The organism is Ralstonia edaphi, from assembly GCF_958350185.1.
GTDB classification, from domain to species: Bacteria; Pseudomonadota; Gammaproteobacteria; order Burkholderiales; family Burkholderiaceae; genus Ralstonia; species Ralstonia edaphi.
In genome coordinates, this window is the sequence record NZ_CATWHI010000002.1 from 800113 (window position 1) to 857063 (window position 56951).

53 protein-coding genes and 1 tRNA gene (2 of these 54 only partly in view) are annotated in these 56951 nt (G+C 64.4%); 27 read left to right on the forward strand and 27 right to left on the reverse strand.

Going from position 1 to position 56951, the window contains the following annotated elements; translation table 11 throughout:
• The 3 genes from R2669_RS08885 to ilvD all read left to right on the forward strand — a co-directional run.
• A protein-coding gene (locus R2669_RS08885; RefSeq protein WP_316899717.1) for an NAD(P)-dependent oxidoreductase crosses the window boundary here: on the forward strand, positions 1–480 show its 3' portion. 405 nt of this gene lie to the left of the window's left edge; 480 of the gene's 885 nt are visible here — the last part of the coding sequence; its start codon lies off the left edge, out of view; the stop codon is at positions 478–480.
• A 66-nt stretch (positions 481–546) separates the two neighbouring features.
• Positions 547–631: transfer RNA gene (locus R2669_RS08890), tRNA-Leu, on the forward strand.
• A 202-nt stretch (positions 632–833) separates the two neighbouring features.
• Positions 834–2693, forward strand: coding sequence for a dihydroxy-acid dehydratase (gene ilvD / locus R2669_RS08895; RefSeq protein WP_316889852.1), 1860 nt, complete (start codon positions 834–836; stop codon positions 2691–2693).
• 82 nt (positions 2694–2775) lie between these two features.
• Here ilvD and dkgB read toward each other — a convergent pair whose 3' ends face one another.
• Genes dkgB through R2669_RS08910 form a run of 3 tightly spaced genes read right to left on the reverse strand, consistent with a single transcriptional unit; the run spans position 2776 to position 5749 of the window.
• Entirely contained in the window at positions 2776–3582 is an 807-nt protein-coding gene (gene dkgB, locus R2669_RS08900; RefSeq protein ID WP_316899719.1) for a 2,5-didehydrogluconate reductase DkgB, read from the reverse strand.
• Positions 3583–3605: 23 nt separating this feature from the next.
• On the reverse strand, positions 3606–4808 hold the full coding sequence (locus R2669_RS08905) for an MFS transporter (RefSeq protein WP_316899720.1): 1203 nt from the start codon (positions 4806–4808) through the stop codon (positions 3606–3608).
• Complete coding sequence (locus R2669_RS08910; RefSeq protein ID WP_316899722.1) at positions 4805–5749, reverse strand: TIGR03571 family LLM class oxidoreductase; 945 nt, start codon at positions 5747–5749, stop codon at positions 4805–4807. The genes R2669_RS08905 and R2669_RS08910 overlap by 4 nt, the downstream gene beginning before the upstream one ends.
• Before the next feature lie 242 nt (positions 5750–5991).
• Between R2669_RS08910 and R2669_RS08915 the strand changes: the two genes are divergently transcribed.
• Positions 5992–6429 (forward strand): MarR family winged helix-turn-helix transcriptional regulator, encoded by a 438-nt coding sequence (locus tag R2669_RS08915; RefSeq protein WP_147213315.1) that lies wholly within the window; start codon positions 5992–5994, stop codon positions 6427–6429.
• A 4-nt stretch (positions 6430–6433) separates the two neighbouring features.
• Entirely contained in the window at positions 6434–8251 is a 1818-nt protein-coding gene (locus tag R2669_RS08920; protein ID WP_316889855.1) for a chloride channel protein, read from the forward strand.
• A 9-nt stretch (positions 8252–8260) separates the two neighbouring features.
• On the opposite strand, the gene R2669_RS08925 is transcribed toward R2669_RS08920, so the two are convergent.
• Positions 8261–9928 (reverse strand): GGDEF domain-containing protein, encoded by a 1668-nt coding sequence (locus R2669_RS08925; protein ID WP_316899723.1) that lies wholly within the window; start codon positions 9926–9928, stop codon positions 8261–8263.
• A gap of 1 nt (position 9929) precedes the next feature.
• Complete coding sequence (locus tag R2669_RS08930; RefSeq protein ID WP_316899724.1) at positions 9930–10931, reverse strand: NAD-dependent epimerase/dehydratase family protein; 1002 nt, start codon at positions 10929–10931, stop codon at positions 9930–9932.
• A 79-nt stretch (positions 10932–11010) separates the two neighbouring features.
• Between R2669_RS08930 and R2669_RS08935 the strand changes: the two genes are divergently transcribed.
• The 3 genes from R2669_RS08935 to R2669_RS08945 all read left to right on the forward strand — a co-directional run bounded on the left by R2669_RS08935 (position 11011) and on the right by R2669_RS08945 (position 14075).
• Positions 11011–12060, forward strand: coding sequence for a CDP-6-deoxy-delta-3,4-glucoseen reductase (locus R2669_RS08935; RefSeq protein WP_316872969.1), 1050 nt, complete (start codon positions 11011–11013; stop codon positions 12058–12060).
• A gap of 271 nt (positions 12061–12331) precedes the next feature.
• A complete protein-coding gene (locus tag R2669_RS08940) occupies positions 12332–13519 on the forward strand; it encodes an acetylornithine transaminase (RefSeq protein ID WP_316899726.1) in 1188 nt (395 codons plus the stop codon).
• A gap of 79 nt (positions 13520–13598) precedes the next feature.
• Positions 13599–14075: a GNAT family N-acetyltransferase gene (locus R2669_RS08945; protein WP_316899727.1), complete on the forward strand. Its 477-nt coding sequence runs from the start codon at positions 13599–13601 to the stop codon at positions 14073–14075.
• Between the two features lie 66 nt (positions 14076–14141).
• Here the strand turns inward: R2669_RS08945 and R2669_RS08950 are convergent, their stop codons facing one another.
• The 7 genes from R2669_RS08950 to R2669_RS08980 all read right to left on the reverse strand — a co-directional run bounded on the left by R2669_RS08950 (position 14142) and on the right by R2669_RS08980 (position 21088).
• Entirely contained in the window at positions 14142–14858 is a 717-nt protein-coding gene (locus R2669_RS08950) for an ABC transporter ATP-binding protein (protein WP_004632015.1), read from the reverse strand.
• A 16-nt stretch (positions 14859–14874) separates the two neighbouring features.
• Complete coding sequence (locus R2669_RS08955; RefSeq protein ID WP_004632013.1) at positions 14875–15651, reverse strand: ABC transporter ATP-binding protein; 777 nt, start codon at positions 15649–15651, stop codon at positions 14875–14877.
• A 13-nt stretch (positions 15652–15664) separates the two neighbouring features.
• Positions 15665–16792: an ABC transporter permease subunit gene (locus R2669_RS08960; RefSeq protein ID WP_316899729.1), complete on the reverse strand. Its 1128-nt coding sequence runs from the start codon at positions 16790–16792 to the stop codon at positions 15665–15667.
• 13 nt (positions 16793–16805) lie between these two features.
• Positions 16806–17741, reverse strand: coding sequence for a branched-chain amino acid ABC transporter permease (locus tag R2669_RS08965; RefSeq protein WP_092972803.1), 936 nt, complete (start codon positions 17739–17741; stop codon positions 16806–16808).
• Positions 17742–17951: 210 nt separating this feature from the next.
• Positions 17952–19160 (reverse strand): branched-chain amino acid ABC transporter substrate-binding protein, encoded by a 1209-nt coding sequence (locus tag R2669_RS08970; protein ID WP_147213321.1) that lies wholly within the window; start codon positions 19158–19160, stop codon positions 17952–17954.
• Between the two features lie 454 nt (positions 19161–19614).
• A complete protein-coding gene (ispH, locus tag R2669_RS08975) occupies positions 19615–20598 on the reverse strand; it encodes a 4-hydroxy-3-methylbut-2-enyl diphosphate reductase (RefSeq protein WP_316899730.1) in 984 nt (327 codons plus the stop codon).
• 1 nt (position 20599) lies between these two features.
• Entirely contained in the window at positions 20600–21088 is a 489-nt protein-coding gene (locus R2669_RS08980) for an FKBP-type peptidyl-prolyl cis-trans isomerase (protein WP_316889863.1), read from the reverse strand.
• A 118-nt stretch (positions 21089–21206) separates the two neighbouring features.
• On the opposite strand from R2669_RS08980, the gene radC reads away from it, so the two are divergent.
• From radC to nadB, 4 genes are all read left to right on the forward strand, one after another.
• The gene (radC, locus tag R2669_RS08985; protein ID WP_147213324.1) at positions 21207–21881 is read left to right on the forward strand and encodes a RadC family protein; all 675 of its coding nucleotides are present in this window, start codon (positions 21207–21209) and stop codon (positions 21879–21881) included.
• A gap of 180 nt (positions 21882–22061) precedes the next feature.
• Complete coding sequence (gene rpmB / locus R2669_RS08990) at positions 22062–22295, forward strand: 50S ribosomal protein L28 (protein WP_004631999.1); 234 nt, start codon at positions 22062–22064, stop codon at positions 22293–22295.
• 13 nt (positions 22296–22308) lie between these two features.
• The gene (rpmG, locus tag R2669_RS08995; protein WP_003262397.1) at positions 22309–22479 is read left to right on the forward strand and encodes a 50S ribosomal protein L33; all 171 of its coding nucleotides are present in this window, start codon (positions 22309–22311) and stop codon (positions 22477–22479) included.
• A gap of 177 nt (positions 22480–22656) precedes the next feature.
• Complete coding sequence (gene nadB, locus R2669_RS09000; RefSeq protein ID WP_147213325.1) at positions 22657–24258, forward strand: L-aspartate oxidase; 1602 nt, start codon at positions 22657–22659, stop codon at positions 24256–24258.
• Between the two features lie 9 nt (positions 24259–24267).
• On the opposite strand, the gene nadC is transcribed toward nadB, so the two are convergent.
• The 7 genes from nadC to purN all read right to left on the reverse strand — a co-directional run bounded on the left by nadC (position 24268) and on the right by purN (position 32063).
• On the reverse strand, positions 24268–25167 hold the full coding sequence (nadC, locus tag R2669_RS09005) for a carboxylating nicotinate-nucleotide diphosphorylase (protein WP_316899731.1): 900 nt from the start codon (positions 25165–25167) through the stop codon (positions 24268–24270).
• Positions 25164–26312: a quinolinate synthase NadA gene (nadA, locus tag R2669_RS09010; protein ID WP_147213327.1), complete on the reverse strand. Its 1149-nt coding sequence runs from the start codon at positions 26310–26312 to the stop codon at positions 25164–25166. Before nadA ends, nadC begins: the two co-directional genes overlap by 4 nt.
• Positions 26313–26499: 187 nt before the next feature.
• Positions 26500–27690: a DesA family fatty acid desaturase gene (locus R2669_RS09015; protein WP_316889868.1), complete on the reverse strand. Its 1191-nt coding sequence runs from the start codon at positions 27688–27690 to the stop codon at positions 26500–26502.
• 366 nt (positions 27691–28056) lie between these two features.
• Complete coding sequence (locus tag R2669_RS09020; RefSeq protein ID WP_316899733.1) at positions 28057–29430, reverse strand: mechanosensitive ion channel family protein; 1374 nt, start codon at positions 29428–29430, stop codon at positions 28057–28059.
• A gap of 25 nt (positions 29431–29455) precedes the next feature.
• On the reverse strand, positions 29456–30025 hold the full coding sequence (locus R2669_RS09025) for a phospholipase D family nuclease (protein WP_316889870.1): 570 nt from the start codon (positions 30023–30025) through the stop codon (positions 29456–29458).
• The gene (locus tag R2669_RS09030; protein ID WP_147213331.1) at positions 30022–31416 is read right to left on the reverse strand and encodes an RsmB/NOP family class I SAM-dependent RNA methyltransferase; all 1395 of its coding nucleotides are present in this window, start codon (positions 31414–31416) and stop codon (positions 30022–30024) included. The genes R2669_RS09025 and R2669_RS09030 overlap by 4 nt, the downstream gene beginning before the upstream one ends.
• Positions 31413–32063 carry a phosphoribosylglycinamide formyltransferase gene (gene purN, locus R2669_RS09035; protein WP_316899735.1) on the reverse strand — a complete coding sequence of 217 codons (651 nt, stop codon included), beginning with the start codon at positions 32061–32063 and terminating at the stop codon, positions 31413–31415. The genes R2669_RS09030 and purN overlap by 4 nt, the downstream gene beginning before the upstream one ends.
• A 401-nt stretch (positions 32064–32464) precedes the next feature.
• Here purN and R2669_RS09040 point away from each other — a divergent pair, with 401 nt between their 5' ends.
• Positions 32465–33130, forward strand: a complete 666-nt coding sequence (locus tag R2669_RS09040) for a response regulator transcription factor (RefSeq protein ID WP_027680729.1) — start codon at positions 32465–32467, stop codon at positions 33128–33130.
• A 60-nt stretch (positions 33131–33190) separates the two neighbouring features.
• Here R2669_RS09040 and R2669_RS09045 read toward each other — a convergent pair whose 3' ends face one another.
• Positions 33191–35023: an ATP-binding response regulator gene (locus R2669_RS09045; protein WP_092973020.1), complete on the reverse strand. Its 1833-nt coding sequence runs from the start codon at positions 35021–35023 to the stop codon at positions 33191–33193.
• A 220-nt stretch (positions 35024–35243) separates the two neighbouring features.
• Here R2669_RS09045 and R2669_RS09050 point away from each other — a divergent pair, with 220 nt between their 5' ends.
• The 4 genes from R2669_RS09050 to R2669_RS09065 all read left to right on the forward strand — a co-directional run bounded on the left by R2669_RS09050 (position 35244) and on the right by R2669_RS09065 (position 40139).
• The gene (locus tag R2669_RS09050; protein ID WP_316872959.1) at positions 35244–36242 is read left to right on the forward strand and encodes a bifunctional riboflavin kinase/FAD synthetase; all 999 of its coding nucleotides are present in this window, start codon (positions 35244–35246) and stop codon (positions 36240–36242) included.
• 109 nt (positions 36243–36351) lie between these two features.
• A complete protein-coding gene (gene ileS / locus R2669_RS09055) occupies positions 36352–39231 on the forward strand; it encodes an isoleucine--tRNA ligase (RefSeq protein WP_316899736.1) in 2880 nt (959 codons plus the stop codon).
• Entirely contained in the window at positions 39231–39755 is a 525-nt protein-coding gene (gene lspA / locus R2669_RS09060; protein ID WP_316899739.1) for a signal peptidase II, read from the forward strand. The genes ileS and lspA overlap by 1 nt, the downstream gene beginning before the upstream one ends.
• Before the next feature lie 6 nt (positions 39756–39761).
• The gene (locus R2669_RS09065) at positions 39762–40139 is read left to right on the forward strand and encodes a DUF4180 domain-containing protein (RefSeq protein ID WP_316889873.1); all 378 of its coding nucleotides are present in this window, start codon (positions 39762–39764) and stop codon (positions 40137–40139) included.
• Between the two features lie 3 nt (positions 40140–40142).
• On the opposite strand, the gene R2669_RS09070 is transcribed toward R2669_RS09065, so the two are convergent.
• The gene (locus tag R2669_RS09070) at positions 40143–40721 is read right to left on the reverse strand and encodes a YdcF family protein (protein ID WP_316899741.1); all 579 of its coding nucleotides are present in this window, start codon (positions 40719–40721) and stop codon (positions 40143–40145) included.
• Positions 40722–40870: 149 nt separating this feature from the next.
• Here R2669_RS09070 and coaBC point away from each other — a divergent pair, with 149 nt between their 5' ends.
• The 3 genes from coaBC to dut are packed head-to-tail and all read left to right on the forward strand — an operon-like array spanning position 40871 to position 43562.
• The gene (coaBC, locus tag R2669_RS09075; RefSeq protein WP_316899743.1) at positions 40871–42076 is read left to right on the forward strand and encodes a bifunctional phosphopantothenoylcysteine decarboxylase/phosphopantothenate--cysteine ligase CoaBC; all 1206 of its coding nucleotides are present in this window, start codon (positions 40871–40873) and stop codon (positions 42074–42076) included.
• Positions 42073–43119, forward strand: coding sequence for an LLM class flavin-dependent oxidoreductase (locus tag R2669_RS09080; protein ID WP_316899744.1), 1047 nt, complete (start codon positions 42073–42075; stop codon positions 43117–43119). Before coaBC ends, R2669_RS09080 begins: the two co-directional genes overlap by 4 nt.
• On the forward strand, positions 43116–43562 hold the full coding sequence (dut, locus tag R2669_RS09085; RefSeq protein WP_024974963.1) for a dUTP diphosphatase: 447 nt from the start codon (positions 43116–43118) through the stop codon (positions 43560–43562). Before R2669_RS09080 ends, dut begins: the two co-directional genes overlap by 4 nt.
• Positions 43563–43629: 67 nt before the next feature.
• Here dut and clpA read toward each other — a convergent pair whose 3' ends face one another.
• Positions 43630–45918 carry an ATP-dependent Clp protease ATP-binding subunit ClpA gene (gene clpA, locus R2669_RS09090; protein ID WP_004631957.1) on the reverse strand — a complete coding sequence of 763 codons (2289 nt, stop codon included), beginning with the start codon at positions 45916–45918 and terminating at the stop codon, positions 43630–43632.
• Positions 45915–46241 carry an ATP-dependent Clp protease adapter ClpS gene (gene clpS / locus R2669_RS09095; RefSeq protein ID WP_003261876.1) on the reverse strand — a complete coding sequence of 109 codons (327 nt, stop codon included), beginning with the start codon at positions 46239–46241 and terminating at the stop codon, positions 45915–45917. The genes clpA and clpS overlap by 4 nt, the downstream gene beginning before the upstream one ends.
• A 576-nt stretch (positions 46242–46817) precedes the next feature.
• Between clpS and R2669_RS09100 the strand changes: the two genes are divergently transcribed.
• Both R2669_RS09100 and R2669_RS09105 read left to right on the forward strand, forming a co-directional pair.
• Positions 46818–47021 carry a cold-shock protein gene (locus R2669_RS09100; protein WP_004631953.1) on the forward strand — a complete coding sequence of 68 codons (204 nt, stop codon included), beginning with the start codon at positions 46818–46820 and terminating at the stop codon, positions 47019–47021.
• Positions 47022–47309: 288 nt separating this feature from the next.
• Positions 47310–47930, forward strand: coding sequence for a DUF4126 domain-containing protein (locus R2669_RS09105; protein ID WP_147213338.1), 621 nt, complete (start codon positions 47310–47312; stop codon positions 47928–47930).
• Positions 47931–48639: 709 nt separating this feature from the next.
• Here the strand turns inward: R2669_RS09105 and R2669_RS09110 are convergent.
• The 3 genes from R2669_RS09110 to R2669_RS09120 all read right to left on the reverse strand — a co-directional run bounded on the left by R2669_RS09110 (position 48640) and on the right by R2669_RS09120 (position 51755).
• Positions 48640–49419 (reverse strand): hypothetical protein, encoded by a 780-nt coding sequence (locus tag R2669_RS09110; RefSeq protein WP_316899745.1) that lies wholly within the window; start codon positions 49417–49419, stop codon positions 48640–48642.
• 210 nt (positions 49420–49629) lie between these two features.
• The gene (gene icd, locus R2669_RS09115) at positions 49630–50880 is read right to left on the reverse strand and encodes an NADP-dependent isocitrate dehydrogenase (RefSeq protein ID WP_004631917.1); all 1251 of its coding nucleotides are present in this window, start codon (positions 50878–50880) and stop codon (positions 49630–49632) included.
• A 260-nt stretch (positions 50881–51140) separates the two neighbouring features.
• Positions 51141–51755, reverse strand: coding sequence for a sugar dehydrogenase complex small subunit (locus R2669_RS09120; RefSeq protein WP_316889878.1), 615 nt, complete (start codon positions 51753–51755; stop codon positions 51141–51143).
• A gap of 146 nt (positions 51756–51901) precedes the next feature.
• Here R2669_RS09120 and R2669_RS09125 point away from each other — a divergent pair, with 146 nt between their 5' ends.
• The 5 genes from R2669_RS09125 to R2669_RS09145 all read left to right on the forward strand — a co-directional run bounded on the left by R2669_RS09125 (position 51902) and on the right by R2669_RS09145 (position 56685).
• Positions 51902–52108: a hypothetical protein gene (locus R2669_RS09125; RefSeq protein WP_316889879.1), complete on the forward strand. Its 207-nt coding sequence runs from the start codon at positions 51902–51904 to the stop codon at positions 52106–52108.
• Positions 52109–52294: 186 nt separating this feature from the next.
• Positions 52295–53809 carry a metallophosphoesterase gene (locus R2669_RS09130; RefSeq protein ID WP_316889880.1) on the forward strand — a complete coding sequence of 505 codons (1515 nt, stop codon included), beginning with the start codon at positions 52295–52297 and terminating at the stop codon, positions 53807–53809.
• Positions 53806–55137 carry a cytochrome-c peroxidase gene (locus tag R2669_RS09135; protein WP_316899746.1) on the forward strand — a complete coding sequence of 444 codons (1332 nt, stop codon included), beginning with the start codon at positions 53806–53808 and terminating at the stop codon, positions 55135–55137. Before R2669_RS09130 ends, R2669_RS09135 begins: the two co-directional genes overlap by 4 nt.
• 91 nt (positions 55138–55228) lie before the next feature.
• Positions 55229–55681, forward strand: coding sequence for a DUF192 domain-containing protein (locus tag R2669_RS09140; RefSeq protein WP_027680713.1), 453 nt, complete (start codon positions 55229–55231; stop codon positions 55679–55681).
• A 38-nt stretch (positions 55682–55719) separates the two neighbouring features.
• On the forward strand, positions 55720–56685 hold the full coding sequence (locus R2669_RS09145) for an MBL fold metallo-hydrolase (RefSeq protein WP_316889883.1): 966 nt from the start codon (positions 55720–55722) through the stop codon (positions 56683–56685).
• Here R2669_RS09145 and R2669_RS09150 read toward each other — a convergent pair.
• Positions 56682–56951, reverse strand: partial view of an MliC family protein gene (locus R2669_RS09150; RefSeq protein ID WP_316889884.1) — the 3' portion only. The gene runs 198 nt beyond the window's last position; only the last 270 of its 468 coding nucleotides appear in the window; its start codon lies off the right edge, out of view — the gene reads right to left on this strand; its stop codon occupies positions 56682–56684. The genes R2669_RS09145 and R2669_RS09150 overlap by 4 nt on opposite strands.

Genomic DNA, 56951 nt, shown 5'->3' on the forward strand with positions numbered 1-56951 from the left:
ATGGTCGGCGGCAAGGCCGAGGTGCTGGAACGCGTGCGGCCGCTGCTCCAACTGCTCGGCACGACGATCACGCACGTCGGCGATCACGGCGCCGGCCAGGTCGCCAAGGCGTGCAACCAGATCGTGCAGGTCATCAACATCCAGGGCATTGCCGAAGCCATGCTGTTTGCACGCGCCCAAGGCACTGATCCGTCGCGCGTGCTGGCCGCCATCGGCCCGGGCTTTGCCGGTAGCCGCATGCTCGACCTGGAAGGGCCCAAGATGGCCGAGCGCAACTTTGCCGCCGGCATCGAAGCGCGCTTGCACGACAAGGATTTCGGCCTCGTGCGAGAGATCGCTCAGGAACTCGGCCTGCAGATGCCGGCGATGGAGCTGGTCGCTTCGCAGCTCAATACGCTGGTCGCCAATGGCTGGGGATATGACGATACGGCGTCGCTGCTGCGCGTGCTCGAGCAGCAGAACAACCAGCAGACGGATTGAACGTCTTCCGGCCCGCCTTGTTTGGCTGGCCGGACTTCTGGCATAATTGCCGGCTCATCAGCACCTGCCCGAGTGGTGAAATTGGTAGACGCAGGGGACTCAAAATCCCCCGCCGCAAGGCGTGCCGGTTCGATTCCGGCCTCGGGCACCAGAATTCAAGCCGCTTCTGTTCACGCAGAAGCGGCTTTTTCATTGGGCGTTCGCCAACGCGATGACAGCCGGCAACACGCCCAGCGCGGCGTGGGATAATGGCGGTTTTGCCCCGGGCGCGGCTCAAGAGGTTGATCGCACGGGCGCGCGAGGGCCTTTATCCGCGTGGCCCGCCCCACCATCGACTTTCTTCAGCACCCAAAATGCCCGCATACCGTTCCAAAACCTCCACCGCCGGCCGCAACATGGCGGGGGCACGCTCGCTGTGGCGCGCCACCGGCATGAAAGACGAAGACTTCCAGAAGCCGATCATCGCGGTGGTCAACTCGTTCACCCAGTTCGTTCCCGGCCACGTGCACCTGAAAGACCTGGGCCAGCTCGTCGCGCGCGAGATCGAAGCCGCGGGCGGTGTTGCCAAGGAATTCAACACGATTGCCGTGGATGACGGCATCGCCATGGGCCACGACGGCATGCTGTATTCGCTGCCCAGCCGCGACATCATTGCCGACTCGGTCGAATACATGGTCAACGCGCACTGCGCCGATGCCATGGTCTGCATCTCGAACTGCGACAAGATCACCCCGGGCATGCTGATGGCCGCGATGCGCCTGAACATTCCCGTGATCTTCGTCTCGGGCGGCCCGATGGAAGCAGGCAAGACGCGCCTGGCCAACCCCGTCACCAAGGCCATCGAGATCAAGAAGCTGGACCTGATCGACGCGATGGTGATCGCAGCCGACAGCAAGTATTCCGACGAGGAAGTGGCCGAAGTCGAACGCTCGGCTTGCCCGACCTGCGGTTCGTGCTCGGGCATGTTCACGGCCAACTCGATGAACTGCCTGACCGAGGCGCTCGGCCTGTCGCTGCCCGGCAACGGCACCGTGGTCGCCACGCACGCTGACCGCGAACAGCTGTTCAAGCGCGCCGGCCGCCGCATCGTCGAACTGGCCCGCCAGTACTACGAGCAGGAAGACGAGCGCGTGCTGCCGCGTTCGGTCGGCTTCAAGGCATTTGAGAACGCCATGACGCTGGACATCGCGATGGGCGGCTCGACCAACACGATCCTGCACCTGTTGGCCATCGCGCAGGAAGCCGAGATCGACTTCACGATGGCGGACATCGACCGCCTTTCGCGCGTCGTGCCGCAGCTGTGCAAGGTTGCGCCGAACACGAACAAGTACCACATCGAAGACGTGCACCGCGCGGGCGGCATCATGGCCATCCTCGGTGAGCTGGACCGCGCCGGCAAGCTGCACACCGACGCACCCACCGTGCACGCGCCCACGATGAAGGACGCGCTGGACCAGTGGGACATCGTCCGCACGTCGGACGAAGCCGTGCAGACGTTCTACCGTGCCGGCCCCGCCGGTATCCCGACGCAGGTCGCGTTCAGCCAGAACACGCGCTGGCCGAGCCTGGACCTGGACCGCGCCGAGGGCTGCATCCGCTCGCACGAACATGCGTTCTCCAAGGAAGGCGGCCTGGCCGTGCTGAGGGGCAACATCGCGCTGGACGGCTGCGTGGTGAAGACCGCCGGCGTGGACGAAAGCATCCTCGTATTCGAAGGCACGGCGCACGTGACGGAATCGCAGGACGAAGCGGTCGAGAACATCCTGGCCGACAAGGTCAAGGCCGGCGACGTGGTAGTCGTGCGTTACGAAGGCCCGAAGGGCGGCCCCGGCATGCAGGAAATGCTGTACCCGACGAGCTATATCAAGTCCAAGGGCCTGGGCAAAGCCTGTGCGCTGCTGACGGATGGCCGCTTCTCGGGCGGTACGTCGGGCTTGTCGATCGGTCACTGCTCGCCGGAAGCGGCTGCCGGTGGCGCGATTGGCCTCGTGCGCAACGGCGACAAGATCCGCATCGACATCCCCAACCGCACGATCAACGTGCTGGTGTCGGATGAAGAACTCGCGCGTCGCCGCGAAGAGCAGAACGCCAAGGGCTGGAAGCCTGCGCAGCCGCGTCCGCGCAAGGTGTCGGCCGCGCTCAAGGCGTACGCCAAGCTGGTCATGTCGGCGGACAAGGGCGCCGTGCGCGACCTGTCGCAACTGGACGACTGATGCAACGCGGGCCAAGCGCTCGTCACCGTGAAAAAAGCCGCTCTTCGGAGCGGCTTTTTCTATTGCGTCGGTAGCGCGACGTTCAATCCCACTGCGGCGCCAGCCCGTTTGGTGAAACCTCGCGGCCGTTGCGCTCAAGCGCGGCAATCTGCGCCATGTCGTCGGCCGTGAGTTGCAGCGTTTGTGCACGCAGGTTGCTCGCAAGATTTTCACGCTTGGTCGACGACGGGATCACCGAATAGCCCAGCTGCATCGCCCAGGCCAGCGCCACCTGCGCCGGTGTTGCCTCGTGCCGCTGTGCAATCGCGCCGATCACCGGATCGCCCAGCACCTTGCCGTAGGCAAGCGTCATGTACGACGTGACGTGAATGCCCTCGCGCTGCAGGAATTCGACGAGCTTGCGGTTCTGCAGATAGGGGCTCAACTCGATCTGGTTCGTCGCGATGGCGCCTTTGCCGACCACCGCCATCGCCTGTTGCGTCAGCGCGATGTTGAAGTTCGAGACGCCGATCTCGCGCGTCAAACCCCGGGCCTTGGCGTCGGCCAGCGCAGTCATGAATTCTTCGAGCGACACGCCGTTGTTGGGCGCAGGCCAGTGGATCAGCGTGAGGTCGACGTAATCGGTGCGCAGCTTGGCGAGGCTGTCTTCGAGGCTCGGCGCCAGCTTGTCCTTGGCGTAGTTGTCGACCCAGATCTTGGTCGTGAGGAAGAGGTCTTCGCGGCGCACGCCTGAGCCGGCAATCGCCTCGCCCACGTCGGCTTCGTTGCCGTAGATCTGCGCCGTGTCGATTGCGCGGTAGCCGAATTCGAGGCCGTTGCGGACCGAGTCGATGACGACCTGGCCTTTCAGGCGAAACGTGCCGAGGCCGAAAGCGGGAATCTTGTTCATCTTGTGCTCCGAGGAAAATCGAATCAGGGGTTCATGGCAAGGCGCGTCCGGCGCTGCACGACGTGCAGGCCAACCAGTGCAAGCCCTGCCGCAGCAATCACCGCGCCGACAATCGGCACCGCCGCGTAGCCCAGGCCTGCGGAGATGGCCGCACCGCCCGCTGCCGCGCCGAGCGCATTGCCGAGGTTGAACGCGCCCACGTTGACCGACGATGCAAGGCCCGGCGCCTCAGCCGCGGCGCGCATCACGCGCATCTGCAGCGGCGGCACGACCGCGAAGGTGGCAATGCCCCACACCAACAGCGCGGCGGCTGCACCGACGTGCGTCTTGGCGAGCCACGGAAACGCGAGCATCGTCACGATCAACAGCAGCAGGAAGCCGATCAGGCTGCCGTCGAGCGAGCGATCGGCCAGGCGGCCGCCAGCAATGTTGCCGATCGAAAAACCGATGCCGATCAACACCAGCATGGCCGTCACGAACGCCGGCGAGGCGCCGGTCAGCTGTGCAAGCGTCGGTGCAACGTACGTGTAAAGCGTGAACATCGCGCCGGCACCGAGCACCGTCGTGGCAAGCGCCCCAAGTACCACGGGACGTGTCAGCACGGCCAGCTCGGCGCGCAGGTTGGGCATCTTGCCGGCATCGCCCTTCGGCAGTGCGGTGAACAGGCCGGCGATGGCGATGAGACCCAGGCTTGCCGTGGCGGCAAACGACATGCGCCAGCCGATCATCTGGCCCAGCCACGTCGCGGCCGGCACGCCGCCCACGTTGGCGATCGTCAGTCCCATGAACATCGTTGCCACAGCGCTGGCCTGCTTCTCGCGCGGCACCAGGCTGGCGGCCACCACGGAACCCAGCCCGAAGAACGCGCCGTGGTTGAGGCTGGTGACGAGCCGGGCGAGCAGCAGCGTCGTGTAATCGGGCGCGACGGCCGACAGCAGGTTGCCGATGGTGAAGATGCTCATCAGCGCGATCAGCGCCTTGCGGCGCGGCCACCGTGCGAGCAACAGCGTCATGATCGGCGCGCCGACCATCACGCCGATGGCGTATGCGCTGATCAGCATGCCGGCCTGCGGAATCGATACATGCACGCCGTCGGCAATCACGGGCAGCAGGCCCATCGGCGAGAACTCGGTCGTGCCGATGCCAAAGGCGCCGGCGGCAAGCGCGAGCAGCGGCAGCGTCGCGCTGCTGCGTTCGCGCCCGGTGGAAGTTTGGATGGAATTCATGCGGTGTACTCCAAGGCAGAGGAATGGAAAGCGGGCAGGACCTCTGCCGCGATTTCCGCAAACGTTTCAGCAAGCGGGCGACGATTCCGGCGGAAATGCAGCCCGATATGCTGCACACCGGCTTCGCGCATCGCCGCCAATTCTTCGGACAGTGCAATGCGCCCGGCACGTGCGCCAAAGCGATGACGCTGCAGCGGTTCGTGCGGGTCTTCCGCCAGATCGAGGTGGATGAAGCTCACGTAGGGCTTGTCGCCGGCAACGGCACGCCATGCGGCGGCGCGTTGCGCGTGGTCGGCCGGCGTGCCCGGATAGGCGAGGCAACCGTCCATGTGGGTGCCGATCCAGGCCGGCGTCTGTTGCGCGAGGCCGGCCACCAGCAGCGGAAGCGGCGTGCGCACGGCCGGAAGAACTTCCAAGCCGGCGGGCAAGCTGCCCCGCGCGCCGTCACGCAATAGCGCGACCTGGTCGCGGAAGCTGGCGCCGCGCGATTCGAAGTCGCGCCCGAAGAGCGGATATTCCACAGGCCGGTCACCGCTGGCCACGCCGAGCAACAGACGACCGCCGCTCAGTTCCTGAATCGTCGCAGCCGATTTGAGCGTCAGCAGCGGCTCGCGCAGCGGCAGCACAACAGCCGCCGTGCCGAGCAGGATGTTGCGGGTGATGCCGGCCAGATAGCCCAGATACGAGAACACTTCGAACACCTGCGCGGCATCGCCGAATGCGGGGTCGTAGACCGGCACATCGCGCACCCACAAGGCGCGAAAGCCGAGCGAGTCCGCGAGTTGCGCGAGCTTTGCGTGGTGCTCGATATCGGGCACACCGTGGCGGCGCCCATCACGCAGGCGCTTGGCATCCCCGGAGGGGGACCAATCGTTGTCGAGCGGCAGCTCGATACCAATGCTGAAGCCGCCGTGTGTCAGTTTGTCGAGTGCGGGGGACATGGTTTTGGCCGGTCCAAGGGCGCTGAAGGCGGAGCGCCCCCAACCGGTGTAATGAGCATGGACCGCAGTGTGCGGGCTCAACCTTTGCAGAAAAACCCGCCGGTCGACGAAACAGTCTTGATTGCCAATCAACAATCCATGCGATCCGGAGTGCACTCGAGGTGCGCAAGACAGCAACAGGGCGCGCTTTTCACAATATGTCACGCCGTGATATATTCCGCCACGAACCGCTTGATTCCGCCATGTCTACCCCCAGCCGACCTTTGTCCAAACAGGATTTCGAGAGTCTGTCCGATTTCCGCTACCACCTCCGCCGCTTCCTGCGCGCCTCCGAAGATCTGATCCACGCCAAGGGCATCACACCGCTGCAGTACCAGTTGCTGCTGCACGTGAAAGGCTATGCCGGGCGCGAATGGGCCACCGTCGGCGAACTGGCCGAACGCCTGCAGGCCGCGCCGCACGGCACGGCGGCGCTCGTCACGCGTTGCGAAGAAGCGGGCCTGGTCGAACGTCGCCAGAGCGACACCGACGCGCGCCAGGTCGAAGTCCATCTCTCCAGGAAGGGCGACCACCTCGTCGCGCTGCTGGCCGGACTGCACCAGAGTGAGCTGTCGACCTTCAGCCGCGCCTTCAAGATCCCGCACCTCGATCACCCCGCCGAACCCTCCGCCGAGCAGTAACCTCATGCAAACCCTTGAACACCAACAGCACCGGCGCGATTTTGCGACCGACACCACGCTGTTCCGCACCACAGCGCTGGCGGTCGTCATCGCGGCGTTTGCCACGCTGGCAGCCGTGGTGCTGCTCAACCTGATCCGCTTCTTCACCAACCTGTTCTTCTTCCAGACGCTGTCGCTGGCCGACCGCTCGCCGGCCACCAACACGCTCGGCGCATGGGTGATTGCGGTGCCGCTCATCGGCGGGCTGATCGTTGGGCTGATGGCGCGCTTCGGCTCGGAGAAGATCCGCGGCCACGGCATTCCCGAGGCTATTGAGGCCATCCTGTTCGGCAAGAGCAAGATGTCGCCGAAAGTGGCAGTGCTCAAGCCGCTGTCGTCGGGCGTCGTGATCGGCAGCGGCGGCCCGTTTGGTGCGGAGGGCCCGATCATCATGACCGGCGGCGCGATCGGCTCGCTGTTCGCGCAGTTCTTCAAGCTGACCGCCGCCGAGCGCAAGACGCTGCTGGTGGCCGGCGCCACGGCCGGCATGACTGCCGTGTTCGGCACGCCCGTGGCGGCGCTGCTGCTGGCGGTGGAGCTGCTGCTGTTCGAATGGCGCCCCCGAAGCATGCTGCCGGTGGCGGTGGCATGTGCCGTGGCGGGCTTCCTCCGTGTTTTGGTGCTGGAGCCCGGCCCCCTCTTCCCGCTGGAAACCGCGCCCGCGACGCTGCCTGCGCTGGGCTCCTGCGTGGTCGCCGGGTTGCTGTGCGGCGCGCTGGCACGCTCGCTGTCGATGGCGCTGTACAAAACCGAAGACCTGTTCGGCCGCCTGCCGATCCACTGGATGTGGTGGCCGGCCATCGGCGGCCTGGTGGTTGGCATCGGCGGCTATTTCGAGCCGCGTGCGCTGGGCGTCGGCTACGACGTCATCGGCGATTTGCTGCACAACCATCTCGCCATCCGCGTTGCGCTGGCGCTGCTGGTGGTCAAGGCCATCATCTGGGTGATCGCGCTGGGCTCCGGCACGTCGGGCGGTGTGCTCGCTCCGCTGCTGATGATGGGCGCTGGTCTTGGTGTGCTCATCGGCCCGGTGCTGCCCGGTGGCGACGCAGCCCTGTGGCCGCTCGTGTGCATGGCCGCCATGCTGGCCGGTGTGCTGGGCGCCCCGCTCACAGCCATCGTCTTCGCCTTCGGGCTCACACACGACGTGAACGCCCTGCTGCCGATTCTGCTGGCGGTCGCGGTGTCCTACGGCTTTGTCGTGCTGACCATGCCCCGCTCGATCATGACCGAGAAGATCGCGCGCCGCGGCTTCCACATCTATCGCGAATACGCTGTCGATCCGCTCGAGCGCCACGCCGTCGATGAGGTGATGACGCGTTCGGTACAAACCATCGACGCACAGGCCACGCTGGCCGATACACTCGCCAACCGCTTTGGCCCCAAGCAGGCGCATCGTGCGTTTCCGGTGGTGCGAGGCGGCCCGAATGGCACGTTGATCGGCATGCTAGACCGCGATGCGCTGCTGGCGGGCCAGAAGCGCGGCGCCGTCACCGTGGCCGAGTTGTTTGGTGCGAATGCCCCCGTGATGGCGCTGCCCGGCGAGACCTGCCGCATCGTCGCCACGCGCCTCGCAGTGCATGGGTTGGAGCGGCTGCCGGTGGTGGCTGATTCGCAATCGCGCGCGCTGGTGGGCATTGTCTCGCGCAGCGATCTGGTCAAGCCGTCGCTCGCGTTCTTTGATGAGGAACAGCGCCGCGAGCGTTTCCGACGTGTGCCGCTCGCGGGCACGCGCACGCACCTCGAACTGCGCCGCCGTCGCGCTGGCCGCGTCGCGCGTTAGTCGCTCGTCTCAGCCGGCCACGTGCCGGTTGCGCCCGCTTTCCTTGGCGCGATACAGCGCGAGATCAGCGCGCTTGAGCATCTCCGACGCCGTATCGCCCGGCCGGCAGACCGTCATGCCCATGCTGACGGTCATCGACAGCCCGGTCGGGAAACTTTCGTCGGTCTCGGCGACCGCCGTACGCAGGCGCTCCACCACCTCGGTGGCCGTTTCCAGCGTGGTGCGCCCCATCACCATGGCGAATTCCTCGCCGCCCAAACGCCCAACCAGGTCACTGCTGCGCAGCACGCCCGTGGCAAGCGACGCAAAGCGCTGCAGCGCCATGTCGCCCACGGCGTGGCCCCATGTGTCGTTGATCCGCTTGAAGTGGTCCAGATCGGCCAACACGAGAACAAGCGGCTCGGCGCGATTGTGGGAACGCGTGAGTACCGTGTCGAACAGCGCGAGGAAGCGCCGGCGCGTCAGTACGCCGGTCAGATGGTCGAAATGCGCCTCGTTGGCGAGCGCGCTGTTGGTGCGCTGCAGCCGCTGGTTCAGATGGCGCGTCACGCGGTGGTGCTGCCGCTCGCGCACCAACGACCACGCCACCAGCGCGAATGTCGCCAGCACGCTCACGAACAACACGAAGCCGATCATGCGATTGCGCGCATGGTTGGCGATCTGCTGGCCCCACGTCGGCAGCGGCTCGGCCACGACAACGGTGAGGTCCGCACTCGCATTGCGCGACACGGTGAGCGATGGCGTCGCGCTGCCCTCGCGCCAGGCCAGCGTATCGCGCACCTCGGCTGGCACCCAGCCGGGCACGTCGTGATGCGCCTTCGCGGTGGGCTGATAGGGCCAGGGTTCGAAGTCGACGCGCTGGTAGGCGTTGTACCGGTCGCTGGCACCCATGCGCTGCAAGCGCGCATCGGGCAGGATCTTGCCCACCAGCGACGCATCGGTCGACAGGATGATCAAGCCGTTCGGATCGGCCACCAGCGACGTCGGATGCGACACCCAGTGCTGCAGCCTTGCAAGACTCACCTTGGTGCCCATCGCCGCGACCAGGTAACCACCGGCGTCATACACCGGCGCGGCGAAGAAGAGGCCCGGCACGCCCGTCACCCGCCCGACCGTGAACTGCTCGCCCAGGCCGCCCAGCATCGCCTCCTTCATGTAAGGCTGCATGCTCGACTGCACGCCGACGAACGAATCGGCATGGCCGGCGTTATTGGAGAGCACCACGTAATTGTGCTGGTTGACGACCCACAGGTAGTCCAGCCCGAGGTTGCCTGCGGTGGCGTCCAGGAATGCATCGATGTCGACCACTTCCGGATGCGACCTGGCCTCTTGGGCCCGCGAGCCCTGATCCATCAGGTTCCAGCGCCGGGTGTCGACGCGCTCCACCGCCCGCGGAATGGCATCGATCTGGGCCAGCGTCTGCGGCAGCGCGCGCAGCAGGGCCACGTCGGCCGTGATCTGGCTCGACATCCCCTCCGCCACCTGCGCGGCCAGCTGCCGCCGCGCGGCGACCATCTGCTGCATCTCGCGCGCACTCATCGAATCGGCCACGAAGCACGCGGCAAACCAAGAGACGCCTACACCCACCACCGCGGCCGACAGCCAGAGCGCCAACCGCACAGCGCGCAGCCGGGCGCCGAGCGACGACGGTGCAGGGGCGGACGCAGGCGCCTTCATGTCAGGCCCCGCTACTGAGGAAATCGGCCACCGTCGGGTAGCGCAGCGCCACGCGCAACTCGCGCGCAAGCCGCGTGTTGCGCAGCCGCCGCGATTCGCTCATGAAAGACAGCAGCGACGGCTCGATCTGCCGGATCGCCTCGGCGCGCGAAATGCGCGGCGGCCGCTGCAAGCCGCGCGCGTCGGCTACGGCGTCAAAGTAATCGCCCATGCGCAGCTCCGATGCGTCGCTTGCATGCACAACGCGCTGCGGCTTCCCCCGGAACAGCGCGGCAATGACAGCGCGCGCGAGGTCGTCGGCGTGGATGTGGTTGGTGTAGACATCGTCCTCGGCGCGCAAGGCGGGGGTACCGCGCTGGAGCCGCGCGACGGGCAGCCGGTCAGCCGCATAGATGCCGGGAATGCGCAAAATCGACGTGCGCCAGCCGCCGCCCGCGCCAAACCAGCGCACACGACGCTCGGCAGCGACACGGCGCAGGGCACGCGCCGTGGTTGGCTTTACCGGCCGGGATTCGTCGACCCAGGCACCGCCCGCATCGCCGTAGACGCCGCTGGTGCTGGCGTACACGAACGCGCGCGCTTGGAGGTGAGTTTTCAAGCGGCCAGTGAAGCCCCCCGACCTGCGCGCCTGCTCGGGTAAAATGCGACGTTTTGTGGCCCGGGAAACCGGGGCCGGGTGCGCCAGCGCATGCAGTAACGCGGCGGTACGCGGATCGTCGTTGCCGGCAGAAGGCGGCGGCGCGAGATGCAGCACGCGGGGGCTTAAACCTCGCAGGCGGCGCAGCGATGCGGCATCGTCCAGATTGGCGACAATCGGCACGGCACCCGCTTCGCGCAACGAAGCGCGGCCTTCAAGGCGCGAGGTGACGGCAAAGACGCGAAAACGCGTGCGAAGCATCGCCAGGCAGCGTTGCCCGACATCGCCGCAGCCGACGATCACCACGCGGGGACGGCCCAAGCGCAGTGCAGATTGGGATGGCCGAGCGACTGACTGATTCACCATCGGACGTGCTGCCGGATTGACCACCATTGCATGCCCATCAGGGCGACCAGACACTCTTTTCAACATATTCGGATTGTAGATGGCTTACCAGATCAACGTGCTGCCCAGCGGCCGCCAGTTCCAGGCCGAAGACGGCGAGACCATCCTTGCAGCGGCGCTGCGCCAGGGCATCGGCCTTCCGTATGGCTGCAAGAACGGCGCGTGCGGCTCGTGCAAGGGCCTCGTGCGCGAAGGCTCCATCGTTCAGGGCAACCACTCGCCCAACGCGCTGAGCGCCCAGGAGGCCACCGAAGGCCGCGCGCTGTTCTGCTGCGCCACGCCCGCCACGGACGTCACCATCGAGGTGCGCGAAGTGCACGGCGCCGGGGATGTCCCCATCAAGAAGATCCCATGTCGCGTCGCGTCGTTGGAGAAGGCCGCGCCGGACGTCACCATCGTCAAGCTGCAACTGCCTGCCACGGAGCGTATGCAATTTCTGGCCGGACAGTACGTGGAATTCCTTCTGCGCGACGGCAAGCGCCGCAGCTACTCGATCGCCAACCCGCCGCACGACGACGGCCCGATCGAGCTGCACATCCGGCACATGCCGGGCGGCGCATTTACCGACTACGTGTTCGGCGCCAAGGAAGGCGCCCCGGCCATGAAGGAGCGCGACATCCTGCGCTTCGAGGGTCCGCTGGGCAGCTTCTTCCTGCGTGAAGAATCCGACAAGCCGATCATCCTGCTGGCCTCGGGCACCGGCTTTGCGCCCATCAAGGCGATCATCGAGCATGCCCAGTTCATCGGCAGCACGCGCCCGATGACGCTGTACTGGGGCGGCCGCCGCCCGCAAGACCTGTACATGCACGCCAAGGCCGAAGAATGGGCGCGCACGCTGCCGAACTTCACGTACGTGCCGGTCGTCTCCAACGCCCTGCCCGAAGACGCCTGGACGGGCCGCACCGGCTTCGTTCACCAGGCGGTGATGGCCGACCACCCTGATCTGTCGGGCCACGAGGTCTACGCCTGCGGTGCGCCGGTGGTGATCAACTCCGCCCGCACGGACTTCGCTGCCCAGTGCGGAATGCATCCGGACGCATTCTTCGCCGATTCCTTCACCTCGGAGGCAGACCTTCACCCGGCCGGCTGACGTTGCACAAATCCCAAGAAGGCCAAAATTTCGTTTTGACTTGACTTGGCATCCGTCTTATTCTTGCGCCTTATGAACCAAGCCCTGCACCTCCGACGCCGCCGTACGTTGCTCCCTCCGGGAAGCCACGCGGCTGTCTGCTGATTGCATATCGGGTTCACAGGATTCGACGATCACAAGGCCACGGGGCGCCCCCCGTGGCCTTTGTCTTTTTCCAACGCGCGTTTTTTCGGTTTTTCATCTTCCTGCCGCCTTTTTCTGGAGCTTTGCCATGGCGTTTGCTGACTACCCCGTCCAGTCCCTGATGTACATCACCAACCGGCCCGAGATCGTCTTCACCGAAGGCAAGGGCTCGTGGCTGACGGACCACAACGGCAAGCGATACCTAGACTTCGTGCAAGGCTGGGCCGTCAACTGCCTCGGTCACTGCAACGACGGCATGATCGAAGCGCTGAACGCGCAGGCTCGCAAGCTGATCAACCCGAGCCCGGCGTTCTACAACGAGCCGATGGCCAAGCTGGCCGGCTTGCTGACGGCGCACAGCTGCTTCGACAAGGTGTTCTTCGCCAACAGCGGCGCCGAAGCCAACGAAGGCGCCATCAAGCTCGCCCGCAAGTGGGGCAAGAAGCATAAGAACGGCGCCTTCCAGATCATCACGTTCGACCACAGCTTCCACGGCCGCACGCTCGCTACCATGAGCGCATCCGGCAAGGCTGGTTGGGACACCATCTTCGCGCCGCAAGTGCCCGGCTTCCCGAAGGCCATCCTGAACGACATCGCCTCGGTGGAAGCACTCATCACCGACGAGACGGTCGCCGTGATGCTTGAGCCGGTGCAAGGCGAAGGCGGCGTGCTGCCGGCCACGCCGGAATTCATGCAGCAACTGCGCGCGCTGACCAAGAAGCACAAGATCCTGTTGATCGTTGATGAAGTGCAGGCCGGTTGCGGCCGCTGCGGCACGCTCTTCGCCTACCAGCTCTCGAACATCGAGCCGGACATCATGACGCTGGGCAAGGGCATCGGCGGCGGCGTGCCGCTGTCGGCCCTGCTGTGCACCGATGAGGTTGCGAGCTTCGAAGCCGGCGACCAGGGCGGCACCTACAACGGCAACCCGCTGATGACGGCGGTGGGCTGCTCGGTGATCGAGCAACTGCTGGCGCCGGGCTTCCTGGCCGGCGTGGAAGAACGCGGCGCCTATCTGCGCACGCAACTGCTCAAGCTGAGCGAAGAGTTCGGCCTGGCCGGCGAGCGTGGTAACGGCCTGCTGCGCGCCCTGCTCCTCGGCAAGGACATCGGCGGCCAACTGGTTGAAGCGGCACGCGAGATGACCCCGACGGGCCTGCTGCTGAACGCCCCGCGTCCGAACATCCTGCGCTTCATGCCCGCGCTGAACGTGACGACCGAAGAAATCGACACGATGATCGGCATGCTGCGCACGCTGCTGAAGGCGCACGCCTAAGGCGCGCCGCATTACTTGGGGCGGCGCGCAATGCGTCGCCCTGCATCGCCTTACCCCTGTTCCCACTCTGAGGTTTGCCATGGCCGTGACGCGAGAAGTTCCGGCCACGGGGATCGTTTTGTCCGATGATCCCGCGTGGCTTCCGCTGGACCAGATCTACCACTTCCTTTCGCAGGAAACGTATTGGGCCCGCGGCCTGCCGCGCGACGTGTTCGACCGATCGGTCGCGAACTCGCTGTGCTTTGCCGCCTATCGACGGAACGACGATGGCTCGCATGGCGATCTCGTGGGCTTTGCGCGGGTCATTACCGACCGCGCGACGTTTGCGTATCTGTGCGATGTGTTCGTGCTGCCGGCATGGCGTGGGAAAGGCGTCTCGCACGCGCTGATGGATTTTCTGCGTGAGCATCCGGACCTGCAGACGCTACGGCGCACAGTGTTAGTGACAACGGGCGCCGACTGGCTTTATCGCAAGCATGGCTTTACCGATGTGCCCGAGGGCATTGGCTTCATGCAATTGCATCGGCCGAACATCTACACAGCCACGTCGGCCTGAAACGTCTAGCACGCGCAAAGAAAAAGCCCCGCGATTGCGGGGCTTCTTCATGATGCTTAAGGGTGCTTATTCGCCCAGGTAGGCGGCGCGCACCTTCGGGTCGTCGAGCATCTGCTTGGCATCGCCGCTCATGGTGATGAGACCGGAGTCCATCACGTAGCCGCGGTGCGCAGCCTGCAACGCCAGACGCGCGTTCTGCTCGACGAGCAGCACGGTCACGCCTTGCGCCGAGATGTCGCGCACGACCTCGAAGATCTTCTCGACCATGATCGGCGAGAGACCCATCGACGGCTCGTCCAGCAGCAGCAGCTTCGGTTGGCTCATCAGCGCACGCGCCATGGCCAGCATCTGCTGCTCACCGCCCGACATCGTGCCGGCCAGCTGGTTTGCACGTTCCTTCAGACGCGGGAAGATGCCGAACATGCGGTCGATGTCGGCCTTGATGTTGGCCTCGTCGTTGCGCGTGAAGGCGCCCATCTGCAGGTTCTCGGTGATGGTCATGCGCGCGAACACGCCGCGGCCTTCCGGCACCATCGCCAGGCCCTGCTTGAGCAGGTTGTAGCTCGGCACGCCCTTGATGGACTTGCCCAGATACTGCACATCACCGCCGGCCCAGCCCTGCAGGCCGGTGATGGCCTTCATGGTGGTCGTCTTGCCGGCGCCGTTGGCACCGATCAGCGTGACCAGTTCACCTTCGCGAATCTCCAGATCCACGCCCTTGACCGCCTGGATGCCGCCGTACGCGACCTTCAGGCTGTCGATCTTCAACATTACTGGTTTCATATTCCGTTCCTCTGCGTCAGTGCGCTGACGCGCCGAGGTAGGCCTCGATCACGGCCGGGTTGCTCTGCACTTCCTGCGGCAGACCTTGGGCGATCACCTTGCCGTAATCGAGCACGGTCAGGCGATTGCACAGGCCCATCACCAGCTTCACGTCGTGCTCGATCAGCAGGATGGTCTTGCCGTCGGAACGGATCTTGTCGAGCAGGCCACGGAGTTCCACCTTTTCCGTGGCGTTCATGCCGGCGGCCGGCTCGTCCAGGGCCAGCAGCTTGGGCTGCGTGGCCAGGGCACGGGCGATTTCCAGACGACGCTGGTGACCGTACGACAGGTTGCGCGCCGTGTAGTTGGCGTACTTGCCGATGCCGACGTAATCCAGCAGGTCGTGCGCCCAGTCTTCGATCGACTGCTCTTCTTCGCGTGCCGCCTTGGTGCGGAACACCGCGCCGATCAGGCCGGCCTTGGTGCGGACGTGGCGGCCGACCATGACGTTTTCCGCCGCAGTCATGTCGCCAAACAGGCGGATGTTCTGGAACGTGCGCGCAATGCCGGCCTTGGCCACTTCATGCACCGCGGTCGGCTGGTAGGGCGTGCCGCCCAGCACGAATTCGCCGGCATCCGGCGTGTACAGCCCCGTGATGACGTTGAAGAACGTGGTCTTGCCGGCGCCGTTCGGGCCGATCAGGCCGTAGATTTCGCCTTCGCGAATTTCCAGGCTCACGTCGGACAGCGCTTGCAGGCCGCCGAAACGCTTCTGGACTCCTCGGATCGAGAGGAGGACGTTGTTGTTGCTCATGTGCGTGCCTCCATCAGATACGGGACAGTCCACCAGCCCGCTGCTTTTGCGGACGGTCTTCCTTGCGCGGCGAGGGCCACAGGCCCGCAGGGCGATACAGCATCACCACCACCATCGCCAGGCCGAACAGCAGCTGACGAAGCACTTCCGCTTCCACGATCACATGGCCGAACAGCTTGTTCTGCACCGGCTCGGCCAGCGCACGCAGCAACTCCTGGAAACCGACCAGCAGAATGCCGCCCAGGATCACGCCCGGGATATGGCCCATGCCGCCCAGCACCACGATCGCCAGGATGTAGATCGACTCCCACAGCACGAACGATTCCGGCGACACGAAGCCCTGGAACGACGCGAACATCGCACCCGACACACCACCGAACGACGCACCCATCGCAAAGGCCAGCAGCTTGATGTTGCGCGTGTTGATGCCCATCGCCTTGGCGGCGATTTCATCTTCACGCAGCGCCACCCATGCACGACCGATACGCGAGTTCTGCAACCGCAGGCACACGATGATGATGATCGCGGCCAGGATCACGAACAGGTAGTAGTACATGTAGACCGAGTCGAAGCGGATGCCGAAGAAATCGTGGCGCTTCGAAAAGTCGAACCCGAAGATCTTGACCGGCTCGATCAGGTTGATGCCCTTCGGACCGTTGGTGATGTTCACCGGGCGGTCGAGGTTGTTCATGAAGATCCGGATGATTTCTCCAAAGCCCAGCGTCACGATGGCGAGGTAGTCACCGCGCAGCTTCAGCACCGGCGTGCCCAGCAGAATGCCGAACAGCGCCGCCAGCCCGGCACCCAGCGGAATCACCCACCAGACGATGAGGTGCAGCCCATTGGGGAACAGGTTGTGGATCCACTCGAACTGGTTGGTCAGGTGCGGCGAACCCAGCAACGCCATCATGTAGGCACCGACCGCGTAGAACGCGATGTAGCCCAAGTCGAGCAGGCCGGCAAAGCCCACCACGATGTTCAGGCCCAGGGCCAGCATGATGTACAGCAGTGCGAAGTCCAGCACGCGCACCCAGTAATTGCCACCTGCGGCTCCCACGACGAACGGCGCGAAGATCGCAAGGATCAGGAAGCCGTACAACGCGGCGCGCGTCTTCATCGGCGCTTTGAAATTTTCTGTCATGGCGCTCCCCTTCTTATGCGCGGTCCGCAACGCGTTCACCCATGATGCCGGACGGGCGGAACAGCAGCACGCCAATCAGCACGATGAATGCGAACACATCCTGGTAGTTCGAACCGAACACACCGCCAGTCAGATCGCCGATATAACCGGCACCCAGTGCTTCGATCAGGCCCAGCAGCATGCCGCCGACCATGGCGCCGGCCAGGTTGCCGATGCCGCCCAGCACTGCGGCGGTAAACGCCTTCAGGCCAGGGATGAAGCCCATGTAGAAGTGGGCGTTGCCGTAGTTGGTCGCCATCATCACACCGGCGACCGCTGCCATGGCAGCACCGATCATGAAGGTGGCGGAGATCACGAAGTTCGGGTTGACGCCCATCAGGCCTGCCACACGCTGGTTCTCGGCGGTCGCGCGCATCGCACGGCCGAGCTTGGTGCGGTTGACCAGCAGGATCAGCCCGACCATCACCAGGATCGACACCACGATGATGACGATTTCCTTGCCCGTAATCGTTGCGCCCGTGGAGCCGATATCAATCGGGCTCGAAGGCAGCAGTTGCGGGAAGGTGAGCGGGTTGCGCGACCAGATCATCATCGCCAGCGTCTGCAGCACGATCGACACGCCGATGGCGGTGATCAGCGGCGCCAGGCGCGGCGCATTGCGCAGCGGCCGGTAAGCGACACGTTCGATGGTGTAGGCCACGATGGCGCAGACCGGCATTGCAAACAGCAACGCGAACACCAGCGTGAGCCAGTCAGGCAGATTGGGGAAGTACTTCTGGAGGAAGTTGATGGCAGTCAGGGCAGACATTGCACCGACCATCAGAACATCGCCGTGGGCGAAGTTGATGATGCCGAGAATACCGTAGACCATGGTGTAGCCAAGTGCGATCAGCGCGTAAATGCTGCCGAGCACCAGACCGTTCACGATCTGCTGGATAAAGATATCCATGAGAACAGCTCCTGCTATGCCTTGCTTTGTTGTAGGCGACGGGATGACGTGCCCGCAAGGTATGCGATCAATCGGATGGGTAAGGTGAGGTTGCTGGTAAGCGGCCTGCCGAACGCGCCCATGGTGAGGGCCTTGTGTAACTGGCGAGGCTATAAAAAACGGCACCGCTAGGGTAGGCGCGGTGCCGTTTTCAGGGCGGTAGCCCTTCGATTACATCTTCACAACGTCAAGAACGCTCTTCTTCTTGTCCTTGTAGTTGTACAGGGTGATGGAACCTTGCTTCAGGTCACCCTTGTCGTCGAACGCGATGTTGCCGATCACGCCGTTGTAGTTGGTTGCCGGCATGGCAGCCAGGATCTTGGCCGGATCGGCCGAGTTGGCACGCTTCATCGCGTCGATGATCACGTTGACGGCGTCATACGTGAACGGTGCGTAGATCTGCACCGGCGTGTTGAAGCGCGCTTGGTACTTCTTCTCGAAGTCTGCGCCCTTCTCCATCTTCGACAGCGCCAGGCCTGCTTCCGAGCAGACGATGTTGTCGATTGCGTCGCCAGCCAGTTCGGCCACCTTGTCGGTACACACGCCGTCGCCGCCAACGATCTTGGCCGTGATGCCCAGTTCCTTGGCTTGCTTGGCGAACGGACCACCGGTGGCGTCCATGCCGCCGTACATGATCACGTCCGGCTTCTTGCCCTTGATCTTGGTCAGAATGGCCTTGAAGTCGGTCGCCTTGTCGTTGGTTGCCTCACGCGCCACGACATTCACGCCACCTGCCTTCGCGGTCTTCTCGAACTCGTCGGCCAGGCCCTTACCGTAGGCGGTGGCATCGTCAACGATGGCCACGGTCTTGGCGCCCAGGGTCTTGGCGGCGTAGTTCGCCAGAGCCGGACCTTGTTGCGCGTCGGTTGCAACCACGCGGTAGGTCGTCTTGAAGCCTTGCTTGGTGTAGTCGGGGTTGGTCGACGACGGCGAGATCTGCACGATGCCTGCATCGCTGTAGATCTTCGAGGCCGGGATCGAAACGCCCGAGTTCAGGTGGCCGACGACGGCAACAACGTGCTCGTCAACCAGCTTCTGCGCCACGGCGGTGCCGGTCTTCGGGTCGCCTGCATCGTCTTCACCGACCAGTTCCAGCTTGATCTTCTTGCCGTCGATGGTCAGGCCTTCCTTGTTGGCTTCTTCAACGGCCAGACGTGCACCGTTTTCGTTGTCTTTGCCAAGGTGAGCAATACCGCCCGTGAGCGGAGCCGCGTGACCGATCTTGACGACGGTCTCGCCGCCACCGGCAGCAGCAGCCGGAGCCGACGTTGCTGCAGGTGCAGCAGCTTGGTCTGCGGGCTTTTCCTCGTTCTTACCGCAAGCTGCTACGAGTGCCACGGCAGCCGCAAGCGGCAGAACTTTGGCAAACTTAATTTGCATGAGTGATCTCCTAGATCTCGCAAGAGCAAGAAGAGCGTCCTGCCTCCCGGCCGCTCCCCCTGCGCCGATTGTTTCAATTTGAAACGCGCGAATTGTATCCCCTTTTATTGCGGATGCAATACGCGTCGCAACAACGATTTCTACAGTAACTACGCCGCTTTACGGGCTTTCCCCAATGCCCAAACAGGCGTCATTTCGCGCAGGCATTCGCGAACGGCGCATAGCCATATCAAGAAGCATGCCAGACTAGGGGAAACCCCCTACCCACGCGGCTTGGCGGGCGATTGCCACGCTAAATCAAGGCTTCGCCGGTGTTGAAGAGGTTTTTGCAACGCACAAAACAAAACGGCCACTCCCCGAAGAAGTGGCCGTTGATTCCTCAAAAGCGCTTTATGCACCGCATTAGGGCGCACAGTTTTTGTGCGTTTTTAAGTGGGCATTTACATAAACGCATTCAATTGATTTGAAGCCCCCTCGGAAGGGGGAAGGACATGTTTTCCTGGATACCGTCCAGCGGGCGCACGGTACGCGCGCCCAGCGCCTTGAGCCGGTCCACGATCGACTGCGCCAGCTCTTCGGGCGCCGATGCCCCGGCCGTCAGACCCACGCGGCGCTTGCCGGCCACCCATTCTGGCTTTACCTGCTCAGGCGTATCCACCATATAAGCAGGCACGCCCAGCTTTTCAGCCAACTCACGCAGACGATTCGAGTTCGAGCTGTTCGGGCTGCCGACCACGATCACGACTTCCACCTGCGGCGCCATGAACTTCACGGCGTCCTGGCGATTCTGCGTCGCGTAGCAAATGTCCTGCTTCTTGGGCTCGTGCACGGCCGGATAGCGCGCCTTGATGGCCGCCACGATCTCCTGGGTCTCGTCCACCGACAACGTGGTCTGTGTCACGTAAGCCAGTCGCGTCGGGTCTTTCACTTCGAGGTGCGCAACATCATCGACGGACTCGACCAGCAGCATGCCGTCGTTGGCCTGCCCCATGGTGCCTTCCACCTCGGGATGACCCTTGTGCCCGATCATGATGATCTCGAAACTCTGCGCACGCATCTTCGAGACTTCGACGTGCACCTTGGTCACCAGCGGGCAGGTCGCATCGAACACGCGCAGACCGCGCGCCTCGGCCGCCTCACGCACCGCCCGCGACACACCGTGCGCGCTGAAGATCACCGTGCCGCCCACAGGCACATCATCGAGTTCCTGCACGAACACCGCGCCCTTGTTGCGCAGATCGCCAACCACATAGGCGTTGTGCACGATCTCGTGACGCACATAAATGGGCGCGCCAAACAGCTCGAGCGCGCGCTCGACAATCTCGATGGCGCGATCCACGCCGGCGCAGAAGCCGCGCGGCTGCGCCAGCAGGACCTCGGCGTCTGCCTGAGTGACAGGATCAATGGGATCGAGCGGGGCGTTCACGGCATTGCTCATATCAAAGAATGCCGATCAGCTGGACTTCGAACACGATCGTCTGGCCGGCCAGCGGATGGTTGAAGTCGAACAGCGCGGAGGTCTCGCCGACCTCCTTCAGCACGCCGGCATATTTACCGCCGCTGGGCGCATTGAATTCAACCAGGTCGCCCGGCTGGTAGTCCTCTTCGAACGAAGAGTTTTCCCGCAGCGTGGCCAGCGACACACGTTGCAGAAGTTCTGGATTGCGCGGACCGAACGCATGCTCGGGCGCCAGGCGGAATGTCGTGCGCTCGCCCTCGCGCATACCGAGCAACGCCTGCTCCAGCGTCGGCACCATCTGGCCCTGGCCGAGCAGCAGCGTGGCCGGCTTGTCGTCGAAGGTGGTGACGATATCCGTGTCGTTTTCCAGCGCGATGCGGTAGTGCAGCGTCAGAAATGAATCTGGGCCGACCACCTTGCCTGCGCCGCCTGGCGCCGTCGCGGACGCCTCGTTCACCAAATTTTGCACGCTCAACCTGCTTGACCAAAAAGTAACCCGTTATTGTACGTCAGCCATCCGCGCGGCCGCAGGCGTGTCGCGCGCCGCACTCCCGCTGGCAGGGCCTTTCTTCCGTTCATCGCATCCTATGGCAATCGTCGACTGGCCCGCCCACGAGCGGCCCCGAGAAAAGCTGCTCGCCCACGGCCCCGCCGCCCTCTCCGATGCGGAACTGCTGGCCATCTTCCTGCGCGTCGGCATGCCGGGCAAAAGCGCCGTCGACCTCGCTCGCGAACTGCTGGCGCACTTTGGATCACTTGGGCGGCTGTGCCATGCCTCACAAGAGGAGTTCTCGTCGATCAACGGTATGGGCCCCGCCAAGTACGCACAGCTGCACGCGCTGCTGGAAGTTGCCCGGCGCGCGCTGAAGGAAGACTTCACCCAGGGGCAGACCTTCGAGTCTCCACAAAGCGTGAAGGATTTTCTGCGCCTGACACTCGGCCACCGGCCGCACGAAGTCTTCGCCTGCTTCTTTCTAGATGTACGGCACCGGCTGATCGCCTGGGAAGAACTCTTCCGCGGCACACTGACCGAAGCCCGCGTCTATCCGCGCGAGATCGCCAAGCGCGCACTCCATCACAATGCAGCCGCAGTGATCCTTGCCCACAACCACCCTACCGGCAACACCGAACCCAGCGAGTCCGACATCACCCTGACCCGCGAGCTGCGCCGTGCACTGGCCACGCTCGATGTGATCGTTCTGGATCACATGATCGTTGGCCGCAGCCATGTCTACGGCTTCCTGGAACACGGCAAAATGTAGTGCCGACAACGCATCGCGCGGTGTCCAACAGCAATCCATCGATCTCGTTGATTTGTCAGCGGTTTTGTGTGTATAATCCGCGTTTCGCTGAAGTCCCACCTCTACAGTGGCGCTGCGCTTGGTTTTGGTCCCAGCGCCCGGTCGCAAACTGTAGCCAACGAATTTAGTTAGGAGTGCTCCATGGCACGCGTCTGTCAAGTGACCGGGAAAGCGCCGATGGTCGGCAATAACGTTTCCCACGCAAACAACAAGACCAAGCGCCGTTTTCTGCCGAACCTGCAGAATCGCCGCTTCTGGGTCGAATCCGAAAACCGCTGGGTGAGCCTGCGCGTCTCGAACGCTGGTCTGCGCCTGATCGATAAAAAAGGCATCGACGAAGTGCTCGTGGACCTGCGCGCACGCGGCGAAGTCTAATTAGGAGTTAAACATGGCCAGCAAAGGCGGACGCGACAAGATCAAGCTGGAATCGACCGCAGGTACGGGTCATTTCTACACGACCACCAAGAACAAGCGCACCAAGCCGGAAAAGATGGAGATCATGAAGTTCGATCCCGTCGCCCGCAAGCACGTCGCTTACAAGGAAACCAAGATCAAGTAATCCTCGCGGATTGCGCATCTTGTTTCCGTCGGCATGACCGACAGCAAAAACCCGCTTTCAGGCGGGTTTTTTGTTGCCTGCTGTTTGGCGCATGCTGCGGTGTACACTGCTTCTCTTTCCGATTGACACGCGACTGTGTTACCTCCAGCCGCGCCTGCACCGCACCCCGCGTCTTCCATGAATTTCGATGTTGCCGTTGTTGGCAGCGGCTTGGCGGGCCTGACCGTCGCCCTGCACCTAGCCGATCACCGTCGCGTGGTCGTCATCAGCAAACGCAGCCTGCCGGAAGGCGCCAGCGATTGGGCACAGGGCGGCATTGCCGCAGTGCTCGATTCAGGTGACAGCCATGACGAGCACGTCGACGACACGCTCATTGCCGGCGCGGGACTGTGCGATGAGGCCGCTACGCGCTACATCGTCGAAAACGGCCGCGCGGCCATTGAATGGCTGATTGGCCATGGCGTGCCTTTTACGCGCGACGAGCAGGCCGAACTCGGCTTCCACCTGACGCGTGAAGGCGGCCATCGCCATCGACGCATCATCCACGCCGCCGATGCCACCGGCCATGCCGTGGTCACGACGCTGGTTGAGAAGGTGCGCAATCACCCGAACATCACGCTGCTGGAAGACCATTTCGCGATCGACCTGATTACCGACGCGAAGCTGGGCCTGCCCGGCATGCGCTGCCATGGCCTGTACGCGCTCGACATTGCGTCAGGCCACGTCAAGACGATTACCGCGAGCCAAACTGTGATGGCCACGGGCGGCGCGGGCAAGGTCTATCTCTATACGACGAATCCCGACACGGCCAGTGGCGACGGGATCGCCATGGCATGGCGCGCGGGCTGCCGTGTGGCGAACATGGAGTTCATCCAGTTCCACCCCACGTGCCTGTACCACCCGTTCGCGAAGTCCTTCCTGATTACCGAAGCTGTGCGCGGCGAAGGCGGCAAGCTGATCCTGCCCGACGGCACGCGCTTCATGCCTGCGCACGATGAGCGAGCGGAGCTGGCGCCGCGCGATATCGTCGCCCGCGCCATCGACTTCGAGATGAAGAAGCGCGGCCTGGACTGCGTCTATCTCGACATCAGCCATCAGAGCCCGGCGTTCCTCAAGGAACATTTCCCGACCATCATGGCGCGCTGCCTGGAGCTTGGCATCGACATCACGCGCCAACCGATTCCGGTCGTGCCGGCAGCGCACTACACGTGCGGCGGCGTGGTGACGGACCATCTTGGCCGCACGGATATCGCTGGCCTGTACGCGGTCGGCGAGACGGCTTACACCGGCCTGCACGGCGCCAACCGCCTGGCGAGCAATTCGTTGCTCGAATGCATGGTGATCGGGCGCGGCGCGGCGGAAGACATCCTCGCGCAACCGGCCTCCGGCCCAACATCGGTGCAGATTCCCGCATGGGACGAAAGCCGCGTGACTGATCCCGATGAGGAAGTCGTCGTGTCGCACAACTGGGACGAACTGCGCCGCATGATGTGGAACTACGTCGGCATCGTGCGCACGAACAAGCGGCTTGAGCGCGCGCAGCACCGCATTGCCCTGTTGCGCGAAGAAATTACGGAGTACTACGCCAACTTCCGCGTGAGCCACGATCTGCTGGAATTGCGCAACCTCGTCGAGGCTGCCTCGCTGATCGTCGATAGCGCGCTGTCACGGCATGAGAGCCGCGGCCTGCATTTCTCGCGCGACTACCCCGAAACGTTGCCCAAGGCGCTGCCGACGGTCATGCAGCCGACCCATCGGCAGATCGCCCGGAAACGCTGAGGCCAGGGCTTAGTCGACGATCCGCAAAGAGAAGTCGGTTGCGCGCACGTCTTTCGTGAGCGCGCCGACGGAGATGCGGTCTACGCCCGTCTCGGCAAAGGTGCGGATCGTCTCGATGTTCACGCCGCCAGACACCTCCAGCAGCGCCCTCCCCGCGGTCACGCGTACAGCCTCGCGCATCGCAGCCGGCTCGAAGTTGTCGAGCAGCACGGACGTGGCACCGGCCGCCAGCGCCTCATCCAGCTGCGCGAGCGTTTCCACCTCAACCTGGATCGTCACGCCGGCATTCAACGCCTGCGCCGCGCGCAGGGCCGCCGTCACACCACCTGCCGCCGCGATATGGTTTTCCTTGATCAGGATGCCGTCGTACAACGCGAGGCGTTGATTCTCACCGCCACCGATCCGCACGGCGTACTTCTGCGCCATGCGCAGACCCGGCAACGTCTTGCGCGTGTCGAGCACGCGGGCGCGCGTGCCGGCAATGACCTCGGCGTAACGCGACGTCGTTGTCGCCACACCGGAAAGCAATTGCAGAAAGTTCAGCGACGGGCGCTCGGCCGTCAGTAGCGAGCGCGCCGGGCCTTCGATCTCGCACACCACCGAATTGGGCGCCATGCGGTCGCCTTCGTGCTGGCGCCACGTGACACGCAGCGTCGGGTCAACGGCGCGCATGCATGCATCAAACCAAGGCGTGCCGCACAGCACAGCGTCCTCGCGGACGATCACCCGCGCGCGCGCATGGCGATCGGCGGGAATCAGCAAGCCGGTGCGGTCACCTGTGCCGACGTCTTCGGCAATGGCTGCGGCCACGTTGGCGGACAACGCCTCGCGCAGTGCCGGACCAAAGCTATCGAAAATTGCCTCAGCCGAAAGGGCAAGACTTGTCGTGTTCATTTGTGTTGCCGTCATGCCGGGCCGATTCCTTGAAAGAGTTGTGCGTTGGCGGCCAGGTCGCCTTGCGGGCGAACCGCGGCTTTCTCGCGCGCGGCAAAATCGAGCATGCGGTCGATGCAGACCACGGCTTGCTGCCCGATGGCCGGATCGACGTGAATCTCGTTGCGACCGGTTTCCAGCACCTCGGCCAGATTGGTCAGCGCGTTCATCGCCATCCACGGGCAATGCGCGCAGCTCTTGCACGTGGCAGCGTTACCAGCCGTCGGGGCCTCGATGAAGCGCTTGCCGGGGGCGGCCATCCGCATCTTGTGCAGGATGCCGTTGTCGGTCGCGACGATGAATTCCTGCGCCGACAACGACTGCGCCGCGGCAATCAGTTGCGAAGTCGAACCCACCACATCAGCCTGCGCCACCACCGATTCCGGCGATTCCGGGTGCACGAGAATCTTCGCGTTCGGGTGTTCGGCGCGCAGCAGGTCAAGCTCGACGCCCTTGAATTCGTCGTGCACCAGGCACGAGCCCTGCCACATCAGCATGTCGGCACCGGTCTGCTTCTGAATGTAGCTGCCGAGATGACGATCCGGTGCCCACAGGATCTTCTTTCCCTGGGCGTGCAGGTGCTGCACGATCTTCAGGCCAATGGACGAGGTCACCATCCAGTCGGCGCGCGCCTTCACGGCGGCGCTGGTATTGGCATAGACGACCACGGTGCGATCCGGATGCGCATCGCAGAAGGCAGCGAACTCATCCGGCGGGCAACCCAGATCCAGCGAGCACGTCGCATCGAGATCCGGCATCAGCACGGTCTTTTCGGGGCTCAGAATCTTGGCGGTCTCGCCCATGAAGCGCACGCCCGCCACGACCAATGTCTTGGCCGAATGATCACGGCCAAAGCGCGCCATTTCCAGCGAATCGGATACGCAGCCACCGGTTTCTTCGGCCAAGTCCTGCAGGTCGGCGTCAACGTAGTAGTGCGCAACCAACACGGCCTCGCGCTCCTTGAGCAGGCGCTTGATGCGGGCTTTCAGGTCGTCGCGTTCCTCGCGCGACAGCACCGGCGGCACCTTGGCCCAGGCGTGGGCGACGCAGCTTGCGCCGGATTGCGCCTCGGAAAGCATATCCGGGCGCTCGAATTCAACCGTCTTGATGTGGGTTTCCATGGTGGTCTCCGCGTCCATTCGCGCTATGAAGGCGCCAAGAAGCTGGCGCGGCAATGAAACGGACGGCGTGTGAGGAGGACTGGCACCGCGATACATTGTCGCGGCTTGTTAAAAATGTGAGTTGGGGCAGTTTACCCAAAAGAAAAGCCCCGCTGCGGAGCGGGGCTTCACCTATGAAACAAGAAACTCAGGCGTAGCGGCGCAGGCGAACAGCGAATTCCTGCAGCGCGTGGATGCCGCTTTCCTCGGCACGCTTGCACCACTCTTGCAGCTGATGCAGCAGCTGCTCGCGCGTGGCGTTCGAACGGCCCCAGAGGGCGCCAAGCTCGCGGCGCATCTCAACGAAGGTGTGCAGCGCCGAGTGGTCCGACACGATTTGCGAGAGCTGCTCGCGCTGCGGCGCGCCCAGCTTGGTCTCGTCGCGGTGGAACCACTTGCGGGCGGGCTTCAGCGCGCGGTACTCGACAGCGCGCGAATCCTTCAGCTTGGCCAGCTCTTGGCGATAGGCCGCCTTGACGGTCTTGGCGTAGCGGGCCATCACGTCGTAGCGGTTGGCGATGATGGCTTCCAGCGTGTTTTGGTCGACCGGCTTCACGTCGCCAAAGCGGGCCTTGGGCGCCACCTTCTTGACCTTCGCCAAACCGACGATTTCGAGCGCGCGGATGTAGCCCCAGCCGATGTCGAACTCATACCACTTGACCGAGAACTTGGCCGACGTGGCGTACGTGTGGTGGTTGTTGTGCAGCTCTTCGCCGCCGATGATGATGCCCCACGGCGACACGTTCGTCGAAGCGTCTTCGCAGTCGAAGTTGCGGTAGCCCCAGAAGTGGCCCAGACCGTTGATGATGCCGGCAGCGTGGATCGGAATCCACAGCATCTGCACGGCCCACACCGTCAGGCCGAGCGCACCGAACATCAGCACGTCGAGGATCAGCATCAGACCGACGCCTTGCCACGTGAACTTCGAATACACGTTCCTCTCGACCCAATCGTCCGGCGTACCGTGGCCGAACTTCTGGATCGTTTCCTTGTTCTTGGCCTCGGCGCGATACAGCTCAGCGCCTTCCATCAGCACCTTGCGGATGCCACGGGTCTGCGGGCTGTGCGGATCCTCTTCGGTTTCGCACTTGGCGTGGTGCTTGCGGTGAATGGCGGTCCATTCCTTGGTGACCATGCCCGTCGTCAGCCACAGCCAGAAACGGAAGAAGTGTCCGGCGATGGGATGCACGTCCAGCGCCCGGTGCGCTTGGCAGCGGTGCAGAAAAATCGTGACGCTGGCGATGGTGATGTGCGTCATCACCAGCGTGAAAATCAGGATTTGCCACCAGGCCCAATCCAGGGTGCCGTTGGCAAGGAAAGTCAGAAAGGAGTCGATCAAAGTGTTCTCCGTGGTCAACTCGGGTGATCAAAGCAACCCTTGGTCCATAAACCAGACTTGGTTGCCTCTTAAGGCCATCCGCTGTCGCAGCGTTACGACAATGGGGTCGGGTTGGCGGGGACTCGGGTGCTGGCACCCGACTTGCGCGTCACATCGGCGAGCTTTCGGCCGCCGCTTATATGACCTCCGCCCCAGCGCAATACAAGGTATTCGCGGCGCCTTGTCGCAAGTGCTATGCCTTTGCGAGGGGCCGTCTGATCCTACGAGGGAGCATTCAGCATTTTAACCGAATAGCCCCTCTATTCCATGGGGGAAAACCGCCGATTTGACCTCAGACAAGGGCGCACCGTTCCCCCTGCAGATATGTTAGGAGGGCACGAAGGAGCCAGATGCGGCTGCCGCATCACCTGAAGTGCCTGACGCGCCCTGCAAGGCCAGCGGCCCGAGGACACGCACTTCGCGCTGGGGATACGGAATGTCGATACCCGCCTCCTTGAAGCGGCGATAGATCGCCCGGTTCAGGTCGGACTGCACGCCAAGCTTGCCGTTGTGCGGATCGCCGATCCACACGCCGAGTTCGTACTCGATGCCGCTGTCGGCAAAGAGGGCCATGAACGCGGCGGGCGCCGGCTCGGGAAGAACACGCGGGATGCCCTCGGCGCATTGCACCAGCAGCGCCAGCACGGCTTCCGGGTCGGCGGCATACGATGCCTGGACGCGCACCGCCACGCGCACGGTGCCGCGCTCGTTGTGGTTCTGCACGGCCTGCGCGACCATCAGTTCGTTGGGGACAAGCGTATCGCCATCGCCGTTGCGCACCACGGTGTAGCGGGTGCGGATCTGCGTGACGATGCCGGTGTACGTGCTGACCGTGATCTGATCGCCCAGCTTGAGCGAGCGCTCCAGCAGGATGATGAAGCCCGAGACGTAATTGCTGGCGATCTTCTGCAGGCCGAAGCCCAGGCCGACGCCAAGCGCGCCGCCAAACACCGACAGCACCGTCAGGTCGATGCCCACCAGCGACAGGCTGAGCAGCAGCGACACCAGCAGCAGCACCGCCTTGGTCACGCGCGACAGCACCACCTTCAGGTTGGCATCAATGGCCGAAGCACGCGTGATGCGGCTGTCCAGCCACGAGCCGAACCACATCGCCACGAGCACCGTGACGAGAATCCACACCACGCCCATCAGCATGGCCGCCAGGCTCACCTTCTGCTTGCCGCCCAGCGCAAAGCGGATGCCGTCGAGGTAATCCACCACATCGCCGAGCACGCCCAGCACGTAGAGCACCATGCCGATCCACATCAGCGTGGTCAGCACGCGCTCCGCAACCACCAGCATGCCATGCAGCTCGCCGTTGGCCGACAGCACGCGGCGCAATACGTAGAAGCCGAGATAGAGGATCGCCAGGCCAAACAGCGGCACCGCCGCCAGCCGGAACACGCTGATCGGCATGGTGCCGACCAGGGCATAGCGCGCGCCCACCACGAGCAGCCAGCCGATCAGCGGGAACATCGCCCGCTCGAGGCTCGACCAGGCAAAACGCAGGGCGAACGTCTCGTTCACATGCGCTGCATGCAGGCGCCGCGAAATCGGGCGTGCAACCAGCCAGGCGGCAACGAGCACCAGCACCAGCACGCCCAGCTGCCAGATGAAGCGCGGGCCACCGAGATCGGACACGATGTCGTCGAGCATGTGGCCCAGCGCGATGTGGTTCAGGTTCAGCGGCAATCCGTTCATTGGGTTGACGGGTGATTGCGAACCCTTACTGGGTCCGATAGGGCAACGCGTCACCCGCATGCTTCTGCCAGTTGGCGGCATAGCGCTGGGCGAGATCGGCGTCGCCGCGCACGATCAATACGTTCTCGGCATTGCCACGCTGCGCGGTCTGCGTGAAATTGAAGCTGCCCGTGACCAGCACCGGATGCGCGCCGCGCGGGTCGATCACGATGACCTTGTTGTGTGCGTTCTTGTAGCGCACCTCCAGCCAGACGGGGATGCCCGCGTTGGCGACCTCGGGCACGCGGCTGCCGCCGGAGCGCGTCATCTGCTCGCGGTCAGCCAGCACGCGCACATCCACGCCACGCTGATGCGCCGCCAGCAGTGCACGCGTAATCGCCTTGTTCGACAGCAGATACGCCTGCACCAGCACCTGCTCGCGCGCCTGGTCGATGGCATCGGCCAACAACCCTTCGATGTCGTCGTCGGGCGTGAACGCGGCCTGCACTGTGCCCTTGGCCGGCTGCACCGGCGGCGCGCTGCGGGCCTGAGCCACGCCACCTGCGGCAAACAACAGCCATGCGGCCACCAGCCAACCCAAGCGGCGCACCATCATGCGCGGCGCTCCAGGACGGCAGCGAAGAAGCCGTCGGTCTGATGCGTGTGCGGATACAGCTCCAGGTAGGGCCCCATTTCCAGCGCGATCTTCTGCGCGGCCAGCACCTCGCCGGCGGGCACAAGCACGAAGTCTTCGTGTGCAGCCAGGAACTGCTCGACCACCTGCTGGTTCTCGCGCGCCAGGACGCTGCAAGTCGCGTAGACGAGGCGGCCACCCGCCTTCAGCAGCCGCGCCGCCGATGTCAGGATCGACAGCTGCTTGGCCGACATTTCCTCGACGGCCTGCGCAGATTGGCGCCACTTCAGGTCCGGATTGCGGCGCAGCGTGCCCAAGCCGCTGCACGGCGCATCGACCAGCACGCGATCAATCTTGCCCGCCAGGCGCTTGACTTTGGCATCGTGCTCGCTGTCGATACGGCTCGGATGCACGTTTGACAGGCCGCTGCGCGCCAAGCGCGGGCCGAGGTTCGACAAGCGCTTTTCCGATACGTCAAAGGCATACAGGCGCCCCGTCGAGCGCATTGCTGCGCCAATCGCCAGGGTCTTGCCGCCGGCCCCGGCGCAGAAATCGACCACCATCTCGCCGCGCTTGGGCGCCAGCAATTGGCACAGCAGTTGGCTGCCCTCGTCCTGCACCTCGACCGTGCCGTTGGTGAAGATGTCGAGCTTGTTCAGCGCCGGCTTGCCCGCCAAGCGGATGCCCACCGGCGAGAGCGGCGCTGCAGCGCCTTCGATACCGGCTTCGGCCAGCGTGGCGAGCACGGCGTCGCGTTCGCCCTTGAGCGTGTTCACACGCAGATCCAGCGGCGCTGGCGTCAACCACGCTTGCGCCAGCGCTTCGGTGAACTCGGCACCGTGCTGGGCAACCAGCGCGTCGAACAGCCAGTCGGGCAGATTGGCGCGCACGCGGGCCGCCAGCGCGGCGCGGTCGCGGTTTTCCCAGCGGTCGAGCCATTCTGCTTCGGCCGGGTTCAAGAACGGGGCAATGGCCTCGCGTCCGGCGGTCTGCAACAAGCCGAGCAGCACGAGGCGACGGCGCGCCGGGCCGGTGCCGCTCTCCGCAAACTGGCCGAACTCCACTTTTCGGCGCAGCACCGCAAACGCCGCTTCGGCGATGATGCCGCGCTCGCGGTGGCCCAGTTCGTGGTGCTCGCGAAAGTACTGGCTGACCACCATGTCGGCGGGCGCCGCAAAGTGCAGCAGGCGCGCAAGCACCTTGTCCAGGTGCTCCAGATGACTGCCATGCACGCCCGTGCGGGGACGCGGAGCGCTGCGCGGCGCGGGCTTGCCCTGGGGCGCCCGATACCAGCCACCGCCACCGGAACCCGCGCGCTTGTTGCCCGATCCGCCGTTTCCGTTGCCGCGCGAACGCTGACGATCCTGGCTCATGCTGCCTCCCGGGCGTTGACGCCAATGACAAGCTGCGATTCGTCCGGCGAGACGCGCACCACACCGTCTTCGATCGACAACCGCCCTTCCACGAACCAGCGCACGGCACGGGGGTAAATCGTGTGTTCCTGCGCCAGCAGCCGCCCGGCCAGCGAATCTGGCGTGTCGTTCTGACGCACGTCAATGATGGCCTGCAGCACGATCGGGCCGTGATCCAGGTCAGCGGTAACGAAATGCACTGTGGCACCGTGCACCTTCACGCCCATGGCCAGCGCGGCCTCGTGCGTATGCAAACCGGGGAAGCACGGCAGCAGCGACGGGTGAATGTTCAGCATGCGGCCCGCGTAGCGCTTTACAAAGCCGGGCGTAAGGATGCGCATGAAGCCGGCCAGCACCACCAGATCGGGCGAAAAGCCGTCGATCACCTGCGCCAGGGCGGCGTCGAAGCTGTCGCGATCGGGGAAAGCCTTGTGGTCGACCACCGCGGTGGCAATGCCGTGCGACGCGGCAAATTTAAGTCCTGCCGCATCGGGCCGATTAGAAATGACGGCGGCAATGCGTCCCGACCAACCTTCTGCCTGACAGGCGCGGACAATGGCTTCCATATTGGAGCCGCGTCCGGAAATGAGAATGACGATGTTTTTCATCGCGGCATTTTATCAAGTGCGCCGGAGTTCCCCGAGAAAATCGGGTGTGACGCCTGCGCGGCCATGCCGCGGGCGCTTTTGCAGCCACCGTGGCATTTTGCCGACGCGTGCCGGAAAAAACCCAGTCGCGCCGATAAAAGGAAGGGGCAACCGTTGGCGTGCTTTGGCGCGCTCTGATAATCTCAGCACCATAATTGTCCGCGCTCCCGAGGGTCGGGTGGGCAGCCAGCGGTGATCCGACGCGCATCCAGCGTCCGCTCATCGTGCGCTGCAACATCGTGCGGACGATACCGTGACGGTCGATCGGCACCGGGTGAGACGCCCGGCCCGTCGGCCATCGCCCGCGCCGGGTCGACACGCGTACAACAACAAGAGGGCAGTGCCCTCACCGGGGAATAAGAATGACGAGCTCGCTGCGTAGCCTGCTGGTGGTCGACGACCACCCTCTCGCCTTGTCTGGCACGACCACGTTTCTTGCACACGCCTTGCCTGAAGTTCAGGTGCACGCGGCCATTGGCCGGCGCCAGGCGCTCGCGCTGGTGGAAGAAGGCGTCCGGCCGGACGTCGTGCTGCTGGACGTGTGGCTGTCCGATTGCACCGGCTTCGACGCCATGCGCGAGCTGCGCGGCAAACTGCCGGAAGCGCGCTTTGCCTTCATGTCGGCGGAAAACACGCCGGAAATCGTCGCCAAGGCCCAAGCGCTGGGCGCCATCGGCTTCATCGGCAAGCACGCCGATGCGCATGCCTTCTCCAAGGCAGTCGCCGGCATCTTTGGCGGCGATGCATCCTTCCCGTCGGAAGACGATATGGGCGGCACGAACGGCAAGGGCGGCGCCTCGCACGGCATCCCGATCACGCCGGCGGAACTGGGGCTGACGCCGCGTCAGGGCTCGGTGCTGGCACTGTTGCTCGAAGGTCTGCCGAACAAGTCGATTGCACGCCAGTTGGGCCTGACGGAAAACACCGTCAAAGAGCACGTCTCGGCGATTTTGCAGCGGCTCGGCGTGCGCACGCGCATCCAGATCATCTCGCGCATGGAGCGCTTTCGCCTGACCGGCGCGGCCTGAACTGCAGGCCGGTCTGATCATCGCGGCGCCGCCATCAAACGGCGCCGTTTTACATTCCGCTCAATAAGCGACCTGGGGCTCGGCCGAGCGGCCGCGCAGCCAGCGCTTGAGCAGCACGCGCAGCATGTTCGGGTCCATCGGCTTGGCCAGCAGCAGATAGCCGGCTTCTTCGGCGCGCGCCAGGGCGGCCGAGTTGCGATCGCCGGTCAGCAGCACGGCGTGGGCATCGGGGTGGCTGACCTGCCAGCGCTCGAGCAATTGCAGGCCGTCTTCCTCGCCGGGCAGGCGCAAGTCGCAGAAGATGATCTGCGGACGGATGCCGCGCGCGAGCAGTTGCTCGGCGGAACGGCCATCTGCGGCGCTATGGACTTCGACGCCCCAGGCTTCGAGCAGCGCGTGCCAAGCCTTGCGGATCTGCGGGTCGTCATCGACCACCAGCACCACGCCTGAGAACCGCGGCTGGTCGAGCACGGCGCGCTTCTGCTCGGCGCGCGGCTGGGTGGCCAGCGGCGCCTTGATCTCAGCAGGCACCGGCCGCAGCGCCATCCAAAACATCGAGCCGCGCCCCGGCACCGAGCGCACGCCAAACGTGCCGCGCAGCAGACGCACACATTCCTTGTAGATCGACAGGCCCAAACCCAGACCCTGGCTCGGATCGCGCTCGGGGTTTTCGACCTGGTAATACGTCGAGAAGATGTCTTTCTGGTGCTCCGGCGCGATGCCGATGCCGGTATCCCACACCTCGATCCGCAAATGCTTCTGGCGCACGCGCAGCGCCACCATCACGCCGCCGCGCTCGGTGTAGCGCAGCGCGTTCTGCAGGAGGTTGAACAGCGCCCGACGCAGCAGCACCGGCTCGGCCATCCCAAACACGGGCAGCGGCGGAATGCGCGCCGCGAGCGTCAGGCCCTTGGCGCGCGCGTCCGGCATGAACTGCTGAACCACCTCGGTGATCACCTCGCCCAGATCCACCGGCTCCAGCGTCGGCGAGGTCTTGCGGCTCTCCAGCTTGGAGAGGTCCAGCAGCGAGCGGAACAGCAAATCGATGGTCGCAGCACCCGAAGCGAGTTGCTCCACCAGCGGCGCCAAGGATTCCGACTGGTTGCGCGCCCGCAGCGCCTCCACCAGCAGCACGATCGCGTGCACCGGCTGGCGCAAGTCGTGGCTGGCCGCGGCGAGGAAGCGCGATTTTTCTTCCGAGGCGGACAACGCGCGCTGCTTCTCGTCCTGATAGCGGCGCGCGAGCTGGCGGCTCTCGTTCTCAAGCTGGATTTCGCGCACGAGCGTGTTGTGGATGTTCACAGCATGCCGCGTCAGCAGCGCCGCAAAAAACAGCAGCACGCCGCGCAAATACAGCCCGTGCCCCGGAAACGCCTGTTCGGCCAGCACAAAGTGCGGCGCCAGGATGCCCGTCCCGAGGATCAGCAAACTGGATGGCACCGGCGCCTGCGACAACACCGCCGCTGCCGCCACACCGATGATCACGATCATCAGCAGGCTGCTGAACTCCAGCGACGGCGACATCAGATACAGCCCCGCCGAACAGCCCCACGCCACCCCGCCCACCGCCGACATGACGTGCATGCCCGTCCACCACTTGCGGGTGTGCGCGGCCAGCGTCATGCGGGTCAGGTCGTAGCGGTAGCCGAAATAGAAGCGCAGGCCCGACGCCGTGAGGCACAGCATGATGAGGCACCAGCCCAGCAGCACCGGGCGGTTCGAGGCGTCCCAGAACGCGGCGACCGTCAAGGCGGGCAGGACAACGGAGGCGGCGATCCCCATGGGCGCCCCGCGATGCACGGCGGCGAGCAACTTGGCTCGGGCGTCCAGTTCAAGCGGCGCACGGCTGGCAAGCCCGAACTTGGCGAAGAAAAGGCGCAGCGAGGCGTTCAAGGAGATGTCGGCAAGAAACTGGATACCGGATTGTGCCGCAAGCATGAACCGCGCGGGCGCATCGTTCGGACGATTGTGCAACACCCAGCTTCATCCTCCCTTGACCCGCCGGGGATGGGGCAATCCCTTATATAATGTGCGTTTTGCTGGATTTTGGGCGGCTGTCAGCCCATCCGGCACAAAAACGCACTCCTCCTTTCCTCGACCACCGACGCTTCTCGTGAAAGTCTTTCGCGGCCTGCCCAATGCCGAAAGTCGCGCGCCCTGCGCGTTGACCATCGGCAACTTCGACGGCGTGCACCGCGGGCACCAGTCTCTGCTGGCCCGCGCACGCGCGGCGGCCGACGCACGCGGATTGCCGCTGACGGTGATGACGTTCGAGCCGCATCCGCGCGAATTCTTCATGCCGGACCGCGCGCCCACGCGGATTGCGCTGCTGCGCGACAAGCTGGAAAGCCTGCGCCGCCAGGGCGTCGACCGCGTGGTGGTGGAGCATTTCAACGCGCATTTCGCCGGGCAGACGCCGGACGAATTCGTCCGTAATGTCCTTGTGGACGGTCTCCACGCGCGCTGGCTGCTGGTGGGCGATGACTTCCGCTTTGGCGCCAAGCGCGCCGGAGATTTCACCTACCTGCAGGCCGCTGGCGCGCAGTTCGGCTTTGAAGTCGAGCAAATGGGCTCGGTGTCGGAGTCCGGCATCCGCATCTCCAGCTCGGCCGTGCGCGAGGCGCTGGCCGCGGGCGACCTCGAACATGCCCGCCGCCTGCTCGGTCACGGTTATGCCATCAGCGGGCACGTGGTGCATGGGCAAAAGCTCGGCCGCTCCCTGGGCTTCCCAACGCTGAACCTGCGCATTTCGCACCGCAAGCCGGCAGTGGCCGGCATCTTTGTCGTGCAGGTGCACGGGCTGGCCGAAAAGCCGCTGCCGGCCGTCGCCAGCATTGGCGTGCGCCCGACGGTGGACGACTCCGGCCGCGTGCTGCTGGAAGTGCATATCTTCGATTACAACGCCAGCGTCTACGGCAAGCTGGTCCGCGTGGAATTCATGAAGAAGCTGCGCGACGAGGCTCGCTACGATTCGCTCGATGCGCTCAAGGACGCCATCGCGCAGGACTGTGTTCACGCGCGGCAGTTCTTCGGCCTGCCCGTTCCGCCGGCCGGCGAGTCGCCAACGCTTCGGCGCGACTTCGCCACCTCCGCCACCGACCGAATTCAGTAGGCGGCCGACACGTTCGCCGCCCAGAAGCCACACGCTGCGCACGCGCGTCCCGCACTGTCAGCCGCGCCTGCACCCACCCGAATTGCCCGAATCTGCCCCACATCACACCATGTCCGATTCCAAGAAGCCTACGCCGGAGAAGAGCAAGTACCCGGTCAACCTGCTGGACACGCCCTTCCCCATGCGCGGCGACCTGCCCAAGCGCGAACCGCTGTGGGTCAAGCAATGGCAGGACAAGCAGCTCTACAAGAAGATCCGTGCCGCGCGTAAAGGCGCGAAGAAGTTCATCCTTCACGACGGCCCGCCATATGCCAACGGCGATCTGCACATCGGCCACGCGGTCAACAAGATCCTCAAGGACATGGTGATCAAGGCGCGCGGCCTGACCGGCCTGGACGCCGTCTACGTGCCGGGCTGGGATTGCCACGGCATGCCGATCGAAATCCAGATCGAAAAGCAATTTGGCAAGGGCTTGCCGGTCAAGGAAGTACAAGAGAAAGCGCGTGCCTACGCCACCGGCCAGATCGCACGCCAGAAGGCGGATTTCGAGCGTCTGGGCGTACTGGGCGACTGGGCCGATCCGTACCTGACCATGAACTTCCGCAACGAAGCGGATGAAGTGCGCGCGCTGGGCAAGATCCTGGAAAAGGGCTACGTGTTCCGCGGCCTGAAGCCGGTCAACTGGTGCTTCGACTGCGGCTCGGCATTGGCTGAGGCGGAAGTCGAATACGCGGATCGCACCGACCTGTCGATCGACGTCGGCTTCCCGTTTGCCGACATCGACGCACTGGCGAGCGCCTTCCACGTCGGCGTCGATGTGCTCAAGGCCAAGCCGGGCTGGATCGTGATCTGGACCACCACGCCGTGGACGATCCCTTCCAACCAGGCGCTGAACCTGCACCCGGAAATCGAATACGCGCTGGTCGACACGCCGCGCGGGCTGCTGATCGTCGCCAAGGAGCGCGTCGAGGCCTGCCTGCAAAGCTGGAAGCTCGAAGGCACCGTGCTGGCCACGTGCGAAGGCGCAGCGCTGTCGGGCGTGCGCTTCCACCATCCGCTTGCCAAGATGGACGCGGGCTATGACCGCACCTCGCCCGTCTACCTGGGCGACTACGTGACCATCGACACCGGCACCGGCATCGTCCACTCCGCGCCCGCCTACGGCGTGGAAGACTTCCAGTCGTGCAAGTCGCACGGCATGCCCGACTCGGAAATCATCAACCCGGTGATGGGCAACGGCGTGTACGCGTCGACGCTGCCGCTGTTCGGCGGCCAGATGATCTGGGATGCCAATCCGAAGATCGTCGAGGTGCTGCGCGAGTCGGGCAACCTGTTCGATGCGCACAAGTACGCGCACAGCTACATGCATTGCTGGCGCCACAAGACGCCGATCATCTATCGCGCCACGTCCCAGTGGTTTGCGGGGATGGACGTGCAGCCCAACGACGGCAACGCCACGCTGCGCGAAACGGCGCTGGCCGGCATCGACGCCACCGCGTTCTACCCGTCGTGGGGCAAGCAGCGCCTGCACAACATGATCGCCAACCGCCCGGACTGGACGCTGTCGCGCCAGCGCCAATGGGGCGTGCCGATGGCCTTCTTCGTGCACAAGGAAACCGGCGCGCTGCACCCGCGCACGCCTGAGCTGCTGGAACAGGTCGCGCAGCGCATCGAACAAAGCGGCATCGAAGCCTGGCAGACGCTCGACCCGCGCGAGCTGCTCGGCGACGAGGCTGAGATGTACGAGAAGAACCGCGACACGCTCGACGTGTGGTTCGACTCGGGCACGACGCACTGGCACGTCATCCGCGGCTCGCACGCGGCGGATCTGTACGACGCTTCGGCCGACCTGCCGGACGGCCGCCTGGCCGACCTGTACCTGGAAGGCTCCGACCAGCACCGCGGCTGGTTCCACTCGTCGCTGCTGACGGCTTCGATGCTGTACGGCAAGCCGCCGTACAAGGGCCTGCTCACGCACGGCTTCACGGTGGACGGAGAAGGCCGGAAGATGTCGAAGTCGATCGGCAACACGATCGCGCCGCAGGAAATCGCCAACAAGATGGGCGCCGAGATCATCCGCCTGTGGGTGGCCTCGACCGACTACTCGGGCGAACTCGCCATCTCGGACGAAATTCTCAAGCGCGTTGTGGAAGGCTATCGCCGCATCCGCAACACGCTGCGCTTCCTGCTCGCCAACCTGACCGACTACGACCACGCCAAGCACGCGCTGCCGACCGAGCAATGGCTCGAAATCGACCGCTATGCCGTAGCGCTGACGGATGCGCTGCAGAAGGAAGTCCTGTCGCACTACGACGTCTATGAATTCCACCCGGTCGTCGCCAAGCTGCAGACGTTCTGCTCGGAAGATCTGGGCGGCTTCTACCTCGACGTGCTGAAGGATCGCCTGTACACCACGGCGCCCGATTCCGTGGCGCGCCGCTCGGCACAGAACGCGCTGTATCACATCACCCAGGCCATGCTGCACTGGATGGCGCCGTTCCTCTCGTTCACGGCCGAAGAGGCATGGCAGGTCTTCGCACACGGCACCGAGCACACCGACACCATCTTCACCAGCACCTACTACGACGCTCCGGTACCGCAAGGCGCCAGCGCGCTGCTGGAGAAGTGGGCCGCCATCCGCAACGTGCGCGGCGAAGTGACCAAGCAACTCGAAGCCCTGCGCATCGATGGCAAGATCGGCTCGTCCCTGCAGGCGGAAGTCACGGTGTCGGCGGGCGAATCGGTGCATGACGCATTGGCCAGCCTCGGCGACGACCTGCGCTTCGTGCTGATCACGTCGGCGGCGAAGCTGGAACGCGCCCCGGAAGGCGGCGACCTGCTCATCACCGTGGTGCCGTCGACGCACGCCAAGTGCGAGCGCTGCTGGCACTACCGCGCCGACGTCGGCCACGACCACGCCCACCCGACCCTCTGCAAGCGCTGCACCGACAACCTGTTCGGCGCCGGCGAACAACGGAGCGCTGCCTGATGGCCACTCGCAACAACGGCAAGAGCAAATCGATCGGGATGAAAAAGAGCGGCGGCGGTCATGGCGTGGGCCCCTGGCTCGGCCTGGCCGTCATCTGGATCCTGCTGGACCAGTTGACCAAGATCGCCGTCCTCAAAACCTTCACTTACGGCGAGTCACGCCCGGTCACGGGGTTCTTCAACCTGGTGCTCGCCTATAACAAGGGGGCGGCGTTTTCGTTCCTGGCGGCGGCGGGCGGCTGGCAACGCTGGTTCTTCACGGGCCTGGGCGTGGCGGCTGCGTTGCTCATCGTGTGGCTGCTCAAGCGGCACAGCGGGCAGAAGATGTTCTGCTTTGCGCTGGCGCTGATTCTGGGCGGCGCGCTGGGCAACGTGATCGACCGCGTCCTCTACGGCCACGTGGTGGACTTCCTCGACTTCTACCTGCACAACTACCACTGGCCGGCCTTCAACGTGGCGGACTGCGGCATCACCATCGGCGCGGTGCTGCTGATCGTCGACGAACTGCGGCGCGTGCGTCGCTAAGCTGCCGTGTCAGACCTTCAGCATTGGAACGGCGAAGCGGTGCTGTGCCTCGATGAGGCCGGCCCGCGCATCGCTACCGAACAGGACGCACTGGACCATCTGATCGGCGAGGCGCTGGGGCATGGCGCATCGATGGTTGCCGTGCCGGTCAGCCGCTTCGACGCTGCGTTCTTTGCGCTGCGCACCGGCCTGGCGGGCGGCATCGCGCAGAAGATCACGAACTACCGATTGAAGCTCGCCGTGGTCGGTGACATCTCGGCGCACCTGGACGCCAGCAGCGCGCTGCGCGACTGGGTGCGGGAATCCAACAAGCGCGACACGATCCGCTTCGTCCCCTCCCTGGACGACCTGGCCGCCGATGCACGGCCCATGCCTGCCGAATGAGGCTCACGCCCAATAGCGGACGGCATACCACGCCCGTTTGACGTATTCGGCAAGAATCGACCCGGCTTCGTAGATCGGAACCGACTTGGCCAGCGTGTCACCCGGGAATACGCCTCGCGCGCCCCAGGCGACCTCCGGCCAGACCTTGCGGAACACCGCCAGTGCCCGGCCGGTGTGATACCAGCTGGTGACCAGTATTGCGCTGTTGACTTGCTGGTCCGCCAGCGTCTCGCGCGTCATCCGCGCATTCTCCATCGTGCTGCCGGACACACATTCGTGGCCGATGCGCTCTGCCGGCACACCGGCCATCACAAGGCGGCGCGTGATGAGAAGGCAATCGCCCTGCCCGCTGACAAACACGCGTGGCGCGATGCCTGCGTGGTACAGCTCGGCGGCGCCGATCACGCGCTGACCCGATTCGCCACCCAGCACGACGATCACGTCTGCGCGCCCAAGCTTCGGCTCCTCGCGCAGCCATGCCTTCGCCCCACACACGAGCGTAGCGCCGACCACCACCGCCACGATGGCGCAACCGCCAATCCAGGCGAGGACATTGCGAACTGCGGAACGACCGAAAACCATATCGAGAATGCGCGTTTGAGGAAAAACCCGAGCGCCAGACGCGCCCCGGGGCAAGCCGGTATCATCGCCACTGTTCAGCAGGAGGCCCGGGCACCGGGTTGTATCCTGCCCGCGCATATTGCGTCAATCGGATTCCCAAGCGGGTTGTTATGGAACTGCAAGGCAAACATTTCGTGCTCGGCCTGACCGGGGGCATCGCGTGCTACAAGTCGGCCGAGCTGGTGCGGCTGTTGACCAAGGCGGGCGCAACCGTGCAGGTGGTGATGACCGAGGCCGCCACGCACTTCATCACGCCGGTGACGATGCAGGCGCTTTCCGGTCGCCCGGTCTTCACGTCGCAGTGGGACGGCCGCATCGGCAACAACATGCCGCACATCGACCTTTCGCGCGAGGCGGATGCGATCATCATCGCGCCGGCGTCCACCGACTTTCTCGCCAAGCTCGCGCACGGCATGGCCGACGACCTGCTCTCCACGCTGTGCATCGCGCGCGATTGCCCGCTGCTTGTGGCACCCGCGATGAACCGCCAGATGTGGGCCGCGCCCGCCACGCAGCGCAACGCAGCGCAACTGCGCGCCGACGACGTTACCCTGCTCGGCCCCGATGCCGGCGACCAGGCCTGCGGCGAAGTCGGCGACGGCCGCATGCTCGAGCCGGAAGACATCGTCGAGCAGCTCATCGGCTTCTTCCAGCCCAAGCTGCTGCGCGGCCAGCGCGTGCTGCTGACAGCCGGCCCGACCTTCGAGCCGATCGACCCCGTGCGCGGCATCACGAACCTGTCCAGCGGCAAGATGGGCTTTGCGCTGGCGCGGGCCGCATCGCAGGCCGGCGCCGAAGTCACGCTCGTCGCCGGGCCGTGCCATCAGGACACGCCGGCCGGCGTGCTGCGCATCGATGTGCAAACCGCCCAGCAGATGCACGATGCCGTCATGCGCGAGTTGGACACCACGAAGAACGACGTCTTCATCGCCGTTGCGGCGGTGGCCGATTGGCGCGTGGCCCACGCCGCGGAACAGAAACTCAAGAAGCAGAGCGACTCCGACGTACCCGCGCTCACATTCACACAGAACCCGGACATCCTCGCCGCCGTCGCACGCCGCGCGAATGCGCCGTTCTGCGTCGGCTTTGCGGCCGAAACCGAACGCCTGGAAGAGTTCGGCGAGGCCAAGCGTCAGAAAAAAGGCATTCCGTTGCTGGTCGGCAATCTCGGCCATCAGACCTTCGGCCGCGACGACAACGAAGTCGCGCTCTTCGATGCCAAGGGCATCACGCGCCTGCCGCGCGCCGACAAGCTGACGCTCGCGCGCCAGATCGTCGCGGCCATCGCCGACCGCGTGCATGGAGCGCGATCATGAGTGCCGCGCCGATCCGTCTGTCGGTCCTGGACCAGAGCCCCGTCATCTACGGCCACAGCGCACGCGATGCCATTGCCGCGACGGTCGACCTGGCGCAACTGACGGATTCGCTCGGCTACACGCGCTACTGGTGCGCCGAGCACCACGGCCTGCGGGGCGTCAGCAACCCGGCGCCGGAAGTGATGATCGCCCGCGTGGCGAGCGCCACGAAGCACCTGCGCGTGGGCTCTGGCGGCGTGATGCTGCCGTATTACAGCCCGTTCAAGCTGGCCGAGCAGTTCCGCCTGCTGGAGGCGCTGTTCCCGAACCGTATCGACCTCGGCGTCGGCCGCGCTCCCGGCGGCGACATGCGTACCGCGCAGGCCGTGGCCATGGGCGACTACAACCGCGGCGACATCTTCCCGCAGCAGGTGCAGGAACTGATCTGGCACCTGACGGGCACGCTGCCGCCGGATCACCCCGCCTACGGCGTCATCCTGCAGCCCGAGATCGACACCCAACCCGAACTGTGGATGCTCGGCTCCAGCGATTTTGGCGGCGCGCTGGCCGCACGCCTGGGCATTCGTTTCGCGTTTGCGCACTTCATCAATCCGCACGTCGGGCACATCGTCGCCCAGCAATACCGCACGGATTTCGAACCCGGCTACGACGCACGGCCGTACAGCGCTGCCGCCGTCTTCGTGATCGCGGCAGACACCGAAGCCGAGGCGCGCCGCTACGAAGCTGCGGTTGACTTGCGGCGCGTGCAAATGGCGATTGGCGTAAATGGCCCGATTCCGACCGTCGAGCAAGGCGAAGCACACGTCTACACCGAACGTGACCAGGCCATCGTCATGCGCGAGCGGCCCCGCAGCATCATCGGCACACCGGAATCCGTGGCCGAGCAGATGCATGCGCTCAAGGACCGCTTTGTCGCCGACGAGCTGATCGTGCTGACCGTCGCACCGAGCTACAAGGCGCGCCTGCGCTCGTACGAGCTGCTGGCCGAGGCGTTTGCGCTACCATCTCCGGCTTCTGCAACCTCTTCGGCCCGCCCCGCATGAAACTCGACGTCAAGATCCTCGACGCCCGCCTGCACGAACAGCTCCCGCAGTACGCCACCACCGGCAGCGCCGGGCTGGACCTGCGTGCCTGCATCGACGCCCCGCTCACCATCGAGCCCGGCACCACGCATCTGGTCCCGACCGGCATGGCCATCCATCTGGCCGACCCCGGTTATGCTGCGCTAATCCTGCCGCGCTCCGGCATGGGCCACAAGCATGGCATCGTGCTGGGCAACCTGGTCGGCCTGATCGATTCGGATTACCAGGGCCAGCTGATGGTCAGCACCTGGAACCGTGGCAGCACGGCGTTCGTGCTCAACCCAATGGAGCGCCTTGCGCAGCTCGTGATCGTGCCGGTGGTACAAGCCGAGCTGAACATCGTCGACGACTTTGCAGAGAGCGAGCGCGGTGCCGGTGGTTTCGGCAGCACCGGGCGACACTGACAACATCGCCTCGACATAAAAAAAGGCCCGGAACTTCCGGGCCTTTTCCTTTGGTGCAACGAACTCGTCAAGCTTCCGCTTCTTCCTGAGCCGGTGCCGGCGGCGCTTCGTTCTCGGAGAACTCCAGCTTCACCGCATCCGCATCGTCCAGATCCACGATCACCTTGCCGCCGTTGACCAGCTTGCCGAACAGCAGCTCGTCGGCCAGCGCCTTGCGGATCAGATCCTGGATCAGGCGCTGCATCGGGCGCGCGCCCATCAGCGGGTCGAAGCCCTTCTTCGCCAGGAAGCGACGCAGCTTCTCGGTGAAGATGGCATCCACCTTCTTCTCGTGCAGCTGCTCTTCCAGCTGCATGAGGAACTTATCGACCACGCGCATGATGATTTCCTCATCGAGCGAGCGGAAGCTGATGGTTGCGTCCAGACGGTTGCGGAACTCCGGCGTGAACATGCGCTTGATGTCGGCCATCTCGTCGCCCTGTTCGCGCGCCGTGGTGAAACCGATCGTTGCCTTGTTCATCGTCTCGGCGCCCGCATTGGTCGTCATGATGATGATCACGTTGCGGAAATCCGCCTTGCGGCCGTTGTTGTCCGTCAGCGCGCCGTGGTCCATCACCTGCAGCAGGATGTTGAAGATATCCGGGTGCGCCTTTTCGATCTCGTCCAGCAGCAGCACGCAGTGCGGCTTCTTGGTCACGGCTTCCGTCAGCAGACCGCCCTGGTCGAAGCCCACGTAGCCCGGAGGCGCGCCGATGAGCCGGCTCACCGCGTGGCGCTCCATGTACTCCGACATGTCGAAGCGGATCAGCTCGATGCCCAGAATGAACGCGAGCTGCTTGGCGACTTCCGTCTTGCCCACGCCCGTCGGGCCGCTGAACAGGAACGAGCCGATCGGCTTGTCCGTCTTGCCGAGCCCTGCACGCGACATCTTGATGGCCGAAGCGAGCGCGTCGATGGCCGGATCCTGCCCGAACACGACCGACTTCAGGTCGCGCTCCAGCGTCTGCAGCTTGCTGCGATCGTCCTGCGACACGCTTTGCGGTGGGACGCGGGCGATGCGCGAGACGATGTCCTCGATCTCGCCCTTGCCGATCGTCTTCTTCTGCTTCGACTTCGGCAGGATGCGTTGCGCCGCACCGGCTTCATCGATCACGTCGATCGCCTTGTCCGGCAAATGGCGGTCGGTGATGAAGCGCGCCGACAATTCAGCCGCCGCAGTCAACGCCGACGATGCGTACTTCACGCCATGGTGTTCTTCGAAGCGCGACTTCAGGCCGCGCAGAATCTGCACGGTCTGGTCGACGGTCGGCTCCACCACGTCGATCTTCTGGAAGCGGCGGGACAGCGCTGCGTCCTTCTCGAAGATGCCGCGGTATTCCGTGAACGTCGTCGCACCGATGCACTTGAGCGCACCCGACGACAGCGCCGGCTTGAGCAGGTTGCTCGCGTCCAGCGTGCCGCCCGAAGCGGCGCCTGCGCCGATCAGCGTGTGGATTTCGTCGATGAACAGGATCGCGTTCGGGTTGTCCTTGAGCGACTTCAGCACGCCCTTCAGGCGTTGCTCAAAGTCGCCGCGGTACTTGGTGCCGGCCAGCAACGCGCCCATGTCGAGCGAGTAGACGACGGACTTCGCGAGGATGTCAGGCACTTCGCCCTTCGTAATGCGCCATGCCAAACCTTCGGCAATGGCCGTCTTGCCGACACCAGCCTCGCCCACCAGCAGCGGGTTGTTCTTGCGGCGGCGGCACAGCACCTGCACCACGCGTTCCACTTCCTGCTCGCGGCCGATCAGCGGATCGATCTTGCCGGCCTTGGCCAGCGCGTTCAGGTTCTGGGTGAACTGCTCGAGCGGGCTTTCCTTGCCGTCGCCGCCTTCGCCTTCGGGGTTGCCCTCGCCTTGCTTGGCGGGCTCAGCCTGATCCTTGCGGATGCCGTGGCTGATGAAGTTGACGACATCCAGCCGCGTCACGCCCTGTTGCTGCAGGTAGTACACCGCGTGCGAATCCTTCTCGCCGAAGATGGCAACCAGCACATTCGCGCCGGTGACTTCCTTCTTGCCGTTGGATGTGGATTGCACGTGCATGATGGCGCGCTGAATCACGCGCTGGAAACCCAGCGTGGGTTGCGTGTCCACCTCGTCCGTGCCGGGCACCACAGGCGTGTTGTCGGCAATGAAGTTCTTCAGATGCGTGCGAAGGTCTTCGATGTTGGCGGCGCAGGCGCGCAGCACCTCCGCGGCCGTCGGATTGTCCAGCAGCGCAAGCAGCAGATGCTCCACCGTAATGAATTCGTGGCGAGCCTGCCGGGCTTCGACAAACGCCATGTGCAGGCTGACTTCCAGTTCTTGCGCGATCATGCTTCCTCCATCACACACTGCAGCGGATGCCCCGCTTGCCGTGCATGGGTTGACACTAATTCCACTTTCGTCGCGGCGATATCCCGTGTGTAGATACCGCACACGCCCTTACCTTCCCGATGCACAGTCAGCATGATCTGCGTGGCAGTCTCCCGGTCTTTGCTGAAGTATTGCTGAAGAATCATCACGACGAATTCCATCGGGGTGTAGTCGTCGTTGAGCAGCAGCACCTTGTACATCGCGGGCGGTTTGAGCGCTTGCTCTTTCCGCTCCAGGACGGTGCCTGCATCATGTTGTGGAGTGGTCGCTTGCCGGATTGCCATGGTCTTATTCTAACCACTCCTTTCGAGTTCGCAATTTGGGGAAATAACGCCGACTTCAAGGTCTACAAACGGTTTGGCTCCTGCCGCGTGCGTCCGTCAGCCCTCACGCACGAAGGGTTTTACGGCCTCCGCGCTGGCTGGAACTGGCGCAAGCTCCGGGCCCGGGATGCCAATCGTTTTCCGTACTTGGAGGCGATCGGCCGGATTTCGAGCAAATCCTCTTCAGAAACTGACCGTTTTTCGCCACAGACCCACCCTTTGTGGCCTTGACAGTCTCTTACATTCCTCGAACAATCGAATTCAGCATGTGCGCCCTACTGCCCCGCAAACCGTTGGCAGCGAGCCGCATGAATGGTGAGCCCGGGAGGCCTCACACCAGTCGACAACAGATCGACAACCGCTTCAGGCTGTGGTGTTTGCCACAAGAAGACCGATCGCTTGCGGCGCGGTTCCACCCGCGCCATTCGTCGTGCCTCGCAGGCCGGCGGCCGGGCGATGACTGCGCGGTACCGCTCTGCACTGCCACGACAGGCACACCCTCCCGGCTCGGACTTGTGTTTTAACGGAGGGGTTTTCATGGCACTCGGTACGGTCAAATGGTTTAACGACGCCAAGGGTTTCGGTTTCATCTCGCCTGACGAAGGCGGCGAAGAGCTGTTCGCGCATTTCTCGGCCATCCAAATGGCTGGCTTCAAGACGCTCAAGGAAAATCAGCGCGTCTCGTTCGAAGTGACGCAAGGCCCGAAGGGCAAGCAGGCCACCAACATCCAGGCTGCCTGATTGGCGTTGCACGGCGCCCCGCCTGATGGCGATGGCGCTCAAATGCAAAAAACCCGGCGACATGCCGGGTTTTTTGTTGCCCCGGCGCTGGTTAAACGACTGAGATAACGCACCGCGCGCAACATGTCATTTCGCGCGCTGTGCACTCCGGTGCGCGCTCCGGGCCAGAGATCCCATCAAGGGCGCCACGCAGGGCAAATCGCTGCTTTAAGCCGCGACGCGGACGAGCCCGCACTACACTGCAATATCGACTGGCCAATCGCCTGCCTTCTCCGCCCAAGGAGCCACATGCTCGAAACCGCCGCGCTGGCCGCTGGGTTGTCCTGGACCAGCGGATTCCGACTCTACCTGGCTGTATTTGCTGCCGGAGTGCTCGGCCGCGCGGGCTGGCTGCATTTGCCGCCCGGACTGCAGATGCTGGAATCGTGGTGGGTGATCGGCTTGGCCGGCGTCCTGGCCGTGGCGGAATTCCTCGCCGACAAGATTCCCGGGTTCGATTCCGTTTGGGACGGCATCCAGACCTTCATCCGCGTGCCCGCGGGTGCGATCCTGGCCGCGGCGGCATTCGGTCAGCTCGATCCGCAATGGATGGTGGCTGCGGGACTGATTGGCGGGACGCTGGCCGGCACGGCGCATGCCACCAAGGCCGGCACGCGCGCGCTGATCAACACGTCGCCGGAGCCGTTCTCGAACTGGGTGGCGTCGTTCAGTGAAGACGTGGCTGCCAGCGGCGGTTTGTTGATGGCGTTCTTCCTGCCGATTGCGTTTCTGGTGGTGCTGGCGCTGCTGCTGTTGGTATCGGCGTGGCTGCTGCCCAAGCTGTGGCGCGGCGTGCGGCGGCTGCGCGATGTGGTGCGCGGGCGCTCACCGGGGCCGCAATCGCCCGGCACAACGCGGTTGCCTCACTAGGCGCCATCCGCGCGCAGCCGCGACAAGCCGCCTCTAGGCACTGCACGTGCCTCCCCTAGGCAAATTCTGATTTATAGTTTCGCCCCTGCTCAGACGAAGCGGCCATCGGTACACTCTGCGCCGTCGCTTTCAGTGCCATAGAGGAAGCGACCGAGGTGTGGAAACCTCGTAGCTAGCGGGCAAGTGCTGAGCATAAGCACTTGTCCTCAAAAGCTATGGCCTGGCTTCGTCACCTCCTTGGGCGAGCCAGGCATGAGCGGCTTCGGCCGCGCCGATTGCTAGCTATCGGTTTTCCACCTTGCCTGTGCTCGCCCACCCCTCCGGCCAAGGGTTGGGCGCGGTTCCGTTCATCAGATGAAGAGGAATGCCGTGACCCGCTCAATCTCCAAATCCGCCGAATCCCCGGCCGGCGATTCGCTCACCGAATACCAGAAAGGTGTCCGCTCTGCGCATGCGCTTCTGCGTGCGATCGACACCCGTAACGCAGCCGAGAAGCCGTGCACCAAAAGCACGGTGGACGCACCAAACAACCCGAATCTCCAACGCTGACTTCATGGGTGAGCCGGGCGCATGAAAGCCTGCCGGTACCGATGTTGCAGCATCGGTGCCCGGGCTTGCCGGGTCTCGCCCGCCTTTTACCCGCACGATTGTTCTTGTACCGCCTCTTGAGCCCCGCTCCCGTCCAACACAAACTTCCAACCAACCCGTCTCAGCGGACGACGTTGATTGCGAACCAGACTGCCGAAACACCTGCGATGGCGACCGACGTCAGCGTGACATGCAGACGGTGCGCGGCCGGCATGACAGCCAGCAACGCGCGCCCGCAGGTCCGCCCCGTTACGGCCAAAATCAATGCCACCATGCCGGGCAGCAATCGTTGCGACATGCTGAAACCCTCGCCTGCAGATGCGGGGCCAGGCGAAAGCCATGCAAGGCCCAACGTGCCTCCTGCGAACAAGAGGGAGCCGCTGACGATCATCGTGACGATTGCAAACGCGCGGGGGTCGGCAGCCCACTGGTCAAGCTGTGCATAGGTTGCCCGCACAGCGGCAACACACGTCGCCCAGACACGACACGCGAACGCGGCCGACGTGTGGATGCGAGCGCGGACGTTGCGCAGATTCGTACCGCCAGCTGCCGCACCCGCCGTCAGCGCAAACCACGGAAAGGGTGTCCATATGAAGCCCGCGAGCAGGAGTCCCGCCTCCGGATAGCCGGAGACCGCGAGAACCGCCGTAAAGCTCAAGTAGGCCAACAACGCGACGCCAACACCGCGCAGCGCACCGTACAAATCCGCGCCATCACGGGGGTAGAGGACCCAAGCCCAGACATACGCGCAGGCTGCTGCCAGAAATGGCATCGCGATTGCCCATTGACGGGACGGCGGCAGCAGGAGCGGCGCAAGCAATGCCGCCGTACCCAGCGCGACCAATGCAAAGAAGCCGGCGGCAAAGACTCGCTTCGGGGGCTGGGCGTCTGACGGAACCACGTGCAATTTGCTCGCGAAAGGACAGAATGCTCGCGGTTATATCACAGCGCTTTTTCCGCAGCGGCGACCTGCCGATCACCCCCGCGGGCGGACTCGATCACGACACCCGGACGACTCGCGCACTGGAACATTCGAAACAAAAAACCCCGGCCAGCCGAAGCTGCCGGGGTTTTGCCACATCCATCGCGACCGGAGCCGCGAGCGACATGCTTACATATTGTCGATCATCACCTGACCGAAGCCCGAGCACGACACTTGGGTCGCGCCTTCCAGCAGGCGGGCGAAGTCATACGTGACCTTCTTCGACAGGATCGATTTTTCGATCGACGAGATGATCAGGTCAGCGGCTTCCGTCCAGCCCATGTGGCGCAGCATCATTTCGGCCGACAGAATTTCGGAACCCGGGTTCACGTAGTCCTTGCCGGCGTACTTCGGTGCGGTGCCATGAGTGGCTTCGAACATGGCAACGGAGTCGCTCAGGTTCGCACCCGGGGCGATACCGATACCGCCGACTTGTGCAGCCAGGGCGTCGGAGATGTAGTCGCCGTTCAGGTTCAGCGTGGCGACGACCGAGTACTCGGCCGGACGCAGCAGGATCTGCTGCAGGAAGGCATCGGCAATCGCATCCTTGACGATGATTTCCTTGCCCGTCTTCGGGTTCTTGAACTTGCACCACGGGCCGCCGTCGATCAGCTCGGCGCCGAATTCCTTCTGTGCCAGCGCGTAGGCCCAGTCACGGAAACCACCTTCCGTGAACTTCATGATGTTGCCCTTGTGCACGATCGTGACCGACGGCTTGTCGTTGTCGATCGCGTACTGGATGGCCTTGCGCACCAGACGCTCCGTGCCTTCGCGCGAAACCGGCTTCACGCCGATGCCCGACGTTTCCGGGAAGCGAATCTTCTTCACGCCGAATTCGTCTTGCAGGATCTTGATCAGCTTCTTGGCCTTGTCGCTCTGGGCTTCGAATTCGATACCGGCGTAGATGTCTTCCGAGTTCTCGCGGAAGATGACCATGTCGGTCTTCTCCGGCTCTTTGACCGGCGAAGGCACGCCCTTGAAGTAACGCACCGGGCGCAGGCAGACGTACAGGTCCAGCTCCTGGCGCAGCGCCACGTTCAGCGAACGGATGCCGCCGCCCACCGGCGTCGTCAGCGGGCCCTTGATGGACACCACGTAGTCCTTCAGGACTTGCAGGGTTTCTTCCGGCAGCCACACGTCCGGGCCGTACACCTTGGTCGACTTCTCGCCGGCGTAGATTTCCATCCAGGAAATCTTGCGCTCGCCCTTGTAAGCCTTCTCAACCGCTGCGTCCACCACCTTGATCATCACCGGGGTGATGTCGAAGCCGGTGCCGTCACCTTCGATGTAAGGAATGATCGGGTTGTTCGGAACGTTGAGGGAGAAGTCTTGGTTGACGGTGATCTTCTCGCCGGCCGGGACCTTGATGTGTTGATACATGGACGACTCCAGTGCAGACCGCAGGTTAGCGGGTGGACGGTGGGGGTTGACAGCACAGCGTGCCGCTCACGGGTTGGCCGGCGTGGCGCGCTGCAATGAACTGGCGATTCTAACGGCCTACGGTGACGCGCTCACGATGCACCGCACAAATCCCGCATCTCACGCAAGCCGCAACTCTTATATAAGACACAAGAGTGAATTCCGCATTATGCCGGAAAATTTCACCATCCGCCATACTCCCGCACCCGGCGGGGCGGCCGTCAACTGCCGGACAGGCGGGCGTCGGAAGCCCGAACGATGAGGCCCCCGGCATCGGCGAATCCGGGGACCGCACCCAGCCGAGCGCTCCAGGCACGCACCAGTCGGGCCAACGCGCCGCGCAGGTCGCACGCGTTCTCGGCATCGAGCAAGCGGACCAGGCCGACACCATCCAGGCCCGGATTGCGGCGGACCAACCATGCAAGCGCCTGAATGTTCTCGATAAAGCGATCGTCGCTCCGCTGCAAATGGCTGAAGCAGGACAGACCGACCTGACGATCCAGCCGCGCGCCGGAAATGGTCTGGGAGACGAGCATGAAATCGTCCAGGCTGGAAGCGTCGCGCGAAGGCGGACGGAACGCTGGCACAGCGCCCAGCACAAATAATGCGGCACAGCCCAAGACAAAATCGCGCCGCCTGAAATGGGCAGGCTGAGTGGGCTGAGACGGCTTGGCAGGGCGGAAAGATGGCGGAGGGAGAGACACGGTGAGCCTTGTGCAAAATCGGCCGGCATTCTGCAGGTGCGGGGGCCGCCATCCAATCAGACCGCTCCGAAACGCGAGCGCGGCACATCCCATCGCGGGCATCTTTCTTGCGCGGCGCAACATGCACCACATTGGAGATCAGGAAGCGCAAAGGCTTCTGGCGGCTCCCACAAAAAATTCAGTGCGACGTGTCAACGGGCCAGTAACGGGCTGCGTTATTGCAGATGACTCATTAAGCGGGTCGTTGGTTAACTCACTGATCTATAAAAGGATTCACCATGAAGAAGCTGATCGCTGCCCTGATCGCCGGCCTGTTCGCCACCGGTGTGTTCGCTCAAGCCTCCGCTCCGGCTGCTGACGCAGCTGCTGCTCCGGCTGCTGAAAAGGCTGCCCCGAAGGCCAAGAAGGCCAAGAAGCACCACAAGAAGGCTGCCAAGAAGGCTGCTGACGCTTCGGCTCCGGCTGCTGACGCCGCCAAGCAATAAGCTTGTGTTTCTGCCGGGCCCACGCGGCTCGGCCGATACAGAAAAAGCAGGTGCTTATGCATCTGCTTTTTTTTTCGCCCTCGCCTGCTGAGCGGAAACCCGGACGCGCATGCAGGGCTGTCAAAATAGCGCCATCAAGCTTGAGTACCTTGCCCATTCCTCACAACAAGAAACAGGGATGGCGCAATGGAATTCCGATCGATGTTCGCTCCGGTGCGACGAAAACGCACCGTGTTCACGATGCTCTCTCTTGCCGCGCTGGCTGCTGCCGCCGTGATTGCAGGCTGCGGTGGCTCGTCGTCCGATTCGACTCCGGTGTCGACGGCCACGCCGTCGGATGCGGCCACGGCTGACGCCAACATGCAGGCCGCGTGGGTGGAGATCGGCGACAGCAACCAGGCTGTCGTGCGCGCCGTCACGAGCTATACGAACAGCGCCTCGCCCGTCGACAGCTCGGTCTGCCCCCTGCTGACGGTGGACGGCACGTCCACGCGCATGACGCTGCGTGTGGCGGCCGGCACGCCGGCGCAGCGCACCACGGCCAGCGCCGCCAGCGACTCGAAAGCCTCGTCGTTCCCTGTGAACGCCTGCGAAGCCACCGTGGCCTCCACGGCCAAGGCCGCGTCGATCGGCTCGCGCGTGCTGCCGCTGCCCAAGGCGAACCCGCAGCGCGTGGTGATCCTGGCGGACACCGGCTGCCGCATGAAGAAGTCGAGCAACACGTTCCAATCGTGTAACGACCCGCTGTCGTGGCCGTTTGCGAACGCTGCCGCCACGGCCGCCAAGATGAACCCGGACCTCGTCCTTCACGTGGGCGACTACCACTACCGCGAAAACGCCTGCCCGCCCGACGTGGCCGGCTGCCAGGGCAGCCCCTGGGGCTACGGCTGGGATACGTGGCAGGCCGACCTGTTCCAACCCGCCGCCCCGCTGATGGCAGCCGCCCCGTGGGTGGTGGTGCGCGGCAACCACGAGGAATGCGCGCGCGCCGGCCAGGGCTGGTACCGCTTCCTCGATCCGCGTCCATATTCGGCCGACCGCTCGTGCGACAACCCGGCCAATGACACCGCAGCCAACGCCTCGGCCCCGTACGCCGTCGCCCTCGGCAGCGATACGCAAGTCATCGTGTTCGATTCGGCAAAGGCCGGCACGACGGCATTGGCGACAACCGACCCGTGGTTCCAGACCTACCAGAAGCAGTTCAGCACGGTCGGCACGCTGGCCGCCAAGCCGGGCGTGATGTCGATCTTTACCAACCACCACCCGATCCTGGGCTTCGTGCCCATCGCGGGCAGCACGCCGCTGGGCGGCAATGCGGCGCTGCTGTCGGTCATGAACAGCCTGAACGCCACGGCGTATTACCCGCCGGGCGTGCAGGTGGCGCTGCATGGTCACGTGCATGACTTCCAGGCCATCAACTTCACCAGCAACCATCCGGCGACCATCGTTGCGGGCAACGCCGGAGATTCGCTCGACGTGGCGCTGCCCGATCCGTTCCCGGCCATCAGCCCGGCCTCGGGCGTAACGGTGGGCAGCATCTCGCACAACAACTCGTTCGGCTTCATGGTGATGGACCGCCAGCCCGCGCCCGCCAAGGGCTGGCTGTTCAAGGCCTACACCGTGGCCGGCAAGCTGCTGACCACGTGCACGCAGAACGGCACGAGCCTGGTGTGCGACAAGACCGGCTTCGTCGCACCTTGAAGCGCCTGAGCATTGCGCTGTGGGTTGCTGCCGCGCTCATCCCGGGCGTGGCGGCGGCCGAATCGATCGGCATGACGCCCAAGCTGGACGCCGTGCCGCCGCCTGCCGAGTCGACCGCATTCAAGCCGGACCCGAACCTCGTCGCACTCGGCAAGCGGGTGTTTTTCGACCCGCGCCTGTCGGAACCGCAGGGCACCTCGTGCGCGGCGTGCCATGACCCCGGCCGCGCGTTCGCGCCCACGCTGAAGGGCGAAGCGCTGCGCATCGGTGTGCCGGCAGGCAGCCGCCCCGGGCATGTGGCGGCACGCAACGCGCCGTCGCTGCTGTATCTGCGCTACATCCCGCATCGCTATTTCTTTCAGGACGACGACGCGAGCTTCCAGTCACCGTTTGGCGGCTTCTTTGCCGACGGCCGCGCCGATTCCATTCCCGAGCAGATCCGCGGCCCGCTGTTCAATCCCGACGAAATGGGCAACCGTTCGGCGCGCGAGCTGCAGCGCAAGGTGGCCGGCACGGACCTCGGCCAGGCGTTGACGAAACAGTTCGGCGCCGATGCAGTGCGTGAGCCCGAACGCCTGGTCGGCGCGTTGGGCAAGGCGCTGGAGGCGTATTTCCAGAGCGACGAATTGGCGCCGTTCACCTCCCGCTTCGACGATTTCCTGCGCAAGCGCACGCCGCTTTCCGCCGCCGAGATGCGCGGCCTCGCCCTGTTCCGCAATCCGGACAAAGGCAACTGCGCGTCGTGCCATCTGATGGTGGAATCGTCGTCGCGCCCGGAGCGCTCGCTGTTTACGGATTTCGGCTACGACGCCATCGCCGTGCCGCGCAACCCGCTGCTGCCCGCCAACAAGGACGCACGCCACTTTGACATGGGGCTGTGCCAGACCGCCCGCACGCTCAAATGGCCGGATCCCGACCAGTGGTGCGGCTACTTCCGCACGGCGGGCCTGCGCAACGTGGCGGTGCGCCAAACGTTCATGCACAACGGCGTTTTCCGTACCCTGCGCGACACGGTGGCGTTTTATGCCACGCGCTCGACCGACCCCGCACAGTGGTACCCCGGCGGCAAGCGTTTCAACGACGTGCCCGCCAGATACCAGGGCAACATCAACGTAAATGCCGTGCCGATGAACCGCCGCGCTGGCACCACGCCTGCGCTGACGGAAGATGAGATCGACGACGTCGTTGCATTCCTGCGCACGCTCACCGATGCGCGTTACGTGGCGCTGATGCCCGATCTGGCGGCGGACAAGGCGCGCTCTGCGCATGCACCCAAGGCGGCCGCTACGACGATCGCCGTCGGCCGGCAAGCCACCAATACGCGGTAACAACTTCGTCGCCCTGGCCAGCGGCTGTCTGATTGACGGCGGCTGGCCGAGTGCCGATCATGGAGCGTTTCGTTTCCGACCCGTTCGCGCCATGACCACCCTGTCCCGCCTCTTTGCCGCTCTGTCGCTGGCCGTTGCCGCCACCGGAGCGCTCGCCCAGACACCCACCGCGCCCAATACCGGCCTGCCCGTGGTTGACCTGACCATCGGCATGTACAAGGTCAAAGCCGAGGTGGCGGCCACCCCGCAAACGCGCGAGACGGGCCTGATGTTCCGCAAGACCATGCCCGATACCGCAGGCATGCTGTTCGTGTTCGACGAATCCGCCGGCCACTGCTTCTGGATGAAGAACACCGACCTGCCGCTGTCCATCGCCTTCATCACCGACGACGGCACCATCTCCGACATTGCCGAGATGAAGCCGCAGACCGAAGACAACCACTGCCCCACCAAGGCCGGCAGCTATGCGCTGGAAATGAACAAGGGCTGGTTTGCACGCAAGGGCGTCAAGCCCGGCATGAAGGTGGGCGGGCTGCCGCGCTGAAGTCCACACACATACAGCAACAGAGAGGAGACCGCCGCATGCACGCTTTCGACAACAACCGTCGCCGCTGGATGCGGCAGGCCGGCGCGCTGGCCGTGGGTGCGGGCGCGGCGTCGGCAGGTTTGCCGCTGGGCACCTTGGCCGCCGATGCGCCCAAGAAGGGCACGCGGTTGATCCTGCTCGGCACGGCAGGCGGGCCGACGCCCAAGAAGAACCGCTCGGCGCCGGCACAGGTGATCGTCATCAACGGCGTGTCGTACGTGGTCGACTGCGGCAACGGTGTCGCACGCCAGTACGTGACGGCGGGCCTGAAGCTCAAGGACATCCGCCACGTCTTCCTCACGCATCAGCACTCCGACCACAACGCCGATTACGGCACGCTGATGCTGCTCGCGTGGGCCACCGACCTGACCGGCCCCGTCGACGCCTGGGGCCCGCCCCCGCTGGCCGCGATGACGACCAAGTTCCTCGAGCTGTACGACTACGACATCCGCACCCGCATTGCCGACGAAGGCCGCCCGCCGCTGGCGCCGATGCTGCATCCGCACGAGCTGACCGAAGGCGGCCTTGTCATGCAGGATGCCAACGTGAAGGTGACGAGCGCGCTGGTCAAGCATCCGCCGGTGTCGCCGGCATTTGCGTTTCGCTTCGATTCAGCAGACCGCTCGATCGTCATTTCCGGCGATACGGCACCGAGCGAAAACCTCGTGCGCCTGGCATACGGCGCCGACGTGCTCGTCCATGAGGTGATGCACCTGCCGTCGCTCGACAAGCTGCTGTCCACCGAGCCCAACGCCAAGACGCTGCGCGAGCATCTGCTGGCGAGCCACACGTCCACCGAAGAGGTCGGCCGCATCGCTACCGAGGCCAAGGTGAAGACGCTGGTGCTGTCGCACTTCGTGCCCGGCGGCTATCCGTTCCTTGAAGATTCAGTCTGGCTCGATGCCGTGCGCCCGCACTTCAAGGGCGAGACCATCGTCGGGCACGATCTGCAGGAAATCTAAGGCCGGCCGCTGGTGGCTTCGCTGCAATCGCGGTAGAGCTGATTGCGGCTGCCGGGCTGGGTCTCGTCGGCAAGGAAGCCGGTGGCGCCCTTCGTCCACCAAACATACTGGCCCGACGCATAGCGCGCCCCCGAAGCGGCCATCACGTTGGCAAACACCAACGTCTTGCCGTTGAGTGTCATGACGGCCAGCGGTGTGTCGCCCACCGTCATGTATTTCACGAGCAGCGTCTTGCCGCCTTCGCACGTGTAACGCACGTCGTGCGG

Coding starts and splice junctions, on each gene's coding strand:
- ilvD (WP_316889852.1), top strand. CDS start 834: ATGCCCGCATACCGTTCCAAAACCTCCACCGCCGGCCGCAACATGGCG.
- dkgB (WP_316899719.1), bottom strand. CDS start 3,582: ATGAACAAGATTCCCGCTTTCGGCCTCGGCACGTTTCGCCTGAAAGGC.
- R2669_RS08905 (WP_316899720.1), bottom strand. CDS start 4,808: ATGAATTCCATCCAAACTTCCACCGGGCGCGAACGCAGCAGCGCGACG.
- R2669_RS08910 (WP_316899722.1), bottom strand. CDS start 5,749: ATGTCCCCCGCACTCGACAAACTGACACACGGCGGCTTCAGCATTGGT.
- R2669_RS08915 (WP_147213315.1), top strand. CDS start 5,992: ATGTCTACCCCCAGCCGACCTTTGTCCAAACAGGATTTCGAGAGTCTG.
- R2669_RS08920 (WP_316889855.1), top strand. CDS start 6,434: ATGCAAACCCTTGAACACCAACAGCACCGGCGCGATTTTGCGACCGAC.
- R2669_RS08925 (WP_316899723.1), bottom strand. CDS start 9,928: ATGAAGGCGCCTGCGTCCGCCCCTGCACCGTCGTCGCTCGGCGCCCGG.
- R2669_RS08930 (WP_316899724.1), bottom strand. CDS start 10,931: ATGGTGAATCAGTCAGTCGCTCGGCCATCCCAATCTGCACTGCGCTTG.
- R2669_RS08935 (WP_316872969.1), top strand. CDS start 11,011: ATGGCTTACCAGATCAACGTGCTGCCCAGCGGCCGCCAGTTCCAGGCC.
- R2669_RS08940 (WP_316899726.1), top strand. CDS start 12,332: ATGGCGTTTGCTGACTACCCCGTCCAGTCCCTGATGTACATCACCAAC.
- R2669_RS08945 (WP_316899727.1), top strand. CDS start 13,599: ATGGCCGTGACGCGAGAAGTTCCGGCCACGGGGATCGTTTTGTCCGAT.
- R2669_RS08950 (WP_004632015.1), bottom strand. CDS start 14,858: ATGAAACCAGTAATGTTGAAGATCGACAGCCTGAAGGTCGCGTACGGC.
- R2669_RS08955 (WP_004632013.1), bottom strand. CDS start 15,651: ATGAGCAACAACAACGTCCTCCTCTCGATCCGAGGAGTCCAGAAGCGT.
- R2669_RS08960 (WP_316899729.1), bottom strand. CDS start 16,792: ATGACAGAAAATTTCAAAGCGCCGATGAAGACGCGCGCCGCGTTGTAC.
- R2669_RS08965 (WP_092972803.1), bottom strand. CDS start 17,741: ATGGATATCTTTATCCAGCAGATCGTGAACGGTCTGGTGCTCGGCAGC.
- R2669_RS08970 (WP_147213321.1), bottom strand. CDS start 19,160: ATGCAAATTAAGTTTGCCAAAGTTCTGCCGCTTGCGGCTGCCGTGGCA.
- ispH (WP_316899730.1), bottom strand. CDS start 20,598: ATGAGCAATGCCGTGAACGCCCCGCTCGATCCCATTGATCCTGTCACT.
- radC (WP_147213324.1), top strand. CDS start 21,207: ATGGCAATCGTCGACTGGCCCGCCCACGAGCGGCCCCGAGAAAAGCTG.
- rpmB (WP_004631999.1), top strand. CDS start 22,062: ATGGCACGCGTCTGTCAAGTGACCGGGAAAGCGCCGATGGTCGGCAAT.
- rpmG (WP_003262397.1), top strand. CDS start 22,309: ATGGCCAGCAAAGGCGGACGCGACAAGATCAAGCTGGAATCGACCGCA.
- nadB (WP_147213325.1), top strand. CDS start 22,657: ATGAATTTCGATGTTGCCGTTGTTGGCAGCGGCTTGGCGGGCCTGACC.
- nadC (WP_316899731.1), bottom strand. CDS start 25,167: ATGACGGCAACACAAATGAACACGACAAGTCTTGCCCTTTCGGCTGAG.
- nadA (WP_147213327.1), bottom strand. CDS start 26,312: ATGGAAACCCACATCAAGACGGTTGAATTCGAGCGCCCGGATATGCTT.
- R2669_RS09020 (WP_316899733.1), bottom strand. CDS start 29,430: ATGAACGGATTGCCGCTGAACCTGAACCACATCGCGCTGGGCCACATG.
- R2669_RS09025 (WP_316889870.1), bottom strand. CDS start 30,025: ATGATGGTGCGCCGCTTGGGTTGGCTGGTGGCCGCATGGCTGTTGTTT.
- R2669_RS09030 (WP_147213331.1), bottom strand. CDS start 31,416: ATGAGCCAGGATCGTCAGCGTTCGCGCGGCAACGGAAACGGCGGATCG.
- purN (WP_316899735.1), bottom strand. CDS start 32,063: ATGAAAAACATCGTCATTCTCATTTCCGGACGCGGCTCCAATATGGAA.
- R2669_RS09040 (WP_027680729.1), top strand. CDS start 32,465: ATGACGAGCTCGCTGCGTAGCCTGCTGGTGGTCGACGACCACCCTCTC.
- ileS (WP_316899736.1), top strand. CDS start 36,352: ATGTCCGATTCCAAGAAGCCTACGCCGGAGAAGAGCAAGTACCCGGTC.
- lspA (WP_316899739.1), top strand. CDS start 39,231: ATGGCCACTCGCAACAACGGCAAGAGCAAATCGATCGGGATGAAAAAG.
- R2669_RS09070 (WP_316899741.1), bottom strand. CDS start 40,721: ATGGTTTTCGGTCGTTCCGCAGTTCGCAATGTCCTCGCCTGGATTGGC.
- coaBC (WP_316899743.1), top strand. CDS start 40,871: ATGGAACTGCAAGGCAAACATTTCGTGCTCGGCCTGACCGGGGGCATC.
- R2669_RS09080 (WP_316899744.1), top strand. CDS start 42,073: ATGAGTGCCGCGCCGATCCGTCTGTCGGTCCTGGACCAGAGCCCCGTC.
- dut (WP_024974963.1), top strand. CDS start 43,116: ATGAAACTCGACGTCAAGATCCTCGACGCCCGCCTGCACGAACAGCTC.
- clpA (WP_004631957.1), bottom strand. CDS start 45,918: ATGATCGCGCAAGAACTGGAAGTCAGCCTGCACATGGCGTTTGTCGAA.
- clpS (WP_003261876.1), bottom strand. CDS start 46,241: ATGGCAATCCGGCAAGCGACCACTCCACAACATGATGCAGGCACCGTC.
- R2669_RS09100 (WP_004631953.1), top strand. CDS start 46,818: ATGGCACTCGGTACGGTCAAATGGTTTAACGACGCCAAGGGTTTCGGT.
- R2669_RS09105 (WP_147213338.1), top strand. CDS start 47,310: ATGCTCGAAACCGCCGCGCTGGCCGCTGGGTTGTCCTGGACCAGCGGA.
- icd (WP_004631917.1), bottom strand. CDS start 50,880: ATGTATCAACACATCAAGGTCCCGGCCGGCGAGAAGATCACCGTCAAC.
- R2669_RS09120 (WP_316889878.1), bottom strand. CDS start 51,755: ATGTGGTGCATGTTGCGCCGCGCAAGAAAGATGCCCGCGATGGGATGT.
- R2669_RS09125 (WP_316889879.1), top strand. CDS start 51,902: ATGAAGAAGCTGATCGCTGCCCTGATCGCCGGCCTGTTCGCCACCGGT.
- R2669_RS09130 (WP_316889880.1), top strand. CDS start 52,295: ATGGAATTCCGATCGATGTTCGCTCCGGTGCGACGAAAACGCACCGTG.
- R2669_RS09140 (WP_027680713.1), top strand. CDS start 55,229: ATGACCACCCTGTCCCGCCTCTTTGCCGCTCTGTCGCTGGCCGTTGCC.
- R2669_RS09145 (WP_316889883.1), top strand. CDS start 55,720: ATGCACGCTTTCGACAACAACCGTCGCCGCTGGATGCGGCAGGCCGGC.